The following is a 55,340-nucleotide window of genomic DNA, read 5'->3' on the forward strand; positions in this document are numbered from 1 at the left end:
GGCCTGCCCGGCGCGCTCGATGCGCTGGCCGAAATCGGCATCGACCCGCAACGCCGCGCCGAAACGGTCAGCGTCGAGGAATTTGTCGCGGTGGCGCGGGTGTTGGGGCGGTAGGCTCGACTTGCGCCCTATGGCGCGCTGATTTCACTTCCACCCGTTCGTTTCGAGCGAAGTCGAGAAACGGGTGCGCGACGTTTCTCGACGTAGTTTATCCTGAGCGCCTGCCGCAGGCGGGCAGTCGAAGGGCTCGAAACGAACGGAGGTGGAGGAATTACCACCCACCATACGCACGGCAGGGCCACTGTCCTACACGCAGCCAGCCATGTTATACCAAGCTGCATGATCGTGCCCTGTCAGACTCCTCCCCCTTGAGGGGGGGGGTGGGTGGGGGTGTGCTGCCGCCAGCGTGGACGCTCGGCTTGATTGGAGGCGCGTGACTCCAATCAACCCTCCCCGCGGGGGAGGGGAGATGAGTCACAATCATCGCACGTCGGTATTACATCGCGCCCACAGGCTCTTTCTCACCGTCGACACCCAAAACGACCCGCGTAACAATCTATCGCATTCCGATAACAAAATGTCGCATTTACCGGGAAATATGCGAAGTTAAGCGCCGCAAATCCTATTTACGGCGTCTCGGTCGGCACCGTCTTGGGCGCGGTCGGGACGGCATCCTTGGCGGTCAGCGCCACGGCGGGCGGCCCTTTCTGGATCGCGGCGGCCAGCTTGCCAACGGGCGCACAGTCGGCCTTGCACAGACTCTGCGCCTTGGCCAGCACCTCCTTGGCCTTCGCCAGCGCGCCCTTCTCCACCATCGCTTCGCCCTGCCCCGCCAGCGCAGTCAAGTCGGTCGGGTCAAGCAGCAATGCTTCCTTGTAGAGACGGATCGCCTTGCCTTGCAGCCCCTGTGCGCGGGCGACCTGGGCCAGATCGACATAGGCAGCCCGGTTGCGCGGATCGACCGCCAGTGCGCTTTCCAGCGCATCGGTCGCACCGTTCAGATTGCCCGCGGCAAAGGCCGCGGCACCGGCTTTCTGCCATTCGATCGAACGCGGCTCGATCTGCGCATCGGGACGCTGGGTCAGGCCGACGCTGGACACGGTGGTCAGGACGACGGCGAGCGCGATCGAGGCGGGGGTAAAACGCATGAGTGTCTCCAGCCATGTTTCAGGCATTGATTTGGTCCAAGTGTCGCCATTTTGCGGGCGCTTGTCCATGGCCTGTTTCACGCCGCCGCTTTCATGCCGACCGGCGCAGCCGCGCAAAGAAGAAACCGTCGGTGCCATCATGGCCCGGCGTCAGCAGCCAGCCTGCGCCATGGGCGCGGCCCAGCGGCATATCCAGCACTTCCGCTGTCCATCCGTCATGCCGGGTCAGAAAGCCGTCCACCTGATCGCGTCCCTCCTGATCCGTCAGCGCACAGGTAGCATAGACCAGCGCCCCGCCGGGGGCCAGCAAGGGCGCGGCAAAATCCAGGATACGCGCCTGTTCCGCGACCAGCCGGCCCAGCCGCGCCTGCGTCAACCGCCAGCGCGCCTCCGGGTTGCGCCGCCAGGTGCCGGTGCCTGAACAGGGCGCATCGACCAGCACGACATCGGCCTCCGCCTTCAGGCTGTCCAGCCCCCGCCCCTCATGCCCCTGATCGATCAGCAGCGTTTCGATGAAGGTCGCGCCCGCCCGCTCGGCCCGCGGGCTGAGCCGCGCCAGTCGCGCGCGGATCGTGTCGGCAGCAATCAGCGTCCCCTGCCCCGCCATCGCGGCGGCCAGCGCCAGCGTCTTGCCGCCCGCCCCGGCGCACATATCGACCACGGTCATGCCTGGCGCTACGGCGCAGGCCAGCGCGATCATCTGGCTGCCGCCATCCTGCACCTCGACCAGCCCCTGTTTCCACGGATCGGCCTGTTCGACCGGGAAGCCTTCGGGCAGGCGCAGGCCATCTGGCAATCCGGCGATCGGCTGAGCATCGGGCAGGTGCGGCGCGACGGCGGCAGGCGTGGCCTTCAGCCGATTGACCCGCAGATCGACTGGCGCGCGGCCCAGCAGGGCGTCCTGCTCGACGGGGGCAGCCAGCAGCGGCGCAAGCCAGGCTGGCACCGCCCCGGCGCTTGCCCCGACCTCGCCCGGCTCGATCGGCACCGGCGCATGGGCCGACCCGTCGAACAGCGCGGCTAGATCCGGCCGCTCCTGCGCCAGCCCGATCATCGCTTCGCGCCCGGTATCGGGCCGCTCGCCCGCGCGGCGGATCGCGTCATAGACATGGTCACGCACCGCCCGCCGGTCACGCGACCCGGCATAGCGCCGCTCCTTGAAATAGCGCGCGATCAGCGTGTCAGCTGCAGGCCCACCGTCCCGCGCCGACGCGATGATGGCGTCGAGCAGTTCGATCGCAGCCTGAAGGCGGGCGGCTGGGGTCATATCCTCCCCGGCACGGGGAGGGCGACCGGCCGAAGGCTGGTGGAGGGGGCGGGAGGGAAGCGCAACGACAGGAGAGGTAGCGCCCAACGGCGTCCCCCCTCCACCACTGGCTTCGCCAGCGGTCCCCCTCCCCGTACCGGGGAGGACTCAGCGCGTCGGATAATTGGGGGCTTCCCGCGTGATGGTGACGTCATGGACATGGCTTTCGGACAGCCCGGCATTGGTGATCTGGACGAAGCGGGCGCGCTCCTGCAGGTCGGGGATGGTGCGACTGCCGGTATAGCCCATCGCGGCCTTCACGCCGCCGACCAGCTGGTGGATGACATCCTTCGCCGGTCCCTTGAACGGCACCTGGCCCTCAATGCCTTCGGGGACCAGCTTCATCTGGTCCTTGATGTCCGCCTGGAAATAGCGGTCGGCGCTGCCGCGTGCCATCGCGCCGACGCTGCCCATGCCGCGATAGCTTTTATAGGCGCGGCCCTGATAGAGGAAGGTTTCGCCGGGCGCTTCGGCGGTGCCTGCCAGCAGCGATCCGACCATGACGCAGCCTGCGCCCGCCGCCAGCGCCTTGGCCACGTCGCCGCTCGTGCGCAGGCCACCGTCGGCAATCACCGGCACACCCAGCTTGGCGGCGGCTTCGGCGGAATCCATGATCGCGGTCAGCTGCGGCACGCCCACGCCTGCCACAACGCGGGTGGTGCAGATCGATCCCGGCCCGATGCCGACCTTCACGCAATCCGCGCCCGCGCCGATCAGCGCGCGGGTCGCTTCGGCGGTGGCGACATTGCCCGCGACCACCTGGACATGGTTGGACAGACGCTTGACCGCTTCGACCGCAGCGGAAACCTGTTTGCTGTGGCCATGGGCGGTGTCGATGACGATCAGGTCGCATTCCGCGTCGATCAGCGCCTCGCTGCGCTCCAGCCCCTTGTCGCCCACCGTGGTCGCCGCCGCGACGCGCAGGCGCCCGGTGCCGTCCTTGGTTGCCTGCGGATAGGTGACCGCCTTTTCCATGTCCTTGACGGTGATCAGGCCGACGCAGCGATAGGCATCGTCCACCACCAGCAGCTTTTCGATCCGGCGCTGGTGCAGCAACCGCTTCGCCTCATCCTGGCTGACGCCAGCAGGCACAACCGCCAGATTTTCGCTGGTCATCAGCTCGCTGACCGGTTGCGCTGGGTTTTCCGCAAAGCGGGTGTCGCGGTGGGTCAATATGCCGACCAGCTTGCCCGATTCTTCCACCACCGGAATACCGCTGATCCGATGCTTCTTCATCAGCATCTGCGCGTCGGCCAGCGTCGCGGTGGGCAGGATGGTGATGGGGTTGACGACCATGCCGCTTTCGAACCGCTTGACCGCCCGCACCGCGTCGGCCTGTTCCTCCACCGTCATGTTCCGGTGCAGCACGCCAATCCCGCCCAGCTGCGCCATGACGATCGCCATGTCGGCTTCCGTCACCGTGTCCATCGCCGACGACAGGATCGGAATGTTCAGCTTGATCTCGCGCGTGACGTAGGTCGACGTGTCCGCCTGACTGGGCAGCACGTCGGATTCGCCGGGCTGCAACAGCACGTCGTCAAAGGTGAGGCCAAGGCGGATATCCATGGAAAATGCCACTTTCTGATGCGGAACCTCTGGTCGGTTCCGGGGGATTTGTGGCGGCCCATGTAACCACTATGGGCGCGGACGGCCAGTCCCTTTGGGGCATTTTATTGCGCTGGTGGCAGGGTCATGAAAAAGGGCGCGCAACCTTGCGGTCGCGCGCCCTCTCGATGTCTTGGCGGATCAGGCTCCGGCGGGCGACGGGTTGCCGAACGGTCCCTTGCGCTTGCCCGCGCGGGGGATGGAGGAACCGGCTGCCGGAATGACCGACGGCTTGATCGTCGTGCCATCGTCGCGGGTGATCTCACCCTTTTCCAGCAGCGCCTTGATCTCGTCGCCGCTCAACGTTTCATATTCCAGCATGGCGTTGGCCAGCAGGTGCAGCTGGTCCTCATGACCGGTCAGCAATTCCTTGGCCCGGTTATAGCCCTGCTCCACCAGCCCGCGAATTTCCTTGTCGATCAGCTTGGCGGTCTCGTCCGACATATGGACGCGCGCGCTCTGCGAATAGCCGAGGAAGGTTTCGCCCTGCTGCTCTTCATATTGCAGCGGACCCAGCTTGTCGGACATGCCCCATTGCGTGACCATGTCGCGCGCCAGCTTGGTAGCATATTGAATGTCACCCGAAGCGCCGCTCGACACCTTGTCATAGCCGAAGATAATCTCTTCGGCGACGCGGCCACCCATGGCGACCGCCATGTTCGCGTGCATCTTGTCGCGATGATAGCTGTAGCTGTCCCGCTCGGGCAGGCGCATGACCATGCCCAGAGCACGACCGCGCGGGATGATCGTCGCCTTGTGGATCGGGTCGGACGCGGCTTCATGGACCGAGACGATGGCATGGCCCGCCTCATGATAGGCGGTCATCTTCTTTTCATCGTCGGTCATGACCATGGAGCGGCGTTCCGCGCCCATCATTACCTTGTCCTTGGCCGCTTCAAACTCGTCCATCGCGACCAGCCGCTTGCCGCGACGCGCCGCCATCAACGCCGCTTCGTTGACCAGATTGGCGAGGTCCGCGCCGGAGAAACCGGGCGTGCCGCGTGCGATAGTCCGGGGTTCGACGTCAGGAGCCAGCGGCACCTTCTTCATATGGACGGCCAGGATTTTCTCGCGACCTTCAATATCGGGACGCGGCACGACAACCTGACGGTCGAAGCGGCCCGGACGCAGCAGCGCAGGGTCCAGCACGTCGGGACGGTTGGTGGCCGCGACGATGATGATGCCTTCATTGGCTTCAAACCCGTCCATTTCGACCAGCAACTGGTTCAGCGTCTGTTCGCGCTCGTCATTGCCGTTGCCCAGGCCAGCGCCACGATGGCGGCCGACCGCGTCGATTTCATCGATGAACACGATGCAGGGCGCGTTCTTCTTCGCCTGCTCGAACATGTCGCGCACGCGGCTGGCGCCGACGCCCACGAACATTTCGACGAAATCGGAGCCGGAGATGGTGAAGAAAGGCACGCCTGCCTCGCCTGCGATCGCGCGGGCCAGCAGCGTCTTGCCGGTGCCGGGCGAACCGACCAGCAGCGCGCCCTTGGGGATCTTGCCACCCAGACGAGCGAATTTGGTCGGGTTCTTGAGGAACTCGACGATCTCCTGCAATTCCTCACGTGCCTCGTCGATGCCGGCGACGTCATCGAAGGTGACCTTGCCATGCTTTTCGGTCAGCAGTTTGGCCTTCGACTTGCCAAAGCCCATCGCGCCGCCCGCGCCGCCGCCCTTCTGCATCTGGCGCAGCACAAAAAAGGCTATGCCAAGGATCAGCAGGAAGGGGAGCGACTGGTAGATGAGGATCATCCAGAAGCTGGGCTGCTCTTCGGCCTGGCCCGAATATTTGACTCCATTGTCGTCCAGCAGGGTCGTGAGCCCCGGATCGCTGACAGGAATGGTGTTGAACTTCTGGCCGCTGGCCAGCGTACCCGAAATCTTGTTGGGCGCGATGGCGACGTCCTTGACCTGCCCTTCCTGCACTTTCGAGCGGAATTCGGAATAGGCAATGCCGGTCCCGGCGGTGGAGGCGGAACGGCTGTCGAACATGGACACGAACAGCAACAGGGCGACAATCACCCCTGCCCAAATCATCGCGCTCTTGATCCAGGGATTGCCCTGCGGGTCTTTCTCGTCGTTCATCATCACTCTCTTTCACCGGCCAAGATAGGGCGCGTTGGGCAAAGCGCAAGCTTGGGCCTGACCCTATATGGCAAGGATTAACCGACGGTGAGTTGGACAATGACGAGATAGGCCAACCCCAGCGCCAGGCCCGCCGAAAGGCCGCAGAGGAGATAGCCCAGATAGAGCAGCAGCGGCGGGTGTGGGCGGGCCAGCTTATGGTTACGTTGCGCTGCCGAAAGAATGACACTGGCCAACAGGCCGTAGGTCAGGGCCGCAAATTCCACCATCGCTGCAAATCTCCGCTCATTTCCGCGCAGAATGACGCATGGGCGGCGTTAAGGAAAGACTGTTGCGGCGCACAAAAACGGCAGGCCGTTGGGTTCATGCGTCGGGTTGCGGAACTTTTTGGGAATCGGCGCGCGGCGGCGCGGAGCGTAACGTCCAGACCGACCCACCCCGCAGCAGCCAATCCCCCAGATTCGCTTGCCCCCCTGCCTGCGCCGCGCCGATCGCGCGATCCAGCGCATCGCCCCGCGGGATGGCTACATCGGGCGCAGCGGCGTGCAGCATATGGAGGATCAGACGGCGCAGATATTCGCGCGGCAGGTCGGTGCGATCCAGCCGCCACTGCGTGCCGTCGCGATCGACATGACGCTCAGCCAATTCAGCAACGCTCCAGTCCAGCGCAGCCTCCGCCTCCGCCAGCGCCGCCGCGCTGCGGGCTGCGGCTTCCGGGTTCAGCCAGTCCGCCCCCGCCAAAACCGCGCGTAATGCCGCCCGGTCGAACCGCGGGTCGGCATTGGAGGGGTCATGGACATGCGGCAGCGCTTCATCGTCCACCAATTGCTGCAACGCCGCCTTGCGCACGCCCAGCAGCGGGCGGATGACGGTGCCGGACCGCCCGCGCACCCCGGCCAGACCGCCAACCCCCGACCCCCGGTTGAGCCGCATCAGCAATGTTTCCAGCTGATCGTCGGCATGATGGGCCGTCATGATCCAGTCGATGCCCTGCGCCAGCCGCCATTGTTCGATCAGCGCATAACGGTGCGTCCGCGCCCAGGCCTGAATGTTGCCAGCGGGCGGCGTATCGGGCGTCGCGACATGGTGAGCAATCCCCTGCCCCGCGCACCAGTGCGCGACCATGGCCGCTTCGTCGGCGGAGGCGGGACGCAGGCCATGATCGATCGTCACTGCCGCCACCCGCCCGGCAAAGGCACGGGCGGCCAGATGGAGCAGCGCCATGCTGTCCGGCCCGCCCGACACTGCGACCCCGAAGCGCGCCGCCGGGTCATCGCCCACCAGCGCCTGTGTCGCCGCGATCAGCCGGGCTTGCAGGCCAGCGCGGTCACTCGTCAGCTGCACTTCGCCCTGGTGCGGCCCTTGTCCATCATGCCGCGCAGGCTGGCGGACAGGCTCGTCCCATAGACCTGCTCCAGCTCTGCATAGACTTTGCAGGCGTCGGCAGGCTTTTTGAGCTGGATCAGCGCTTCGCCCAGATAGGCGAGGCTGTCGGGCGCGCGGTCGCCGCGCGGGCGCTTCTGGTAATTTTCATAGAAAGCGACCGAGGCCAGAGCAGGCTTGCCCTCGTCCAGATAGGCGCGGCCCAGCAGATTCTGCGCGCGGCTGGCGACCGGCGACGTGCCATATTTGTCGACCGTGGCTTTCAGCTGCGCCTGCGCTTCGGGATAATATTTCGCATCCCACAGGCGATAGCCATAGCTGTATGCGTCCATCGGCGCGTCGCCCGTATCGGGCCGCTCGATTGCGGCGACGGCCGTCTTGCGGGCTTCGCTCACGACCGGGGTTGCCGGTGCAGGCGCAGGCTTGGGTGTCGCTGGCTTGGCCGCAACCGGTGCGGGATCGGCCGTCACGGGCGCGGCCGCCGTCGGCTTCACCGCTGGCGGGGTTTCAGGCTGGAGCAGGCGGCCTTCGATTTCCGCCTTATATTTGTTGAAGGCATCTTCCAGCTGCTTGAGCTTGAAGCTGTTTTCCTCGACCTGGCCAGTGATTGACGCCAGCTGCGATTCCAGTGCGCCGACGCGCGCGGTCAGGTCCGATATGGGCGAAGAGGATGGCGATCCCGGCGCGAGCGTCGGGGCAGCGGGGCGGACAATCTGCGCTTCGATAGGCGCGCCTGCCGGGAACACCTTGCGCTGGACCGCCTTCATTTCCTTTTCCAGCCGGTCGACCCGCACCTCGACCGGCGCGGTTTGCGCGATGGCGGACGGCGCGATCGCCAGCAGCAGTGGCGCGCTCCATGCCAGGCAGGAGGTCGCGAAAAAGGCGTGACGCATGATATTCCCCGACTAACTCTATCGCCTTAACCATAAGGCGTTATTTCGCGCGGTAAAGCGTGACGTTTAGCCACGCCCGCGTCCGGAACCGACGTTCAGCCGCCCGTGGGATCGCCAGATGCCGCCGGTGCCGGTGCGGACGGAGCAGATGCAGGCGCTGCGGCGGGTGCCACGTCACCAGCCGACGGAGAGGTGGTTTGGCGCGGGGTCGCCCGGCGCTGCGCGGGACGGGACGACGGCGTTGCAGAGGATGCATCGGCGGCGGGCGCAGCAGCGGCAGTGTCGCGCGCCAGCAGCGCTTCGGCGCTGACCGGCACATCGGCGATCGTCCGATCCGGCGCGCCCAGTGGCGCCACGACCTTGCCCCCGACAGTGACGCTCAGCGATTGCGGCCGCCCGGTCAGGATCATCGGGTTGCGCGCGCCCGCTGGCAGGGTGAAAGCCTCGCCTTTCTTCAGCAAGCCGTCCTTCAGCCGTTCGCCCGCCTCATCATAGATACGCAGCCAGACGTCGTCGATGGCGGTAAAGACGACCGGCTGTGCGGCTGGCGCGACCCGCGCAGCGCTGGCGGCGGCTGGGGCTGTGACCTTTGCCTGTTCCTGGGCGATTTCCTCGCCGGTCGGCGGCGTCAGCGATTGCGAGCGCCAGAGCGTATAACCGGCGATCAGGACAAGGACGATGATGGCCGCGGTCCAGGCCAGCATGCGCGACGGCACGCGGGCGGGATCGACCGGCTCGAACGCTTCGTAGCGATTGGCGCCCATGTCGCTGCTATGCACCGCCTGGCGCACTTCGGCAGCAATCGCTACCTCGTCCAGATCGACCGCGCGGGCATAGGCGCGCGCGAAACCGACGGCATAGGGGATGCCCGGCAGGGCGGCATAATCATCACGCTCGACCGCTTCGAGCTGCCGCAGCGCGATGCGCGTGCGGGTGGCGACCTCCGCCAGCGACAGGCCCAACGCCTCCCGCGCGGCACGCAATTTCGCGCCGGGGGTGTCGGGCTGCATTTCCGGTGCGCGGTCCGCACCGGTGTCCAATTCTGTTTCGTCTGCCATGCTGCTCCGCGACCTTTATGGTCAGCCTTGTCTCATTGAGCGACGGGGATTGTCAACGCCGCGTCAACCCTGCACGGCTCACCTCACCCCAGTTCGATGTTCCGTTCAACCGCCCATTGCGTCAGCCGCGCCCGGATGTCGCGCGCGCCGCCGTCCAGCAATTCGCGCATCAGCGCCTGCAACTCCTCCGCATCGATCGCGCGGATCATCGCCTTGACCGGCCCGACCGAGGCCGGGGTGATCGACAGGCGGCGAATCCCCAGGCCAACCAGCGCCATGGCTTCGAGCGTGCGCCCGCCCATTTCGCCGCAGACGCCGACCGGCACCTGATAATCCTTGCAGGTGCGCACCACCCGATCGAGGAAACGCAGGATCGCGATACTCAGCCAGTCATAGCGTTCGGCCAGGCGCGGATGGGCGCGGTCGGCCGCAAACAGGAACTGGGTCAGGTCATTGGTGCCGATCGACAGGAAATCGAGCCGGGGCAGCAATATGTCCAGAACCTCGGCCAGCGCAGGCACCTCCAGCATCGCGCCATATTTGACCGCGATCGGCAGCTTCTTCCTGCGCTCCTGCAACCATTCACGCTGATGTTCGACCAGCGCGCGCGCCTCCTCATATTCCCAGGGTTCCGACACCATCGGGAACATGACATGCAGCACCTTGCCCGCCGCCGCCTCCAGCAGGGCGCGCGCCTGCGCCTTCATCAGCCCGTCGCGGTCGAGCGCCAGCCGCAGCGCGCGCCAGCCCATCGCCGGATTATCCTCCAGCTCCTCATCTTCACGCTGCATATAGGGCAGCGCCTTGTCGCCGCCGATATCGACGGTGCGGAAGATGACTGGGCGGTCGCCCGCCGCGTCCAGCACATCCTTGTAGAGCCGCTGCTGCTTTTCGCGCTGCGGCAGGGTGGCAGACACCAGAAACTGGAATTCCGTGCGGAACAGGCCGATGCCGTCCGCGCCCACCATGTCGAGCGCCTGCGCATCCTCGCGCAGACCCGCATTGACCATCAGCTCCACCCGCTGGCCGTCGGCGGTGACCGATGGCAGATCGCGCATCGCGACAAATTCGGCGCGGCGCTTTTGCGTCACATGCAGCTTATTGTCGAACGCCTCCTCCATGTCGGCGGTCGGGCGGATCAGCAGCGCATTGGCGTTGACGTCCATCTGGATGAGGTCGCCCTCATTGACCAGATGGCGGATGTCCCGCACCCGGCCCAGCACCGGCACGCCCATGGCGCGCGCGACGATGGTGACATGGGCGGTCAGCGATCCTTCCTCCAGGATCACGCCCTTCAACCGGCGGCGATCATATTCCAGCAGTTCGGCCGGCCCCAGGTTGCGCGCGATCAGGATCGCGTCCTGCCGCAGCCCCATCTGCGCCGCCGTACCCAGCTGCCCCGACACGATCCGCAGCAGCCGGTTGGCCAGATCCTCCAGATCATGCATCCGGTCGGACAGCAGCGGATCGTCAATCTGCCGCATCCGCATCCGGGTGCGTTGCTGCACCCGTTCTATGGCCGCTTCGGCAGTCAGGCCGCTGTCGATCGCTTCGTTGATCCGGCGGGTCCAGCCTTCGTCATAGGCGAACATCTTGTAGGTTTCCAAAACCTCCTGATGCTCACCCTCCATGCCGAACTCGGCCGCGCCGGTCATCCGGTCAATCTGTTCGCGCATCTTGGCGAAGGCGGAAATGACCCGCTGCCGCTCGGCCTCGGTATCCTCCGCGACCGTATGTTCGATATGGACGCGCGGCTGGTGGAACACCGCATGGCCGCGCGCCATGCCCATCACCAGTTGCAGCCCGTGCAGCATAGTGGTGCCAGTGTCGGTGACGCGCTGGTCGCTGGGACCGTCATCGGCCAGTTCAGCATTGGCGATCAGTTCCGCCATCACCATCGCAACGGTCTGGAGCGCCTCTATCTCCACTTCCTCATATTTGCGCGGTTCGGCATGTTGCACGCACAACACGCCGATCGCCCTTTCGCGCCGCACGATCGGCACGCCGGCAAAGCTGTGGAACAGTTCCTCGCCGGTTTCGGGGCGATAGCTATAGTCGGGGTGCGACGCGGCCTCGTCCAGGTTCAGCGTTTCGACATTGGTTGCGATCAGGCCGACCAGCCCCTCCCCCATCGCCATGCGGGTGACATGGACCGCCTCCTGCTTCAGGCCGCGCGTCGCGAACAGTTCCAGCACGCCCTCGCGCACCAGATAGATGGAGCAGACCTCGCTCGACAGCGACTGGCCGATAATCTCCACCACCTTGTTCAATTTGGCCTGCGCGCTGGTGCGCGACGCCATCACTTCCTGAAGGCGGGTGAGGATCTGGCGGGCGGCGGCGGCGGGTGTGCTGGGCATGGCGTCAGCGCTATCAGATCGGCGGCCTGCTTTCCAAGGCGATTCATGCAGCGCGATAGTTAAGCAGAGGTCATTTGCATGGCGGAAACATTCTGTACAATCGTCTAAGAATGTAAAATCGGCTTTCAGGGAGAATGGGACCATGGCGACATCAGGTGAAACGGCGTTTGAACGCGATCTTCTGGACCGGGGTTATTCGCGGCGGCAACTGGCCAAGGCGACCGCGCTGCTGGGCGCTGGCGCAGCGGCGATCCGCGCGACAAGCGCTGTCGCGCAGCAGGCGGCCAAGCCGGTCGCTGGCGCTGTCCGAATCGGCGCGAATGAATGCTGGACCGGCCCGTTCCCGGTCGCTGCCGAAGCCGCGTTCAAGCTGGTGACCGAGGGCAATCGGTATGAGCCCGACAATGAGCATCAGAAGCTGTTTGATGCCGTAGCCGCGGTCGAGGGCGTTCCTGCCGACCGTATCGTCGCCTGGCCCGGATCGTCCGATCCGCTGAGCCGCGTCGCGATCGCCTTCGCCTCGCCGACGCGGGGCATCGTGACGGCCAACCCGACCTATGAAGCGATCTGGCGGACCGGCGACTGGCTGGGCGCGAAAGTGACCAAAGTGCCGCTGACGAAGGATTATGCCCATGACGTCAAGGCGATGCTGGCGGCTGATCCCAATGCCGGGCTTTATTATGTCTGTTCGCCCAACAACCCGACCGGCACGGTGACGCCGATCGCCGACATCCAGTGGCTGGCCGACAACAAGCCCAAGGACGCGATCCTGGTGGTGGATGAAGCCTATATCCACTGGACCGAGACCGGCACCGCCGCCAGCATGGCCGCGACCCGCGATGACGTGATCGTGCTCCGCACCTTCTCCAAGCTGTTTGGCATGGCTGGGATGCGGCTGGGGCTGACCTTCGCCGCGCCCGCGCTGATGGAAAAGATGATGCGTTATGATGGCGGGCAGGTGACCGGCATGTTGCCGATGACCGCCGTCGCCTGCGGCACGGTATCGGTCGCGCAGGCGGACCTGATCAAGGCGCGCCGCGCGGAGATGAACGCCAATCGCGACAAGGCCATCGCCTTCCTGACCAGGAAGAAGATCAAGGTCATCCCCGGCAGCCACGCCAATATGTTCATGATCGATTGGGGCAAGCCCGCCAAGCCCATGGCCGACGCGCTGCTGGCGGAAAATGTGCAGATTGGCCGCAGCTGGCCGATCTGGCCCAACGTGTCGCGCGTGTCGGTGGGGTCGGCGGCGGAAATGGACGCGTTCTGCGCCGCCATCGACAAGGTGTGGAAAGCGTAACGTCAACCCACCCTTCACCACCATAAAATTTCCAAACTCTGGCGGCGGGGGCTTGCGGCAATGCGCCGCCGCTTCGTTTATCCCCATGAACCCCCGGAACGAACGCCCGGATGGCTGGACAAAGGGACAGACGACATGACCATGATGCTAGACAAGGATGCCAGAGACGATCTGATCGAACGCGGCTATTCCCGCCGCCAGCTGGCCGAAGTGGCCGCGCTGCTGGGCGCTGGCGTTGCTGCCAGCACGTTGCTGGGCAATGCTGCGATGGCGCAGCAGCAGGCCGGGCGCGGCATCAAGGGCGCTGTGCGCATCGGCGCGAACGAATGCTGGACCGGCCCCTTCCCGTCCGGCGTCGCCGCCGCTGCCGAAGCCGCATCCTTTGGCAACTGGTATGATCCCGACAATTATCGCGGCGACCTGGTCAAGACTGTCGCCACGGTCGAGGGTATTCCCGAAAGCCATGTCATGCCCTGGCCCGGTTCGGGCGGCCCGCTGGTCAGCATCGTCGCGGCCTATTGCTCGCCGACCAAGGGTCTGGTGACCGCCGATCCGACCTTCGAGTCCGCCTGGCGCACCGCCGATTATATGAAAGCCCCCATCGCCAAAGCGCCCCAGGCCATCGGCAAGGGCCATGACGTGAAGGCGATGCTGGCAGCCAACCCCAATGCGGGCCTCTATTATATCTGTTCGCCCAACAACCCGACCGGCACGATCACGCCGCTGGCCGACATCCAGTGGCTGCTCGACAACAAGCCCGCCGATTCCATGCTGCTGGTGGACGAAGCCTATCTCCACTTCTCCGAAGCCCCCAGCGCCGCGACGCTGATCGGCACCCGCAAGGACATCATCGTCATGCGGACCTTCTCCAAACTGTTCGGCATGGCTGGCGTGCGCCTCGGCCTCACCTTCGCCGATCCCGAAGTGCAGAAGCGCATCATGCTGTTCGGCCCGGCGGCCGGGGGCCTTGCGATCACCGCGATGCATTGCGGCAATGCCGTCTATACCGAAGCCGCCCTCATCAAGGCGCGCCGGAACGAGATGATCGCCAATCGCGAGGAAACCATCGCCTGGCTCACCAAGAAGGGCATCGAGGTCCACCCCGGCAGCCAGGCCAATATGTTCATGGTGAACTGGAAAAAGCCCGCCAAGGAAATGCAGGCCGCGCTGCTGGCCGCGCCGGAAAAGGTGCAGATCGGCCGCAGCTGGGCCATCTGGCCCACCGTCTCCCGCGTCACCGTCGGCTCCGCCGACGACATGGCCAAATTCCGCGCGGCGGTCGACAAGGTCTATAAAGCGTAAGGCATCCCCTTTCCTTACGACACGAAGAAGGGCGTCCGGGCAACCGGGCGCCCTTTTTGGGTGGTGGTGTATGGCCCGGACTTCGGATGATGGGATCGGCCAGCCATTGCAAATGGAGCGCCAGTGCCTGGACCCACGTTCGGTCGAAGGGCGTCCCAGCCAGCCGCCGCTGCAACCGATGCGCGTTGGCTCGCGGCATGCCCGCAGCGCGCGCTGCCTGCGTGACATTGTCGGTGGCGAGCAAGAGGCGCAGCCTCTCCGGCGTCCAGCGGGCGCGGGCGGATGGGGTGCTGATCCATCTATGAGAATAGACCAGAGGATTTCCCATTTTAGAAGAGAGATTTGGGGATGAATGAGCACATTGGAATCGACCTACCTCTAATCACCCTTGGCTGTCGTCGGGCATGGCTCGAATGCCAAGTTCGCGGCTGATGATCTCCGCACAAAGAGCATTCGCGATCTGAACCGTAGTGCGATCAACAGCTTTTAGAACATGCCTTCCCTCATGTACTATCTGAGATCGAAGTTCGTACACACGACGAAATTTTTCCCCGATCTCCGCTCTATGAGCGGAGGACTTGCCCAAGAGATAAGCACAGCGGCTCGCCAGAAGATTGGTTAGCCCAATTCCTTCTGCTGCCTTTCGGTCGCCGAGCATAACTTCGATCGCAATCGTGGCTTGTAAGAGTGCATCGAGGGGGCGACGATTTACTCGCGCTCGATAGAACCATATACAAGCAGAAAATAAGCGCCGGCAGTCTAAATCATCGTTAAATATAGTTTCTATTTTATTGATGGCAGCGATGTAAGCGACATTCATGTCTCTACTTCTACGCTTAGCGAATGCTTCAGACGAGCAATAATATTGGCGATCGAGTAGATCCTCTTCAAGCGATTCCGTCGTGAGAATCTCGCGGGTTTCCTCATCATGAACCATGAGGTAAGGCAACTTTGAGGTTTCTCCACCTGACCCGTACGTCATCACATTCAACGCCATAGCAGCCCCGAAGAATGCTCTAATATTATCCTCAAATTGCCTCCCCATCACGCTTGAGGAAGTATGCACGACGTATCCTAGCATCGGCATCGAAAAGTATAATCGATCGGCCTGGATCGTCCGATCAACATCCTCGCCGACGAACCAGTCGTGGAACAAGCCAGTATCAACGGCTGCATGTTCCGAATGCACTGGCATGGGTGCGGGTAATGCATAACCTTTTGAAATTGTAATACCGGAGGGCAGCGATATGCTATCCGGGATTTCATTTCCTAAAAAATGGGAGAACGGTCCGGGTAGCGCTGCGGTAAGTCTATGTCTGATAGGTAGAGATTTAAGTTTAGCAATTAGACGTCGCGCAAAAGAGACAGGATTGGCTACAAATGGTAACTGAGATATCGGTTGACCTGTGATGATTTTTGGTCGTGGATCAGTGCGATCCATTTCATTTTTGATCTCAGTCGCGATAAAGCGAATTAGACCGGTTTCTCCAACGAACCGATCAATCTTCTCGCGGGCATCCGATGGCAAAATCCCCGATAATTCTCCAACCCATTTAAAATCGCTAAACGCTATATAAGAATTCTTAATCGGATTGATTTGCAGTCCTTCAGCGATTTTTAGCACAAGGTCTGCTTCAACAGCCGTAGGTAGCTTAATCGTCATAGCTAATTTGACCTGACTGTAATGCGCTCACAAATGCTGCCTAACATACCAACTCTTGCAATTCGCAGCAGCCAGATATTACGCAAATGCCGTTACTGCATATCACCATCAGGATTTTCGTCACCGTGATCGCCCCAACAATGAAACTATCAACAGGTGTTTGCGATTCCGCAAGCCCAATGCCGGAGTAATCCGGGCCTTATCCGGCATCCCGCTTTCTTCTGCTTCCTCGCACAAGAAAAGCGGGACCCCGGATCAAGTCCGGGGTGACGGATTGTTAAGCGCTGGCGTTGTTAGCTCGCTGCGTTCACTACCCACCCTTGGCAGAGGCACGTGCTCTCGCCCCTCCCTCCCTTGAAAAGGAGGAGAGTAAGAGGGGCCTCAATCCAAATTCGGCCTTAGATACCGTTCCGCCGTGTCGATATCGATCCCCCGCCGCACCGCATATTCTTCCAGCTGGTCGCGGCCGACCCGCGCCACGCCGAAATATTCGGCCTGGGGGTGGCCGAAATAGAAGCCGCTGACGGCGGCGGTGGGCAGCATGGCGAAGCTTTCGGTCAGCGTAATGCCGGTAGCATGGTGGGCATCCAGCATCTCAAACAGGATCGTCTTGAGGCTATGTTCGGGGCAGGCTGGGTAGCCGGGGGCCGGGCGGATGCCGCGATATTGTTCCTTGATCAGGGCTTCGTTGGTCAGCTGTTCGCCCTCCGCATAGCCCCACAGCGCGGTGCGGACATAGTGGTGGAGGCGTTCGGCGAAGGCTTCGGCGAGGCGGTCGGCCAGTGCTTTCAGAAGTATGTCCGAATAGTCATCGATCGCGGCCTTGAACCGGGCCAGATGCGGTTCGATGCCGTGCATCCCGACGGCAAAGCCGCCCATCCAGTCGCCATCATGGCTGATAAAGTCGGCAAGGCACATATTGGCGCGGCCTTCGCGCTTCTGGATCTGCTGGCGCAGCATCGGCAGGGTATAGTGCTTTTCATCCTCGACATGGACGATGATGTCGTCGCCTTCGCGGCGGCAGGGCCACAGGCCCGCGACCCCGCGCGCGACCAGCCATTTTTCGGTGACGATCTTGTCCAGCATCGCCTGCGCATCGGCAAACAGGCTGGAGGCGCTTTCGCCCACCACCGGATCGGTCAGGATGGCGGGATAATTGCCCGCCAGTTCCCAGGCGCGGAAGAAAGGCGTCCAGTCGATATATTGGATCAGGTCCTTCAGATCCCAGTCGGGGAAGCGATGGACGCCGGGCAGGCGCGGGCGCGGGGCTTTCAGGCTCTCGTCAATCTCGAACCCATTGGCGCGGGCGTCCTCCAGCGGCACGAGCGCGCTCTGTCCCTTGTTCGCGCGGGCGACACGGACATGCTCATAATCATCCTTGGTTTTCTGGACGAAATCGTCGCGCTGCGTTTCGGAGACGAGCGCGGTGGCGACGCCGACCGCGCGGCTAGCGTCCAGCACATGGATGACCGGGCCGGCATAAGCAGGGTCGATGCGCAGCGCGGTATGCACCTTGGAGGTGGTCGCGCCGCCGATCAGCACGGGCATGGTCATGCCCGCGCGCTGCATTTCGGTGGCGACCGTCACCATCTCGTCGAGCGAGGGGGTGATGAGGCCCGACAGGCCGATCATGTCGGCGTCATGATCGTTCGCGGCCTTGATGATGTCATGCCAGGGGACCATGACGCCCATGTCGACGACTTCAAAACCGTTGCACTGGAGGACGACGCCGACGATATTCTTGCCAATGTCATGGACGTCGCCCTTGACCGTGGCCATGATGATCTTGCCCTTGCCCTTGGCGCCCGGTTCCTTGGCAGCCTCGATAAAGGGCAGCAGGTGCGCGACTGCTTTCTTCATAACGCGGGCGGATTTGACGACCTGGGGCAGGAACATCTTGCCCGCGCCGAACAGGTCGCCGACGACGTTCATGCCGTCCATCAGCGGGCCTTCGATCACATGGATCGGCTTGTCGGCGGTCAGGCGGGCTTCCTCCGTATCATCGACGACATACATGTCGATGCCCTTGACCAGCGCATGTTCCAGCCGCTTGGCGACCGGCCAGCTGCGCCAGGCTTCGGCGGCCTTGTCCGCCACTGCGTCCGTACCACGATATTTTTCCGCCAGCGTGACCAGGCGGTCGCCCGCTTCGGGATCGCGGTTGAGGACGACATCCTCGCACGCGGTGCGCAGTTCGGGGTCGATCGTGTCATAAACGTCGAGTTGGCCGGCATTGACGATCGCCATGTCGAGGCCTGCGGGGATGGCGTGGTAAAGGAACACGCTGTGCATCGCCCGGCGGACGGGCTCATTGCCGCGGAAGGAGAAGCTGAGGTTCGACAGGCCGCCGGAGATATGGACGTGCGGGCAGCGCGCCTTGATCTCCTTGCACGCCTCGATGAAGTCGACGCCGTAATTATTATGCTCCTCGATCCCCGTCGCGACCGCGAAGATATTGGGGTCGAAGATGATGTCCTCCGGCGGGAAGCCGATGGTCATCAGTAGCTTGTAGGCGCGCTCGCAGATTTCGACCTTGCGCTCCTTGGTGTCCGCCTGCCCGGTTTCGTCGAAGGCCATGATGACGGCGGCGGCGCCATAGGCCATGCATTTGCGGGCGTGGAACAGGAAGGCCTCCTCGCCCTCCTTCATGCTGATCGAATTGACGATCGGCTTGCCGGACACGCATTTGAGACCCGCCTCGATGACGTCCCATTTGGAGCTGTCGATCATCACGGGGACTCGGCTGATGTCCGGTTCCGACGTCATGAGTTTCAGGAAGGTGGTCATCGCCTCGACCGCGTCGAGCAGCCCCTCGTCCATGTTGACGTCGACGATCTGCGCGCCATTCTCCACCTGCTCCCGCGCGATGTCGATGGCGGTGGCGTAATCGCCCGCCATGATCAGCTTCTTGAACTTGGCCGATCCGGTGACGTTGGTGCGTTCACCGATATTGACGAAGGTGGCGGTGGATTTGGTGGTCATGTCAGCCTTCTTCTCCCTCTCCCCTTCAGGGGAGAGGGCCGGGGAGAGGGGATACTGGGTGAGGTCGCGTACAGCCCCCTCTCCCAACCCTCTCCCCTGAAGGGGAGAGGGCTTTTCAGGTCAGGCGGCGATATGCATCGGTTCGAGGCCCGCGAGCCTGGTCACGACCGGCAATTCCGGCACGACACGCGGCTTATGCCCGTCCAGCGCCTTCGCCACCGCGCCGATATGGGCAGGCGTCGTGCCGCAGCAGCCGCCGACCATGTTGACCAGCCCTTCATCCACCCATTCGCGGATCAGCCGCGCGGTGGTGGCGGGCAGTTCGTCATATTGGCCCAGCTCATTGGGCAGGCCCGCATTGGGATAGGCCAGGATCAGCGTATCGGCATTTTTGGACAGCTCGGCCAGATAGGGCCGCAGCAAATCCGCGCCGAACGCGCAGTTCACGCCAATGGTGAGCGGCTTTAGATGGCGCAGCGAATACCAGAAGGCGTTGATCGTGTGGCCCGAGAGATTCCGGCCCGACATGTCGGTGATGGTGAAGCTGAGCATCAGCGGCACGGAGCGGCCCGCCGCCTCCTCCGCCTCGCGCGCGGCCATGCCCGCTGCCTTGGCGTTCAGCGTATCGAAGCAGGTTTCGACCAACAGGAAATCGACCCCGCCTGCGATCAGCGCCTCGCATTGCTCGCGATAGTCGGCTTTGAGCGTATCATAATCGACCTCGCGAAAGGCGGGGTCATTGACGTCGGGGGAAATGCTGAGCGTCTTATTGGTCGGGCCGATCGAGCCGCAGACGAAACGGGGCTTGCCGTCCTTTGCCGTCGCCTTCTCGCACGCGCTGCGGGCCAGCTTGGCCGCTGCGATATTGATGTCCCACACCAGATGTTCGCAGCCATAATCGGCCATGGCGATCTTGGTCGAGCTGAACGTATTGGTCTCGATCATGTCCGCGCCCGCTTCCAGATAGGCGCTGTGGATGCCTTCCACGATGTCGGGGCGGGTCAGGCAGAGCAGGTCGTTATTGCCCTTCTGGTCCCTGGGCAGGTCGAGGGTGCCGCGATAATCCGCCTCGGTCAGGCCATGCTTCTGGATCGACGTGCCATAGCCACCGTCGAAGATCAGGATTTTTTCGGCGGCCAGCGCGCGTAATGTCTGTTCAGCGTTCACTTTATTCTTCCCGCCAATAAAATCGGTTCGTGCTGAGTAGAGGCTGAGCTTGTCGAAGCCTCATATCGAAGCATCCTTCGATACGCCATTTCGACTTCGCTCAATGGCTACTCAGGACGAACAGGGGGTGGATGTAGATCATGCGGCTTGCTCAGCGACCACCGTCGCCCGCAAGCCCAGCAAATGGCAGATCGCAAAGCTCAATTCCGCGCGGTTGAGCGTATAGAAATGAAAGTCGCGCACGCCGCCGCCATAGAGGCTGCGGCACAATTCCGCCGCGATCGTCGCCGACACGAGCTGGCGCGAGGCGGGATGATCGTCCAGCCCTTCAAACAGGCGGCCCATCCAGCTGGGCACCTGCGTATTGCACATTGCCGCCATCCGCTGCGTCGCGGCGAAATTGCTGACCGGCATGATGCCCGGCACAATGTCCGCCGTGATGCCCGCCGCCAATGTCTTGTCGAGGAAGCGGAAATAGGCGTCGGGGGTAAAGAAGAATTGCGTGATGGCGCGGGTCGCCCCGGCGTCCAGCTTGCGCTTGAGATTATCCAGATCGCTCTGCGCGCTGGCCGCTTCGGGATGGACTTCGGGATAGGCGGACACCGAAATTTCGAACGGATGACGCTGCATCAGCCCTTCGACCAGTTCGGCAGCACCCTTATACCCGTCCGGGTGCGGCTCGAATGTGCCGCCGACTTCCGGCGGGTCACCACGTAGCGCGACGATATGACGCACGCCTGCATCCCAATAGGCGTCGGCGATTTCGGCGATTTCCGTCTTGCTCGCCCCCACGCAAGTCAGATGCGCCGCAGCCGCCAGCGGGGTTTCCCGCGCGATCCGGGCGACCGTATTATGCGTGCGCTCGCGGGTCGAACCGCCCGCGCCATAGGTGACGGACACGAATTTGGGTTGGAGCGGCGTGAGCGTCTCGATCGCCGACCAGAGCTGGGCTTCCATCTTCTCCGTCTTGGGCGGGAAAAATTCAAAGCTGACATGGCAGTCGCCCGCAAGGTCCGCATAGAGCGGGGCGACGGGATCGTTCAAAGTCATGCGGAAATCCGTCCTTCTTGCTGCTGGACAGGCGCTTGCTTGCGTCGCCCCAGCCACAGTTGCACCGTCAATTCATGGCCAGGCAAAGTGTCCACCCGTTCCAGTTGCAGGCCCGCTGCTGCGAACCAGCCTTCCATCTGTTCATCGGAAAAGCCAAGCCGCGCATGTTGATCGCGCACGCGCAATTCTTCCCGCTCATGCGGCGCGAAATCCGCGATCAGCACCCGGCCGTCGATCGCCGTGACGCGGGCCGCCTCGCCGATCACCTGTTCCGGCACCTGCGCATAATGCAGCACCTGATGCAACAGGACGGTATCGACGCTGCCCGGCTCCAGCGGCAAAGCCCCAAAATCGCCCAGCAGCAGCGCATATTTGTCGCCCGCATCGGCGGGCAGCTTGGCCCGTGCCAGCCGCAGCATGTCCGGGCTGCGGTCGATCGCCGTTACAGCCTGCGCCGCGCCGCCAAACAATTCGATCATCCGCCCGGTGCCGGTGCCGATGTCGAGCAGATGGCCGATCGGTTCGCGCCCCAGCAGCGCGGTCATCGCCGCCTCGACATCCGCTTCCGCCACATGGAGCGAGCGGATTGCGTCCCATTCCTCGGCATGGTCGGCAAAATAGTCCTCCGCCGCCCGCGCCCGGTCCGCCCGCACCGCCGCCAGCCGCGCCAGATCAGCCGCCTGCCATAATGTTTCGCTATCCGACGGGGTCAGGCGGTCAAACAAGGACTGGAACGGCGCGACATCGCCGCCCTTGCCCAGCCGCAGAAAGACCCAATTGCCTTCCTTGCGCCGCTCTACAAGGCCCGCTTCCGCCAGGATGCGGACATGGCGCGACACGCGCGGCTGGCTTTGCCCCACGACCTGCGCGATCTCCCCCACGGCCAGCTCCATCGCCCGCAACAGGTGGATGATCCGCAGCCGCGTCGGGTCGCCAAGTGCCCGGAAAATATCGAGTGCGGTGTGCATGGCTGCATCATATAAAGAAATCTTTATATACGTCAATGGTCGCAGATTTTCCGCAACTGCGAACAAAAGCGCACCCGTTTCCCGCCCGGATTGCAGGAATGGGATTGCCTTGCATCAACCAAAGCATTACGAATCAACGCGCAGGCGCAATGGGGGGTGAGCTTTTCTCCGAGAGTGGTCTGCACCGTTTTTATTCTCAGAGAGGGGTTTCTGCCCATGACCAAGTCTATCGCTCTTTCGCTCGTTCTCGCCGCTTCGCTCGGCCTGGCCGCCTGTTCGGGTGGCGCGGAAAACGCCGCCAACAATGCCGCCAACTCGGCTGAGAACGCGTCGAACGCTGCCGACAACGCCATGAACGCCGCGCTGAACGCTGCCGACAACGCCGCGAACGCTGCGTCGAACGCGACCAACAACGTCGCGAACGCGATGTAAGTCCAGACGGACTTTTAGAATTCGGAAAGGGGTCGCGCCGGGAACGGGGCGGCCCCTTTTCCATTGGGGACCGACCGATGATCCGCACCATCTTCATCGCCGCTGCACTGCTACCACTGACCGCCTGCGGTTCGGGATCGCCCGATGGTGTCGGCGGGGTCAGCGCCAGTGAAGCCAGCGCGCTCAATGATGCTGCGGCGATGCTCGACGCGCGCACCGGCGCAGCGCAGAGCGGCGACGCGGGCCTCAATCCCGCTGCCAGCGCGGCAGCGGGTGCCGATCGTGGCAGGGTTGTGCCGCAGCCTGAACCCAAGCCCTGACGCAAAAAGGCCGCCTCGGATGAGACGGCCTTTTCGTTTTTACTTCTGCAACTGGGTCCCCGCCTTCGCGGGAACACGCAGTCTCACTTGCACGGGATTAGCAGTTGCGATCAATCGCCCGACCGGCCAGAGCGCCTACGCCAGCCCCGATGATCGCCCCGGTCGTGCCGTCACCGCGACGGCCATAGCGGCCCGAACCCTTGCCGACTTCATTGCCCAGCAGGCCACCGGCAATCGCGCCGATGATGGTGCCACCCGTGCCATTGTCCCGGCAACGATAACCACCGCGATAACCGCCGCGATAGGCGTTGCTGCGGTAATAGCGGTCATTGCCGCGATAATAGCCGCCGTCGCCGCGATAACCACGGTCACCGCGATATCCGCGATAGCCACGGTCGCCATAATAATCGCCACGGTCATAACCGCGATAATAGCCGTCACGGGCCATGGCCGGGGTTGCCGTCACGGCCAGGGAAGCAGCGCCCATCGCCAGAGCGGCTCCCATATTGATCAGAAACTTCATCTTCATGGCGTTGCTCCTTCCAAAATTCGTCTTTTCGTCGGCGCTTCCCAGGGACGGGTTTCGCCAGTGATGAACGTCTTATGGGTGATTCGCCTTGAGCCGACCCTGAATGGGGCTGACAGCCGTTGTTAAGCTGACAACGGCCCAGCACAGCCCTGCTGCGTCCCGCCTGATATTATCCTATGGCGAAGGGAATGACGCGAATCCTGATCGTCCTGGCGCTTGCCATCCTGCTGCTGCCAGCCCCGCACAACAGCAAGCCCGCTACGGTGGAGCCCGGCGCCTTGCTGGTCGCCGTACGCGCACTGCCGCTCAGTACGAGCGATCCAGCGCTGCGGCGGGTGGGCGCGCTCGATTATCTGGGCGGGTGGGAATTGCGCAGCGCCAATCCGGGCTTTGGCGGCATATCGGCACTCCTCGTATCACCGCCGGGCGATGTGCTGGCGCTGAGCGATTCCGGCATATTGATGGGGTTGCATGTCGGGCCCGGAGAGGCACGCCGCCGCCCTTTCATCGCCCCCCTGCCCATCCGGCCGCAGGACCGCGATCGTCCCTGGTGGGCATGGGATTCAGAATCGCTGACGCATGATCCGGTGAGCGACCGCTATTGGGTGGGGTTTGAGTTGCAACAGGCGATCTGCCGCTATGCGCCGGGCTTCGCGCGGGTGGAGGCGTGCCGGACCTGGCCACAGATCATGGCATGGCCCCCGACCGGATCGATCGAATCGCTCGCCCGCCTGCCCGATGGCCGCTTCATGGCGATTGGCGAGATGGGGATGACGCCCGACGGTCGGCATGACATGCTGCTGTTTCCGGGAGATCCCGCCGAGCGCGATACCGCCGACCCGATCCATCTGCGCTACAGCCCGCCGCAGGGCTATCGCCCGACCGATGCGGTGGCGCTCGATGCACGCCATCTGCTGGTCCTCAACCGCCGCCTGACCTTGCAGGAATTGTTCACCGCCACGATCGCCATCGTCGATCTGCCTGAACGGCTGGAGCCGGGCATGGAACTGAAGGCCCGCACCCTCGCCCGCCTCGCCCCGCCGCTACTGGCCGATAATTTCGAGGGGCTGGCAGTGAGCCGGGAAGGCGGACGGACGATCATCTGGGTCGTGTCCGACGATAATCACGAGTTTTTCCAGCGGACGTTATTGTTGAAATTCGGGTTTCTTGAAGGTCAATAACATCCGCAGCGTGTTCCCGCGCAGGCGGGAACCCAGTTCCACCGCCGATCTGGGTTCCCGCCTGCGCGGGAACACGCATTACTCGGCGCGCAACGCAAAAAAGCGGCCCGTTGCGGGGCCGCTTCTTATGCCGAAACGAATCGAGAAAATCAGGCGGCTGCGGCAGCCTGCTTCTTGACGATGTCGCGCTTCAGGCGACGCGCCTTGAGCGACAGCTTGTCGTCGCTGGTCTTGAGCAGCCAATTGTCCAGGCCGCCATTATGTTCGACCGAACGCAGACCATGGGTCGACACGCGCAGCTTCACGCTGGTTTCGAGCGATTCGGAAATCAGCGAAACATTCTGCAGGTTGGGCAGGAATACCCGCTTGGTCTTGTTATTGGCGTGGGAAACATTGTGACCCACCTGGCGACCCTTGCCGGTCAGCTCGCAAATGCGCGACATAATCAATAAACCTTGTAGTTCGGGTTCGTTCGGAAAGCCGCGCCGATAACGGGATTCCCGCTGGCCGTCAACCCGCCGCACGGCCGGTCGCAACCCTTTTGCGCGGCGAAGCGTTGTGGCCCCGTAACATATGGGAGGTTGAAATGCGATTCATTGGTGGGCTGTTGATCATCATCTTGCTCGTGCTGGCTGGCGGCATCGCCACCGGCTTCATCGACCTGCAAAAAACGCAGGACGGACGCTTGCCCGAAATCGCGGTCAAACAAGGTGCGCTCCCCAAATATGAAGCCAATGTCGCCAAGGTCGAGGTTGGCACCCGCAACGAGACGGTCGAAGTACCGACGGTCGACGTCAAGAAGCCCTGATTATTTGAAATGTGCGTGCCGCACATTTGGCCGCACCAGCCCGCTCCCCCACCCGGCCTCCCACAGTGTATCCTGGATTGGGAGGCCGGGTGGGGGAGCGGGCTGGTGCGGTTCTCCAACGCATAGTATCCGGGGGCGTATGACGCCCTCGCCCTTTCCCTTGCCCGACCCCATGCGCCGTGCGCTGGCGCTGGCCCGCGCCGCCGAAGCAGCGGGCGAAGTCCCGATTGGCGCGGTGGTGACCAAAGATGGCGTCATCATCGGCGAGGGCGAGAACCGCAACCGGCGTGACTGCGATCCGACCGCCCATGCCGAAATCGTCGCGATGCGCGCGGCGGCGATCCATCTGGGCGATTTTCGCCTGACCGGCTGCGACCTGTGGGTGACGCTGGAACCCTGCCCGATGTGCGCGGGCGCCATCTCCCATGCCCGGATCGCGCGACTCTATTATGGCGTGGGCGATCCCAAGGGCGGAGGCATCGAGCAGGGACCGCGCCTCTTCGCCCAGCCGCAATGCCTGCACCGCCCCGACGTCTATGGCGGCCTCGCCGAAGCCGAAGCCTCAGCGTTGCTGCGGGATTTTTTCGCCGCCCGGCGCTGAATAATCGATGCGATAGAGCTGATAGGGCAGCGTCATGCCGCTGCTGAGCGTCACCGGCACAAGCCAGCCCGGAATTTTGCCCCGCATCAGATCCGCATAGAAACCGCGCGGGCTGCGCGACTGGTAGATCGTGCCTTCGGGGAAATTGGGGCAGACCAGCAAATAGGTCGCATGATGCCGCGCCGCGATTCCGCGGAAGGCATCGGCCGGGCCGTCATAGGCATGGTGGATGTCCAGGATCGTCGCGCCGTTGCGATGATAGGGACCGGCCAGCGCGCTATGATGGGTGGTGGCGATGAGGCGCGGGCCGAGATCGACCATGGTGAAGATGGTGGCGGGGGGCAGCTGATCCAGCACTTCGAGCGCGGGCAGCGTGCGGCAACGGCCATTCGCCTTCTTGATCGCGTCATTGCGGGCGATCGCGGACGGACGCCATGGCCTGGGCTTGTTGCCGGTCAGCTGCGCCCACCCACTCATGATTTGCGGATAAAGCGGATAGGCGAAGGCAATCGCCGCCAGCAGCGCCACCCCTGCCCCCGCCGCGATTCGCACCCGGCGCGTGCCGGTAAAGATCGCGCCGATCAGCCGGTGCGCGGCCCATGCGGCGGGCGGGATCGCCAGCAATTGCGCCGCTGGCCCCGCGCGCAGCTGCCAGAACAGCAAGGCGGTGGAAAAGAGCATCATGAGGCCCACGGTCGCCCAGGCCCAGAGCCGCTCAGCGTCGCGTCGCGCATCCCACAAGGCCCAGAGCAGGCCAACCAGCCCCGCAACCGGGATAGCCAGGAGCGGCACGACCAGGCTTTGCGCCTGCGCGGTGATCGGCTTGGCCTCGCGAATATTGGCAAGCCAGAGCCGCTCCAGTTCGGGCGAAATCTGATAGGGGCTGAGGCATTGCGGCCAGTTCAGCCAGAAGAAGGCCGCAACCGCGCCGCCGACGACCATCCCTGCCGCCAGCCGCATCGCCCAGCCGCGTAACGGGGCCAGCGAGAGCAGCACCATCCCCGCCGACGCCGCGCCGAACACCGCCACCCAGATGGGCGAGATTGCATCGCACACCATTTCGCGATTGGCATAGCTGGCGAACAGCAGGTAGCAGAGCGAGGTCGCGCCGCCCAAACTCAGCGCATAGGGCAGCATCCGCCGCTCCGCCCCTTCGCGAAACACCCAGCGCAGCGCGATCAGCCCGCCGCCCGCCGCCAGATAGACGATCATCTCCATGCCGATCGCGATCGACAACGCACTGCTGACCCCGGCCATCACCCCGCCGCGCAGCCGGTTGGTATCGATCACCCCTGCCAGCATCGTCACCGCCAGCGCCAGTTGCCAGCCATGATGGTCGATCCGCATCGGCGCATACATGCCCAGCCCCATCTGCGCGGCGAGCGGGGCGAGCGCCGCCAGCAACCAGCCATGCGGCCCGGCCAGCCGCCGCCCGATAAAGCCAAGGCTCAGCATCAGCAGCAAGAGCGGGAGCAGCGGCGCGATGCCGCAGGCCAGCCGATCGGCCAGCCCCTGATCGAAAAAGGCGCGGAAGAAGAGGATCAGTCCGGCGATCGGAATATCGACCAGCCGCGACCAGTGGATATTCGCGCCGCCCGGCGGATCGAGCCGGTACTGGCGCAAATCATACCAGCCCTGGCCCGCCAGCCAGTCCTTGACCTGCACATAGCGGATATTGTCGTCTGTATCGCTCAGCACCAGCCAGTGGATCGCGGGCCAGCGAGTCGTGACCATGGCGACCGCAATGACGATCCAGATCAGGAAGGTCAGCCACTTCCAGTGCCGCGCGCTCCACGCCAGCAAGAGGGGCAGGATATGGGTCACCCGCGCGCGCAGGGCATCGGCGCTTTTCAAGCTCATCCTTGCCCCCTAAACGAGCCGTGGCAAAGCGCAACGGGGACCATGGCCATCATCAACCGACTTTCACCGCAACATCGCGCGCTCTTCTGGCAAATCGTCCGCTATGGCGTGACCGGCCTGTTCGTGACGGCGTGTCAGGCGAGCATCTACTGGAGCCTCGCGGCGCTGGCCGGGCTGCATCCGCAACTGGCCAATCTGGTCGGTTATGGCGCAGCGGTGGTCATCGGCTATGTAAGCCACAGCGCCTTCACCTTCCGCGGCCATGGCACCCGCGACAAGGCGGCAGCGCGCGGCTTCCGCTTCGTCGCGGTGTCGCTGGTCAGCTATGCGCTTAACGCTTTGTGGGTATGGCTGTGCGTGACCCATATGGGCTGGCCCGAATGGTCGCCGATCCCGGCGATGATCTTCGTCACGCCCGCGGTGATGTTCGGGCTGAACCGGCAATGGGTGTTTCGCTAGCGTATTGCGCCGGGGGTCAGCCTGAATTGCACAACCCCTCCACCGTTCGCCCTGAGCCTGTCGAAGGGCTGCACTTCTTGAAGAGAAGGACAAGGCTTCGACAAGCTCAGCCCGAACGGACTTTGAGCGTTGCCACAATTTCAAACGGCGTAGAAATCAATGAACAAACCGCGCCACCACATCGCGGTAGGAGCGGCTCACCTTCACTTGCGCGCCCGATTCCAGCACCAGGAAACATTCGCCATTGGTGTGGGGTTTGACCTGCTTGACCTGGCTCAAATTCACGATGGTGGAGCGATGGACGCGCTGGAAATTGCGGGGGTCCAGGCGCTTTTCCAGATCCTTCATCGTTTCGCGCAGGATCAGCGAGTTGTCGGCGGTGTAGATGCACATATAGTCGCCAGCCGCGTCGATCCGCTCGATCGAATCGACATCGACGCGGAAAATCTGGCCGCGATCTTTGATGTTGATGAGTTTCTCGAAACGGTTGGAGGCCGGGCCTTCCTCGTCCGCCGAATTGAAATCGCTCATCGCCTGGGGCGCGACTTCCGCCAGCACCTCGCGCAACTTCTCCGCTTCCTGCACCTGCCGCTTGTCCGACAGGCGCAGGCGCACCCGGTCGAGCGCGTCGGCGAGACGGCCTTCTTCTACGGGCTTCAAGAGATAATCCACCGCCTGCGCCTCGAACGCGCGAATCGCGTGATCCATATAAGCGGTGACGAAGATGAAGAGCGGCGGCTCCACTTCCATGATCCCCTGCACGACGGAAAAACCGTCAAAGCCCGGCATCTGGATGTCGAGGAACACGAGGTCGGGTTTATGCGTCTTGATGGCGCGGATCGCTTCGCGCCCATTGTTGCAGGTCTCGATAATTTCGACATCCTCATGCGCTTCCAGACGGAGCATAAGCCCTTGCGTAGCAAGGCTTTCGTCGTCGACGAGGATTGTTCTGATCGTCATGCGGCCACTTTCGATGAATCTTCCAAATTAAGCGGAATTTCGATGATCACCGAAAAACCACTGGGACTTGAACGTGTTTCAAAGCTCTGTCGTTCCCCGAAGGCCTGAATGAGCCGGTCGCGGATATTCGGCAGGCCAACGCCCGTCCCTTCGCTGACGGCAATGTGTGGCTTCATTCCGCCTTCATTCAATCCCGGCCCGCTGTCGGATACGACGATCCGCACATTTTCACCGGCAGGCTGCGCGCTGACCGATATTTCCGCGCCTTCCTCCTTGGGCGTGACGGCATATTTGATCGCATTTTCGACCAGCGGCTGGAGCAGCAGCGATGGCAGCCGCGCCTGTCCGACCGCGGGGTCGATGGTGAATACCGGACGCAGCCGATCCTCGAACCGCATCTTCTCAATCTCCAGATAGAGTTTGAGCGTCTCGATCTCCTGCTCGATCGTCACCTGCGCGGTCGGCTCGTTGATGAGCGTATAGCGCAGGAAGGAGGACAGGCGCGACAGCATCGCGTTCGCCCGGTCGGTCTGCTTGAGCAGCACCAGCGTGGAGATGGAGTTCAATGTATTGAACAGGAAATGCGGGTTGAGCTGATAGCGCAGCATCGCCAGCTGCGCGCTCGACGCCTGATTTTCCAGATGGAGCAGTTGATCCGCCTGCTCCTCCACCGTCAGATAGAAGTTGATGGCGTAATAGAGCGCGGACCATGCGCCCAGCAGCGTCATCGACAGATAGAAAGCGCCCAGGAATAGTTGCAGCCCCGCCGTGTCGCTGCCCTTATTCTGGGTCGAGAAAACCCAGGCGTCGATAAAGGCGACCAGCGCGGCCGCCGCCACCACCGTGACGATCGACACGCCCCAGGTGATGATCGGCTTTTGCCGGAGCAGGAAGCGGAACATCACCGCGATCAGCAGCGTCACCGAATAGCCGGTAACAGTGGAAATCAGCACCGGCACCAGGCTGGAAAGCGGCTGGCCATTGGCGATGGTGGACGATCCGCGCAGCAGGAACGCGCCGGCCCAGCCCAGCGATTGCAGGTTCCAGAAAGCGCGATTCTTGTCCGCGAAAAAGGGCTGGGGCTGGAAAGGATGAACAGACATTACCGGCAGCCTAGGCGATTTGAGCCGGCGGGTGAAGCCGCCGCGGCCTATCCCCTGCTGCTCCCGCCCGTCAGGCGGCGGCAGCGGGTTCCTCCGCCATCGGGGTGACTTCATCCGGGCATAGCCAGACCAGATCGCTCAGTTCGAGCACGCGGCCATCATGCGCCTGTATCGTGACCTTGCGGATCGGCAGGCCATCGCGCCGGTCGGCCAGCACCTGACAGGACACGGTGCCGCAACCCCATTTTTCGCCCCACTGGCGCAGCGCGATCATGACGGGGGCCAGTTCCTGCCCCTTTTCAGTCAGGCGATATTCCACCTTGCGCCGGTCGCACTGCATCGGTTGGCGCAGCATGATGCCATTTTCGACCAGCCGGGCGAGACGGTTCGCCAATATGTTGCGAGCAATGCCCAGCGTCGACTGAAACTCCTCAAAATGGCGGATCCCCGACAGGGCGCCACGCAGGATGAGGAAGGACCAGCGCTCCCCCATCGCCTCCAGCGCGGCGGGAAGCGCACATTGTTCGAGATCCTGGGCCAGATTATGTTTCATGATCATGACTAGATAGCCCAAAGCGGGCGCAGTTGCAAAAGCGCCGTGTATTTAGGGCAAATGGGATTTTTTTGTTGCGCCGCAAGGCACTTCCCACACAATCGGGAAACGATGTTACGCCAGTATGAACTTGTCGAGCGCGTCAAACGCTATGATCCCAATGCGGATGAAGCGATGATCAACCGCGCCTATGTGTTTTCGGTCCAGAAGCATGGCAGCCAGAAGCGCGCCAGCGGCGACCCCTATTTCAGCCACCCGATCGAGGTGGCGGGCATCCTCACCGATTTCGGGCTGGACGACCAGACGATCGTGACCGCGCTGCTCCACGACACGATCGAGGATACGCTGGTCACCTATGAGGAGATAGAGGCCGCGTTCGGCCCCGATGTCGCGCGCATGGTCGATGGCGTCACCAAACTGTCGAAGATCGAAGCCATGTCCGAAAATGAGCGGGCGGCGGAGAATCTGCGCAAATTCCTGCTCGCCATGTCGGACGATATCCGGGTGCTGCTGGTCAAGCTCGCCGACCGGCTGCACAATATGCGGACGCTGCATTTCATCAAAAATCCCGACAAGCGCCGCCGCATCGCCAAGGAGACGATGGATATCTATGCGCCGCTCGCCGAGCGGATCGGCATGTATGATTTCATGCGCGAAATGCAGCTGCTGGCCTTTCGTGAGATCGAGCCGGAAGCCTATGCCAGCATCACCAAAAGGCTGGAGCAGCTGAAGGAAGGCGGCCATGACAAGGTCGACCGGATCGGCGCGGAACTGCAATTGCTGCTGGGCGGATCGAACATACCGGTGACCGTGTCGGGGCGCGAAAAACATCCCTTCTCGATCTGGAAGAAGATGCAGGAGCGCCATATCAGCTTCGAACAGCTGACCGACGTGATGGCGTTCCGCGTGATTACCGAGACGACGGCGGACTGTTACCGCGCTCTGGGCGTCATCCACCAGACGTTCAAGATGGTGCCGGGCCGGTTCAAGGATTATATCTCCACCCCCAAGCGTAACGGCTACCGCTCGCTCCACACCACCGTCATCCATCAGGACAATGCCCGGATCGAGGTGCAGTTGCGCAGCCGCGACATGCACAACGACGCCGAACTGGGGCTGGCGGCGCACTGGGCCTACAAGCAAAAGGGCGATGCGACCGACCAGAATGCCGCATGGCTACGCGATCTGGTCGAGATATTGGAACAGAGCCAGGACGCGGACGAGCTGCTCGAACATACCCGCATGGCCATGTATCAGGACCGCATCTTCGCCTTCTCGCCCAAGGGGGAGCTGCACCAGCTGCCCAAGGGATCGACCCCGGTCGATTTCGCCTATGCGGTGCATACCTCGCTCGGCAACCAGACGGTCGGCGCAAAGGTCAACGGCCGGGTCGTGCCGCTGCGCACGTCTCTGGAAAATGGCGATCAGGTCGAAATCCTCAAATCCGCGGGGCAGGAACCGCAGCCCGGCTGGCTGACCTTCGCCATCACCGGCAAGGCACGCGCGGCGATCCGCCGCTATATCCGCCAGAAACAGCGCGGCGAGGAAGTCGCGCTGGGCGAGAAACTCTATGAGGAGATTGTCGGCCGCTTCTCCCACGACCTTGCCAGCGAATTGGGCGACAAGGCGCTCAAGGCGGCGCTCAAGCGGCTGAAGCTGGATGATCGCGCCGCACTGATGGTCGCCATCGCCACCCATCGCCTGCTCGATTCGGAAGTCATGGAGGCGCTGGTCCCCGGCTCCACCACCGGCACCGGCATGGAGGAAGCCCATCCGCGCCAGCACGCCCCCATCTCCATTCGCGGCCTGACACCGGGCATCGCCTACAGCCTGTCCGATTGCTGCCATCCGGTGCCGGGCGACCGCATCGTCGGCATCCGCCGCACCGGCGGGCCGATCGAGGTTCACACGATCGACTGCCGCACGCTGGAGGCCGGGCAGGATGACGACTGGGTCGACCTGTCCTGGGACAGCAAGTCCAAGGGCGGCACCGCGCGATTGCAGGTCATCGTCAAGAACCAGCCGGGGGCGCTGGCGGCGGTCACCAATGTGTTCGGCGCGACCAAGGCGAACATCCTCAACCTGCAACTGGTCAACCGCGAAGGCCCGTTCCACACCGACATCATCGACCTGGAAGTCGCCGACGCCCAGCATCTGATGCGGATATTGTCAGCGCTGCGCGCGCTCGACACGGTGGTGCAGGCGGATCGGGTTTAAGGCATCATCCGTTCGGGCTGAGCGAAGTCGAAGCCTTCACCTGAGCGGAGGCGAAGGCACCTCGCTGCGCTCGGCAGAACCCTTCGACTTCGCTCAGGGCGAACGGTGTAAGGAATTTCCGCGTGACATTGCGCCCCTTCCCCGCTAATGGCCCCGCAGCGAACCCCCTGTGGGTTCACCGTCCGAGACAGTTGGTGAGGGGAATGTGCCCCTCTTAATGCCCAGCCTAGACGGGGAAAAGTTCTTTACCGGACGGGCCATTACGGTCTGTTTCGGGTCTGCCGCCTTCCTTCAAACGGACGAACGGCCAGTCGATCTCTCCCCTTCGGACTAACATCCCGTGTGCTTGCACGCGGGTTTTTGCCGTTCATCGGGCTTTCCGGTGGACATGAAGTGGAGAATGGCATGGATCGTAATCAGAAATCTGAGGTCGTCACCACGCTGAACGCTACTTTTGCCGACCTGGGTGTTGTCGTGGTCACACGCAACCTGGGCATGACCGTCGCACAGTCGACGGTCCTGCGGCAGAAGATGCGCGAAGCGGGCGCGTCCTACAAGGTTACGAAGAACAAGCTCGCCAAGATCGCGCTGAAGGACACGCAATACGAAACGATCAGCTCCATGCTGACCGGTCCGGTTGCGCTGGCCACCTCGGCCGATCCGGTCGCCGCCGCCAAGGTGGTGATCGATTTCGCCAAGACCAACGACAAGCTTGAGATCGTTGGCGGCGCAATGGGCGGTGTGCTGCTCGATGCAGAGGGCGTCAAGGCGCTCGCATCAATGCCCTCGCTGGACGAACTGCGTGCAAAGATTATCGGCCTCATCCAGGCGCCGGCAACCAAGCTCGCTACCGTCATCCAGACGCCGGCTTCGCAGCTCGCTCGTGTCTTCAACGCCTATGCGGAGAAGGAAGCGGCCTGATCGGTCGCAACCAACTTCCTGTAATCGTTTCAACATATTGCGGGGTTCACCCCGTTTAGAAGGAAAAATATCATGGCAGACATCAACGCACTGGTCGAACAGCTTTCGGCCCTGACCGTCCTCGAAGCCGCCGACCTGTCGAAGGCGCTGGAAGAAAAGTGGGGCGTTAGCGCCGCTGCCGCCGTCGCCGTCGCCGGCCCGGCCGCTGCCGCTGCCCCGGCTGCTGAAGAGCAGACCGAATTCGACGTGATCCTGACCGGCGACGGTGGCAAGAAGATCAACGTCATCAAGGAAGTCCGCGCCATCACCGGCCTCGGCCTGACCGAAGCCAAGACCCTGGTTGAGTCGGCGCCCAAGGCGATCAAGGAAGGCGTGAACAAGGAAGAGGCCGAGAAGGTCAAGAAGCAGCTTGAAGAAGCCGGCGCGACCGTCGAACTCAAGTAATCGGGATGCCCCGCTTCATGCGGGGCTGACCGGCTGGCCTTTGGGCTGGCGGATAATGGGGCGGTGCCGCAAGGTGCCGCCCTTTTTCTGTGTTGCGGCGTTGCGTCCGCACTCCCCCGTCATCCCGGACTTGATCCGGGATCCATTCACGCAACGGTCGTGATTCTGCGCGAAGGTAGCGCCAATGGATCCTGACTTTCGTCAGGATGACGGCGTTGGTGATTGGCAGGTGACGACCATTTATTGCCACTCATGCTGATCAGCGGCTTGCCTGCAACCTGCCATTCGTTCAGCTTCCGAACGTGAGCGATAGCGAATACCGTGGCGGCACAACCGCAGGCAGCAAATGGGGCGGCATCGTTGTCGCACTTATTTGCGCGCCGCTGTTTTTCTTTCTTATGATTGCCGACGCTCTTGGCGACTGCGCGCCAGACACAAATTGCAAAAAGGGCTTCTTGCTCGTCGTTGCTGCCCCAACAGTGATTGTCGGCCTGATGCTATTCTTCATAGTTCGGTCGATTGTGAACAGGGTCGGCAGATCGCGAAACAGGTAGCAGGCGGTTGGTCGGTCTCGAAGCGACCATTTCTTGCCACTCTCAAGGCATCCCCTTATGCCCAGAAACGGCTATCAGTTCAGACTGTATGGGGAGAGATTGCAGTTGGCTACGCGAGAATTTGTCCTAGCCTGCAAAGAAGAACGCGACACATTGATCGCTATATTCAGCGATGCAACCGCAGGCTCCGTTGTCGGGCAGCACCTCGATGCTGCGCAGTTGAACGCTGATCAGCGTCGCGAGGTGATCGCGGCGCTTGATGCCGCCCTTTCCGACACATTCTACACGTTTTTGATGGGGCTTGCTGGCGAAGCCTCCCTTGGAGGGCAGCAGCAGACATATAGGCTGGCGGATGAAAACGGGCGGCTTATTTCGCCGTCCGAACATGCCGACCTCGGCGACCTCGCGTTCGAAGTCTTTCAAGCCGATTGAATGTCTGTATTCGCGGTAAGCAGGCTCTAAGCAGACCGTCCGCAAACCACCCCTCCCCGTCATGCTGACGACCCGAAGGGCAGCGTAGCTAAAGTCAGCATCCAGAGTTGCGCAGGGTCGCCCTGGATCCCGGCGTGCGCCGGGATGACAGAACACCCCACCCCGCCCCACACTGGCACGCCACCATCCCAAAAACCCGTTCCCACTTTACCCCAGTCTGTTCTACAAGCGGAACAGATATGCCGCGCGCCCTTTCATCCGAGACGCTTCATGCGACCAGCGTGGCCATTGGTGGCCGCGCGGTCTTGTTGTGCGGGGTGAGCGGGATCGGGAAGTCCGACCTCGCGCTGCGGTTGATCGACCGGGGGGCGGTACTCATCAGCGACGATTATACGCTGGTCAAGCGGGTGGACGGCCAACTGGTCGCGACCGCGCCCGTGACGATCGTCGGCAAGATGGAGGTGCGCGGGCTTGGCATCGTGGCGATGCCCCATGTCGCCGATGTGCCGGTCGCGCTGCTGGTCGATCTGTTCGACAAGGTGGACCGGATGCCGCTGGAGCCGCTGATGCGCACGGTGGCGGGGATGGACGTGCGGGTGGTGAAGATCGCGCCGCTCGAAACCTCAGCCCCAATCAAGGTCGAACTGGCGCTACGGACGCTGGGTCAGGGATCAGACACGCCATGACCCAGTCCCACCCCAAGTCGATCCTCCTCCTGTCCGGCCTGTCGGGCGCGGGCAAGACCACGGCGCTGAAAACGCTGGAGGATATGGGATGGGAGGTGGTGGACAATCTGCCGCTGGTGCTGCTCGACCGGTTGCTCGACACCCCCCTGCCTGCGGGCCATGCGGGCGCGGACGACCGGCCGCTGGCGCTGGGCATCGACGCGCGCACCCGTGGCTTCGACGCCAACGCCATCGTCCAGCGGATCAAGGCGCTGCGCGACAATCACGCCCATGATGTCGAAACCCTGTTCCTCGATTGCTCCGGCACCGAACTGGAACGCCGCTTTGCCGAGACGCGGCGGCGGCACCCGCTGGCGCTCGATCGCCCTGCGGCCGACGGCATTGCCCGCGAACGCGAACTGACCGAGCCGCTGCGCCGCTGGGCCAGCCAAGTGATCGACACCACCAGCTTCTCCAGCAACGCCCTGCAACAGGAAATCCGCGACCGTTTCTCGCGCGAGCGGCTGTCGGACCCGGTGCTGACCATCCTGTCCTTCGGCTTTTCGCGCGGGATGCCGCGCAACGCCGATCTGATGTTCGACATGCGATTCCTGCGCAACCCGCATTGGGACGAGGCGCTGCGGGCCAAGACGGGGCAGGATGCGGACGTCGCGGCCTATATCGTTGCCGATCCAGCCTATGAGGAGGCGGTCGGCAAGATCGAGGAACTGCTCAAAATCGTCCTGCCGCGCTACGCGGAGGCCGGGAAAGCCTATATTACCGTAGCCTTTGGCTGCACCGGCGGACGGCATCGGTCGGTCCATGTGGCCGAGCGTGTCGCCAGATACTTGCAAGATGCGGGGTTTTCGCCCACGGTCTCGCACCGCAATATGGAATCGGCGCCACAGGATAGTCTGGAGAAGCGCCCACCGGGAGGCCCGAAAGCAATATCATGAAGCAGGTGGGCCGCAAAAGCACATGATCGGACTCGTACTCGTCACCCATGGGTCGCTTGCGACCGAATTCGTCGTCGCGATGGAACATGTCGTCGGCCCGCAGCAGCAGATCGAAACGATCTGCATCGGGCCGGAGGATGACATGGAATTGCGCCGCGCGGACATCGCGACCGCGGTGGCGCGCGTCAATGACGGCAGCGGCGTAATCCTGCTGACCGACCTGTTCGGCGGCACCCCTTCCAATCTGGCGATTTCACTGCTGAAAGCGGGCGAGATCGAAGTGATCGCGGGCATCAACCTGCCCATGCTGATCCGGCTGGAAAGCGCGCGCAAAGTGATGGACGTGAAAGCCGCCGTCGCCGCCGCGCGGGAGGCGGGACAGAAATATATCAGCGTCGCGTCGGAACTGTTGGGCAGCACCACATGAATGAAGTCAGCCGGGAAGTCCTTATCAGCAACAAGCGCGGCCTCCACGCCCGCGCCAGCGCCAAATTCGTGACCCTGGCCAGCGGCCTGCCCGCCGACATCATCGTCAGCAAGGATGGCAGCGACGTGACCGGCACGTCGATCATGGGCCTGATGATGCTGGGCGCGGCGATGGGCGACAGCATCACCATCAAGGCGACCGGCCCGGAAGCGGTCGATTCGCTGGGCAAGCTGGTCGGCCTGGTCGAGGACAAGTTCGGGGAGGAGTAAAAATATCCGTTCGCCCTGAGCGAAGTCGAAGGGCTCAGCCGACCGCAGGGAGGCACTTCGCTCCGCTCAGTGGACGGCTTCGACAAGCTCAGCCCGAACGGATGTAACCTGCTGCCCTATTGCCCCACGTCACCCACACTCCGCATCCGGGTAAAGATGTTCCACGTCGCAATGAACAGCGCGGCGATCACCGGGCCGATGACGATGCCGTTGAAGCCGAACATCTCGATCCCGCCCAGCGTCGAAATCAGCACGACATAATCGGGGATGCGCGTGTCGCGGCCGACCAGGACCGGGCGCAGCACATTGTCGACCATGCCGATCACCAACACGCCGCACAGCACCAGAACGACGCCCTGCCAAATCGCCCCGGTGGCGAACAGGAACAGGGCGACCGGCACCCAGATGAGGCCGGTGCCGATCGCCGGCAGCAGCGAGAAGGCGCCCATCAGCACGCCCCACAGCAATGCGCCCTCTATCCCCAGCATCCCGAACACGATGCCACCGATCAGCCCCTGAACGATGGCGACGACGATGCTGCCTTTGATCGTGGCGCGGATGACGACGACGAACTGGTGGATCAGCGCCTGCCGCTGGCTGGCGCGCAGCGGCGCGGCATCGACCACCCGGCGACCCAGATCCTCGCCATCGCGCAGCAGGAAGAAGGCGAGATAGAGCATGACGCCCAGCGCCATCAGGAAACCGAAAGCGCTCTGGCCGATCACCAGCGCCTGGGTCGCCAGCGTGCGGAAACTGCTGGTGATGCCGCGCGTCAGCATCGCCTGCGCCGCGTCGAAATTGGTCAATCCCCAGTCGCGCAGCCAGCGGGTCGCCCAGCCCGGCAGGCTGGCCTGCACCTGCGCGAACAGCCTGGCAAAGTCGATCTCGCCTGACTGGATCTTGCCGTAAAAATAGGCCGCTTCCTGCAACAGCGCCATGGCCAGCACGATGGCCGGCACGATGACGATGCCGATGATCAGCAGCAGGGTGATCAGCGCCGCGCTGTTGCGGTGGGTCGGCATAGCCGCCAGCAGCCGCTTGTTGACCGGTGCGAACAGGATCGCCGCAATCACCCCCCACAATATCGCCGCGAAAAAGGGTTCGACCACCAGCGCGAAGGCGATGGACACGATCAGCACGAGGGCTAGGAAAAAGCCATCCTCGATACGGGTGGGCGCAGGGGCGTCTGGGTTCATGCCCTGTCCCTTCGCAAAAAATCGGCGGCAAATCCATCACTGAACCGAACCGGCCCTTGCCCCCTGTCCTTTTATGCAATCCACCGGTAGAGAAGCCGCTTCATCCGCCGATCAGGAACAGACGCATCGTGGCACGCGAAATCACCGGATTTTCCAACCCGCTGGTGAAGCGCGTCCGATCCCTGCGTGACAAGAAATTTCGCAAGGCCGAGGGGCTGTTCCTGGCCGAAGGGCTACGCATCCTGACCGAAGCGCGCGAGGAAGGCGTGCTGCCCGAAATGCTGTTCCATGCCGGGTCCACCCACAAGCTGGCGATAGACCTGATCGCGGCGATGGAGGCGGCGGGCGGCGACGTGATCGAAACATCGGCCGACATTCTCTCCAAGATCAGCGGCAAGGATAATGCGCAGGCGGTCGTCGGCGTCTATCGCGACCGGCTGACCCCGCTGGAAAAGCTGGACCGGACCAAGGCGGACATCTGGATCGTCGCGCAATCGCTGCGCGATCCGGGCAATCTGGGGACGATATTGCGCACCGGCGACGCGGTGGGGGCTGGCGGGCTGATCCTGATCGACGATTGCGTCGATCCCTTCTCGGTCGAATCGGTGCGGGCCAGCATGGGGGCGCTGTTCACCCAGTCGATCACCCATGCGCGCTGGGGCGAATTCATGCACTGGTTGCGGCAGGGTCCGGGCGAACTGATCGGCACCAGCCTGAAGGCCACCCATGATTATCAGGAACCGCGCTACCAAAGCCCGTCCTTCCTGCTGGTCGGCAATGAGGCGCAGGGACTGCCGGAATCCTACGAGGCGGAATGTGATCTGCTGGTCAAGATGCCGATGCTGGGCAAGGCCGACAGCCTGAACGCGGCGGTGGCGACGGCGGTGATGGCCTATGAATTGCTGAACCAGAAACGAAAGAGATAACGCCCGTCATCCCGGCGAAAGCCGGGATCCCGCTTCTTCGTTGCGCGGGACAAAGTCAGAGGGATTCCAGCCTGCGCTGGAATGACGGCATTTGGATTGATCAGGGAACAAGAGATGACGAACATGAGCGGCATCGGCGAAATGTGGCGGCACAAGCGCGTGCTGACCGCCAGTCTGGTCGGGACGGCGGTGGAGTTTTACGACTTCTACATCTACGCGACCGCCGCCAGCCTGATCTTCCCCTCGCTCTTCTTCCCCTCCTCCTCGCCCACTGCGCAACTGATGGCCTCCTATGGCAGCCTGGCCCTTGCCTTCTTCGCGCGGCCCGTGGGCGCTGCGGTGTTCGGCCATTATGGCGATCGCGTCGGGCGCAAGGCGACGCTGGTCGCGTCGCTGATGCTGATGGGTGGCTGCACCCTGCTGATCGGATTCCTGCCGACCTATGCGATGATCGGCTATTGGGCGCCGCTGATCCTGTGCTTGCTGCGCTTTGGCCAGGGTTTCGGGCTGGGCGGCGAATGGGGCGGCGCAGCGCTGCTGGCGGTGGAGAACGCCCCGCCCGGCTGGCGCGCGCGCTTTGGCATGTTCCCGCAACTGGGCGCACCCGTCGGCTTCATCGCCGCCAATGGCCTGTTCCTGATATTGGGCGCGCTGCTGACCGAAGAGGATTTTCTGGCCTGGGGCTGGCGGCTCCCCTTCCTGGGCAGCGCGGTGCTGGTGATATTGGGGCTGTGGGTTCGCCTGAAGCTCACCGAAACCCCCGAATTTGCCGCCGCCCAGAAAGAAACGCCGCCGCCCGCCGTGCCGCTCGCCACCCTGCTCTCCTCCCATCTGGGCGCGGCGATCGCCGGCACCTTCGCCTGCGCCGCCTGCTTTGCGGTCTATTATATCGCCACCGCCTTTGCGCTGGGCTACGGCACCACCGCGCTGAAAATCGACCGGGAAATCTTCCTTGCCATCCAGCTGGGCGCGATCCTGTTCATGGCGGCCAGCATCATCCTGGCCGGATGGTGGGCCGACCGCACCAGCCCCACCACCGCGCTTGCCTGGGGCTGCGTCGGCACGGTCGTGATGGGACTTGTCTTTGGCCCGATGATCGGCACCGGCGCGCTGCTGCCGATCTTCGTGGCGCTCAGCCTCGCCCTCTTCATGATGGGCTTCATCTACGGGCCGCTGGGCGCCTATCTGCCCGCCCTCTTCCCGATCCAGCTGCGCTATACCGGCGCATCCTTCGCCTTCAATCTGGGCGGCATCATCGGCGGCGCGCTAGCCCCGATCGTCGCCACCTGGCTGATCGGCGCACAGGGTGTCGGGCTGGTCGGCCTCTATATGTCGCTGGCGGCGCTCATCAGCCTTGGCGGGCTGTGGTGGACCAGCCGCCAGCACAGCTTGCCCGATCGCTGACAAACAGCGTTAATCCCGGCTTTACCATGTCGTGGCAAAGCCGGTCGGATGACGATCCGACGCCTTGTCTTTGCCGCCAGCATGATGCTGACCTTGGCCAACGCGCCGACGGCAAGCGCTGCGCCAGCGACTGGCGGGTCCAGCGCGACCATATTGGGCGGCCTGCGCGTCACCAAGACCAGCGATCTCAATTTCGGGCAATTGGCGGTGCCTGGTCAGCCAGGCGTCGTGCGGGTCCGCGCCGACAATAGCCGTACGTGCAGCAACGGGCTGGTCTGCATGGGCAGCGCCAGCGCGGCCTCCTTTACCATCTCCGGGCGGCCAAACGAACGGGTAGAGATTGATCTCGACCGGTCGTCAGTGGACCTGACCAATGCAGCGGGCAACCGGATAGCGGCCAGCCTCAGCCGGTCCCATTCCTTCATCCGCCTGAACGGGGGCGAAGCGGTGTTCCAGATTTTCGGCACGTTGCAGGTCCGCGCCAACCAGGCGGTTGGCACCTATCGCGGCAGTTTCAACGTGCTGGTGCAATATCACTGAGGCCGCCGTCGTTCAGTCCAGCGCCTTGCGCATCAGGATCATCGGCACGCCGCTATCTTCGAACGGACGCACGTCGACAAAGCCGAAGCTGCGGTAGAGCGGCGCGCCTGCCATCGTCGCGGACAGTTCCAGCGCGGCAAAACCCTCCGCCCGCGCCGCCGCCTGACAGAGCGAGAGGATGAGCGTGCCCACGCCTTTGCGGACATGATCGGGGTGGGTGTACATAGCCCGGACCTTGCCGGCCTCCGTCGCCGGATCAAGCAGCCGGTCATCGCGCCCGGCACTGTGATTGCCGCCATAGGCGGTCGCCCTGCGGCTCCAGCCGCCACAGCCCGCGATGGCATTGCCCTCCTCCACCACAAAATAGGTGCCGTCGGCGATCAGGCGGCTGTCCAGCCCCATAAAGGCATGGCTGGCCCGCACCTGATCGGGCGTCAGGAAAGCCGATTGCAACCGGTCGATCGCCTGCCGCATCAACGCGGCAAGCATGGGTTCGTCGGCCGCGGTGGCGAGGCGGTGGGTCAGGGTGCGGGTCATCATCGCATCTTTTGAAACGGCAAAGGCCGGCCCCACAAGGGACCGGCCTGCACCTGTCAGGATCGGATCAGAATTTGAAGCCGACCTTGCCGTACCAGAAGCCACCGTTGAAGCCGAAAGGCGACACGTCGGGGTAGATGTCACCCGTGAAGCGTCCCCCGGTCGAGGCATAGACCGGGCCCAACGTCCCCTTGGTGTTCGAATATTTGTCGGGATAATTGCTGAACAGGTTTTGCACGCCAACGCTCAGCGTGAAATTGTCGTTCACTTCATAGCTGGTTTCGAAGTCGAACACGAATTCGCTGCCGAAGGTCTGCGAGACCGGGCCGTCATCCGTCTGGGTATATTTGCCGTACCAGTTCATGCGTGCCAGCACGGAGAAGGGACCGCTGTTCCAGTTTTCGGTCAGGATGACGCGCGTCTTGGGCAGGGTCTTTTCCAGCTGGGCGACACGGACGTCCGACACGATCGCCGGATCGCGCGCGATGACCTTGGTCTTGTTGTAGTTGAACGCCAGCGTCGTGTTGAAACTGCCCATCGTATCGGTTGAGAAACGATAGCTGCCGACAACGTCGACACCCTGGGTACGGGTATCAAAGGCGTTGGTCAGGAACTGCACTTCGTTGACGGTCGCATAGTTGGCAAGGCCCAGCGACTGGAGCGTCGGCCGCTGCGCATCGGCGATTTCAAATGTGCCGGACGTGCCGATACGGTCCTTCACCTTGATGTTGTAATAGTCGACCGACAGGGTGAAGCCGGGTGCGGGCGTGAACACGGTGCCCAGCGAGAAGCTGACCGACTCTTCGGGCTTCAGTGGCGTCGCGCCCAGGAAGGCGGCAACCGGGCTGGTGACCGGCAGCGTCATCGATTCGATCGCATTGGGATTGCCAGGGTTGAAGCCGGTCGCGATGCTGCTGCTGTTGACCTGCCCTGGCGTTGGCGCACGGAAGCCGGTCGCCACCGTGCCGCGCAGCGCCACGACGTCCGGCACCACGGCATAGCGGGCCGAGAATTTGCCGGTGGTCGAATTGCCAAAGTCCGACAGATGTTCGTAACGGCCCGCAATACCGAAGGAGAGCTGTTCGGTGATATCGCCTTCAATATCGATGTACAGCCCCTTGGAATTGCGGTCGCTTTCGCCCGCAATCGCCGGGCCGTAACCGGGGAAGCCATTGGCCCCGACCGGCAACGCGACCGACAATTGGGTGCCGTCCGCATTCAGGACCGGGGTGCCGTCCTGATGGAAAACCAGATTGCCGGTATATTGACCGATCGCCCAGGATGGCTGGTCGCCCAGACCCAGTTCATAGGCTTCGCGGAAATATTGGCCGCCAAAGGCGATCGTGACCGGGCTGGCGAAACCGACTTCCCAGGGATAGCTGAAGTCCGCGTTGAACAGGGTTTCACGCTGTTCCAGCTTGCCGAGGTAAAATTCAGTCGGTGACGTGATGCCCAAAGACGGGTTCATCGTGCCGTTCATCGTGTAGCGCAGGGTCGACTGGCCGTAGCTGCCCGAAATGTCATAATTCAGGCCGAAACCGAATTTGCCCTTATAGCCCACAGTGCCGGAAATATCGTCGATCTTGCCGAAGAAAATCGGCGTGAAGCCGCCGGGATAGACGCAGCTCCAGTTCTGAACCAGCGGGTCGGAACAGGTTGCGACCTTGGTATAGTCACGCGTGGTGACTTCATAATTGTTGGGTGCATAGACATTACCACCCGCAGCGCCCGACTGGATACCCGGCAACGTATTGTCGAAATCCGTGAAATAGTCGTTGAAAATGCCGTTCTTGCCAAAGCTGTTGCCTTCAATGTCCACGCCCGACGTATTGACCGACTGGCGATAGTTGAAGCTTTCTTCCTGGAAGCTGTGGCCATAATTGCCGAAGAAGTAGATGGAGCTTTCGCCCAGATCAAAGCCGCCATTGACGAAGAAGCGGTAGGATTCCATCGCCGGATTGCCGTAGCGCTGCGCCAGCTTGGGCACGCCGATGGTCGGCTGCTCCTGCGCCAGCAGATGCGCGCCCGCACGGGTCACGCCGCGGCTGGTCTTGCCCGCATTCACATATTCGCCGCTGATGTTGATGAAGCCGCTGTCGCCCAGCTTGAACCCGCCGTTGAGCGCAAGCTGATAATCCTCACCATCGCCGCGATAATATTGGCCGTAGCGGGCATAGCCGGAAAAACCGTCGGTATCGTCGCGCAGGGTCATGTTGATGACCCCCGCGATCGCGTCGGAACCATATTGCGCCGATGCGCCGTCGCGCAGCACTTCAACCGCGCGGATCGCAATGGCGGGTATTTGCGCAAGGTCAGCCGAATGGGCGCCGGCCGATTGCGCATTGGCGCCAATCTGGACCAGCGCGGATCGATGCATCCGCTTGCCGTTGATCAGCACCAGCGTCTGGTCAGGGGCCAGGCCGCGCAGGTTGGGCGGGCGGACGAAGGAGGAGCCGTCGCCAATGGCGTAGCGGGCGACGGAGAAGGAAGGGACCAGATTCTGGATGACCTGGTTCATGTCCGCCGTGCCCTGCTTTTGCAGTTCGACGCCGGAATAGACGTCAATCGGCGTCGGCGATTCCGCAACCGTGCGGTCGGTGCGGCGCGTACCGGTGACGATGATGGTCTGGCCCGGCGCGTCAGCCGCAGCAGCTTGCGGCGCGGCATCCTGCGCCAGAACGGGCATCGAATAGAGCAACGCAACGGCAATGGCGCTGCGCGAAATCAGTCCCTGATATTTCATCAAAAAAGCCCCCAAATGTCTCTTTTACAGAGGCCTTTTCGACATCCCCTTCCGCTTCCCGACTTTTCTTGGCTGAACAAGGTTGCAGGTCACCCGGCCCGAAACCGCAGGTTTCAGTGCAACATCATTCAGCAACATATGGAAACGTTAGGCTGGCACAAATCCACTATGGGAGAAATGGCCCTTTTTTACGGGCGTGCGAATCCTTTCGCAGGCGCGGCAGGATATGCTGCCCGCTCACCCGTCAAATCTTTGTAACATATAGAAAAAGGCGGCAGTCCATGGGACCACCGCCTGTTTCTTTTTTACAACTGTCAAGAATTGATTTTTGCGATCAACCCTCGGTGCGCACGTCGCGGCGTTCGGCGATGCGCGCGCGCTTGCCGGTGCGGCCGCGCAGATAATAGAGCTTCGCACGACGCACGACGCCACGGCGGACGACGACGATCGAATCGAGGTTGGGCGAATAGAGCGGGAATACGCGCTCCACGCCTTCGCCGAACGAAATCTTGCGGACGGTGAAGTTGCTGCCCATGCCCTTGTTCGAACGCGCGATGCACACGCCTTCGTAATTCTGGACGCGGCTGCGTTCGCCTTCGACCACCTTCACGCCGACGCGCAGCGTGTCGCCGGGGCGGAAATCGGGAATGTCCTTGGCGAGGGCGGCAATGCTTTCCGCCTCGATCTGCTGGAGGATGTTCATGAAACGTCAGTCCTTCAAGTCGCGTTGCGCGCCAGAGGGCGACTGGACCCGAACGCCGATGTGACGTTCCCAAAGGTCCGGCCGCCGTGACCGTGTATCGACCTCTGCTTGGCTTTTCCGCCAGGCAGCGATCTTCGCATGATCCCCCGATCGCAACACTTGCGGGATCGTGCGCCCCTCCCATTCGACCGGTCGGGTATAATGCGGATATTCGAGCAGCCCTGTTTCAAAGGACTCCTCCACCCCGCTGGAAGCCGCGCCCATTACACCGGGAAGCAGCCGGACGCAAGCATCCAGCAGCATCAAAGCGCCCATTTCCCCGCCCGACAGGATGATGTCGCCCATGCTGACCTGCTCGATCGGCCGGGCGTCGAAAATCCGCTCGTCAAACCCCTCGAATCGCCCGCATAATATCGTCGCACCAGGACCGTCCGCCAGTGCGCGGATGCGGCCTTGGCTGATCGGCGCGCCGCGCGGGGTCATGGCGATGACGGGCAGGTCCGGCCGCTGTTCCAGCGCATGGTCGACCGCCCGCGCCAATATGTCGGCGCGGAGCACCATGCCCGCGCCGCCGCCTGCGGGTGTATCGTCGACGGTGCGATGCTTGTCGGTGGCGAAATCGCGCATCTGGATCGGCGCGCAGGACCAGCGCCCCTCCGCCAGAGCGCGCCCCGCCAGCGATACGCCCAGCGGCCCCGGAAACATCTCCGGGTAGAGCGTCAATATCTGCGCGGCAAAGCTCATCGCCGCCGCGCACGCAGCCAGGCCGCCGACACACCGCCCGCAAGGCACAAGGCACCACAGGCGAGCAGCGCCAGCCCGATGGCACGCAGCAGGTCGGCAAAGGGCCGCTCCGGGTGGATCAGGCCGGGCAGCAGCACCAGCAGCGGCACCGGGCAGACCAGCGCCACCGCCGCAGCGGCCTTGACGCGACGCGACCAGCCAAGCCCGAACAGCCGCCAGCCAGCGGCCAGCATCGCAAGGAGATAGAGAGCGGTAAGGATCTGAGCCATGATTGCCGCTTAGGCGATGGAGGCGGCATCGTCCAGTTCCCGGCGGGCGGCAAGCGTCAGCGCGTCCAGTCCTCGACGTGCAAACCGGGGATATCGGCAAAGTCGGCTTCGTTGCGGGTTACCAGCGCCGCATCCAGCGACAGGGCGTGGGCCGCGATCAGACGGTCGAAACTACCGCGCCTAAAGGGAAGCGCCGCATAGGCCTGCGCCGCCGCCTCATCGAAGGGAAGAATAGCAATCTCCCCCACAAAGGCCGCCAGCGCTTCTGGTGGCGGCGGTTTGCCCCGCACCGTGCCATAGGCCAGTTCGGCATAGGTGATTGACGATATGAACAGGCTGCCCGCCGCCTGCTCCGCCATTCTGGCAATCAGAGACGGATAGATGCCGGTAAAGACATAGATGCAGCTATTGGTATCCAGCAGCCGCATCATGCCCCGGACGCATCACGACCCAGCAGGTGCCAATCGCGGGGGGAATCATCGAAATCCTCGCGCGGCAGAGGTTCCAGCCACGGCGCCTTGCCCGCGAATTTGCTGACGTCGATCTTGCGATCATTCTGAGCCGGCTCGAACGTGAAGCGGCCATGATCCTCGCGCAGGGTCATTTCCGCCCCTTCCTTGAGGCCAAGAGCCTTGGGCAGGCGCAAGGCCAGGCTGTTGCCCGACTTGAAAATCTTGGCCTTATACTCTTCGCTCATCGCGGACCTCCGTATATACGGAAAGTATATACTACTCCACGAACGCCGCGTCAATCACCGCCCGCTCCGCGTCCAGCGTGACCGCGTGCATGGGTGCCATGAAGCGTTTGCCGGGCTTGCCGTCCATGGACGGCCGCTGGACCTCGATAATGTCGCCAGCGCCGAAATTCTCTATGGCGATGATCTCGCCCAGCGCTTCGCCGTCGCTCGACAGGCAAAGCAGACCGATGACGTCGGCATGATAATATTCGCCCTCGCCCAGTGGCGGCAGGGCGGAGCGCGGGACGGTCAGTGCCGTGCTGCGCATGGCTTCGGCCGCGCTGCGATCGCCAATTTCGGCGAAGCGCGCGACCGCACCATTGGAACCGGGGCGCAGCGACTTCAACGTCAACTTGCGCCCGCCCGCATCGAAACTGCCATAGGCTTTGAGGCTTTCGACCCCTTCGCCAAACAGTTTCAGGCGGACTTCGCCCGCCACCCCATGCGCACCGATGATCGCGGCGAGAGTGACGGGCTTGTCGGTCAAGAGGATCAGCCTTCGGCCTGTTCGGCAGCCGCTTCTTCAGCAGGCGCTTCGGCAGCAGGTGCCTCTTCAGCGGCAGGCGCTTCGACGGGAGCTTTGGCGGCTTCCTCGGCAGCGATGCGGGCTTCTTCGGCCTCGGCCAGCTTGGTCGCACGATCTTCGGCGCGATCCTTGGCCTTCTGGCCCGGCACACCCTTGTTCGGGTTGTTGCGCACGATCCGCTCCTTCACGCCAGCGGCGTCGAGGAAACGGGCAACGCGATCGGTCGGCTGGGCGCCGGCGGCAACCCAATGCTTCGCGCGTTCCACGTCCAGAACGACGCGCTTTTCGTCGCCCTTGGGCAGGACGGGGTTGTAGCTGCCGATGCGCTCGATGAACTTGCCATCACGCGGCGCGCGGCTGTCGGCCACGACGATGCGATAATAGGGGCGCTTCTTGGAACCACCGCGCGAGAGACGAATGGACGTTGCCATGGAACTTACCTTTCTGACGTAAACTACGAATATACTTATATTAATCGTCATGCCGGACTTGATCCGGCATCCAGAGCGGCTGGTCATTCCCATCCGACACTGGATTCCGGCATCCGCCGGAATGACGGGCTACTTCTTCATGAAATTCTGAAAGCCGGGCGGCAGCTTGGGCATGTTACCGCCCAGTCCGCCAAGGCCACCCAGCGCCGAGAGGTCGGGCGGGCCACCGGCCCCGCCATCGGGACCACCCAGTCCGCCCATGCCACCACCGGTGAACATCTTGGCCAGCCCTTTCAGACCACCCATCTTGCGGATCTTCTTCATCGCGCCTTCCATTTCCTGATGCATTTTCAGGAGCCGGTTGACTTCCTGCACCGTGGTGCCGGAGCCTTTGGCGATGCGGATCTTGCGCTTGGCATTGATGAGCGCCGGGCGTTCCCGCTCCTTGGGCGTCATCGATCCGATCATCGCGTCGAGATGGATCAGCGTCTTGTCGTTCGCGCCGCTATTGGCCATCGCCGCCTGCGCTTTTTTCAGGCCAGGGATCATCCCCGCCAGCGCGCCCAGCCCGCCCATGCGGCGCATCTGACCCAGCTGCGCGCGCAGGTCGTTCATGTCGAACTGACCCTTGGCCATTTTCTTGGCCAGCTTGTCGGCCTCGTCCGCGTCGATGCTCTCGGCGGCACGCTCGACCAGCGACACGACATCGCCCATGCCCAATATGCGCTGCGCCACGCGCTGCGGATGGAACACCTCGATCGCGTCGAGTTTCTCGCCCGTGCCAGCAAATTTGATCGGGCGACCCGTGACCGCCCGCATCGACAGCGCCGCACCGCCGCGCGCATCGCCGTCCATGCGGGTCAGCACCACGCCAGTCAGCGGCACCTGCGCCGTGAAGCTCTGCGCGACATTGACTGCGTCCTGACCGGTCAGCGAGTCGACCACCAGCAGGATTTCGGCAGGCGTGGCGACATCGGCCACTGCCTTCATCTCGTCCATCAGCGCCTGATCGACATGCAGACGGCCTGCGGTATCGAGCATCACCACGTCGAAGCCCTGGAGCTTGGCCGACTGGAGCGCGCGGCGGGCGATATCGACCGGCTGTTGCCCGGCAATGATCGGCAGGGTCGCGACATCGCACTGAGTGCCGAGCACGGCGAGCTGTTCCTGCGCGGCCGGACGCTGGACGTCGAGCGACGCCATCAGCACCTTCTTGCGGTCTTTTTCCTTCAGCCGCTTGGCGATCTTGGCGGTCGTGGTCGTCTTGCCCGACCCCTGCAGCCCGACCATCATGATGACGGCGGGCGGGGTGACGTCGATCATCAGGTCCGACGTATCGGACCCCAATGTTTCGGTGAGCGTGTCGGAAACGATCTTGACGACCATCTGCCCCGGCGTGACCGATCGCAGAACATCGCTGCCGACCGCGCGCTCGGTCGCCTGATCGACGAACTGACGCACGACCGAGAGGGCGACGTCGGCTTCGAGCAGCGCGATTCGCACCTCGCGCATCGCGGCGCGGACATCGTCCTCCGTGAGCGCACCACGCCCCCGCAGCTTGTCGAATACCCCACCCAGACGATCGCTCAGCGAATCGAACATCATCACCTCAATTGGCCCAATGGCCTGAAAATCCTTGCATTCCCATCAAACGACAAAATCGCCGGTGGGCGAAACCTCGCCAACCAGCGTCCATACAAAGCGCCTGATGCTTGTCCCTTTGCAGGGTGCGCGCTCAATGGATATGTCAGGGACCGAACGGCAAACCGCCCGATTGCAGACGCGCCCCTAGCGGAAAGCCCGCCGTCGCGCAAGCAAAGCTACAGCTTGGCCGCCCGGAGTATCGCGTTAATCCGCGTCTGCCATCCCGGACCGGTCGCGCGGAAGCGTGCTAGCACATCCTTGTCTATGCGCAGCGCGACCTGCTCCTTGTTCGAGCCTGTCGGACGACCACCAAGGCGGCGACGTTCTTCCCGCTCTGCCAATGCCTGCTCGATCGCCGCGACACTGACGTCGCGATCCTCAGGATCGTCAGGATCAGCGGGCAGCCCCACTATATAGTCTTTGTTCAGTTCCATTGCTCTTCCTTACCGAAATGAAGCGATGCCTATATTCCCGCATCACATAGATGACGGTCCATAGCCTGCCATCAATCAGTCCGATCGCCTTGTATCGCTGCTCTTCATCCTCGATCCTGATGGTTGGAACGATCAGCATCTCGGCATCGAAGAAAACCTCTACACCAAAGGCAAGCGGCACATGGTGCTTGCCCCGGTTGATCTTGTCTTTCGCAGGATCGAACTCAATGTTCACTGATGTTTATGTATATGCAAAAACATCACTCGTCAATCTCTACCCTTGCCAGCCCCGCCGCTTTCGGCATGGTAGCGCGGCAATCAAGGGGAGCCGACGATCATGAGCTGGACACGCCGCAAGCCGATGGAGGCGATGACGCCGAGCGGCGACCAGCATCGCATGGCGCGCACCTTGTCCTGGCCACATCTGCTGGCGCTGGGCGTCGGCGCGATCGTCGGCACGGGCATATTGACGCTGATCGGCGTCGGCGCGGACCGGGCCGGACCTGCCGTCCTCCTGTCCTTTGCGATAGCAGGCGCGATCTGCGCCTGCGCCGCGCTGGCCTATGCCGAATTGTCCACCATGATGCCCGCCGCAGGTAGCGCCTATAGCTACTCCTATGTGGTGCTGGGGGAAGGCATTGCCTGGATAGTGGGGTGGAGCCTGATCCTGGAATATAGCCTGGTCGTATCGACCGTCGCGGTCGGCTGGTCGGGCTATGCCGCGCCATTGCTGACCGCGATCGGCTTTCCCGAAACGCTGACGCAAGGGCCGGAACTGGGCGGCCTCATCAACCTGCCCGCCATCTTCATCATCGCCGTGGTCGCTGGCCTGCTGATGCTCGGCACCCATGAAAGCGCGCGGCTCAACACCATTCTCGTGCTGATCAAGATCGCGACATTGAGCCTGTTCGTCTGGGTCGCCCTGCCCGCCTTCGACGCGCAGAATCTGGAGCCGTTCATGCCCTTCGGCTTTGCCAAGCATATGGGTGCCGATGGGGTCGAACGCGGCGTCATGGCGGCCGCCGCCATCATCTTCTTCGCCTTTTACGGTTTTGACGCCATCTCGACCGCGGCGGAGGAAGCCAAGAACCCGGAGCGCGACCTTGCCATCGGCATCGTCGGATCGCTGGTCGTCTGCACGCTCATCTATGTGCTTGTCGCCGCCGCCGCGATCGGCGCGATGCCCTTCACCCGCTTTGCCGACAGCCCGGAGCCGCTGGCGCTGATCCTGCGCGAAATGGGCCGGGGAGAAGTGGCGCGGATCGTCGCCATCGCCGCCGTCATCGCCCTGCCCACCGTGCTGCTGGGCTTCCTCTATGGCCAGAGCCGCATCTTCCTGGTCATGGCACGCGACGGCTTCCTGCCCCAGAGCCTGGCGAAAATCTCCAAGCGCGGCACGCCTGCACGGATCACGCTGGTCACCGCCATATTGGTCGCGATCATCGCCGGGCTGCTGCCGATCGACGAGATCGCGGCGCTGGCGAACGCCGGCACGCTGATCGCCTTCACCTCGGTGGGCCTGTGCCTGCTGGTGCTGCGCCGCCGCCTCCCCGACATGCGCCGCCCCTTCCGCACGCCTGCCGCCTGGTTCGTAGGCCTAGGCGCGATGGGCGGCTGCGCCTATCTGTTCATCAGCCTGCCGATGCAGACGATATTGGCCTGCCTGGGCTGGAATGCCGTGGGGCTGGTGGTGTATTTCCTCTATGGGCAGAAGCGGGCGACGGCGGCGGGGGCAAACAGATGAGTTTGATATTGGTTGCATTGGCAGGCGCTGCGCTAACGCGCGCCATGCCAGCGACGTCTGCCGGTAGTTGGCTCAGCGACTTCGACTACCCGGCAGGTTCAGTAAAGCGCCGCGAGGAAGGCCCGGTCGGCTTTTCCATGCTCGTTGCCCCGGATGGGAAAGTGACCCGCTGTTTCGTGACGAAGTCCAGTGGCTTCCCCGATCTGGATCAGCGGACCTGTCCTATTATGTTGGTAAGGACCAAGTTCAAATCTGCCCGTGATGAAAATGGCAGCCCGCTCTACGACCTTTACAACGGGACTTTGACGTGGCGACTTCCGGGCAAAGGTATCGGTAGACCATTACCCAAGTCGCCTACAGTAATTGAACCTGACATGATCATTGAGGTGCAACAGCTCCCCGGCGGCATGGAGGAAGAGGCAGTGTCCATCCTCACAAGGACTGACACAACGGGCCATATCGCCTTTTGCCAATCCAATCCTACATACAAAAACTCTGCCGCGCTTGTTAAGGTCGCATGTACCCAAGCTAAGGCGCTCTACACGTCGGACATGAAAGACGATGCAGGCAATCCGCTCCCGATTATACAGCCCTTCCGAGTAGGATTCAGGGTCGCGCCAAAGTAGCGACTCGCCTTTTCCCTTCCCCCACATTACATGCGCCCCATCATGGGACGCTTTTCCAAAATGCATGGCCTGGGCAATGATTTTGTCGTCATCGACGCGCGCGCGCACGCGGTCGAGATGACGGAAAGCCGCGCCCGCGCCATTGCCGATCGTCATGCCGGGATAGGCTGCGACCAGCTGATCCTGATCGGCAATGCGCCCGACGCAGACGTGTCGATGCAGATTTTCAACGCCGACGGCAGCGAGGTCGAGGCGTGCGGCAATGCCACGCGCTGCGTGCCGCTGTTCGTGGGCCGCGACGTGCTGATCCGCACGCAGGCGGGCCTGCTGGACGCCAAGGCGGTCGATGGCGGGGCCAGCGTCGATATGGGCGCGCCGCGCTTCGAGTGGGACGCGATCCCGCTGGCCTACGCCATGGACACGCTGACCATGGGTGCGAGCTGGGAAGATCTGCCCCCACCCGCCGCCGTCAATGTCGGCAACCCGCATGTGATCTTCTTCGTCGATGATCTGGACGCCGTGGACACCGCCCGGCTTGGCCCGATTATCGAGACGGACCCGCTCTTCCCCGCCCGCGTCAACGTCAACTTCGCGCAGATTGTGGGCGACAATCATATCCGCCTGATCGTGTGGGAACGCGGCGCTGGCCTCACCCGCGCCTGCGGCACCGGCGCCTGCGCCACTGCCGTTGCCGCCGTCCGCCGCAAGCTGGTCAGCGGTCCCGTGACCGTCAGCCTGCCCGGTGGCGATCTCATCATCGACTGGGCACCGGGCGGCACGATCCGCATGACCGGCCCCGCCACCCATGTGTTCGATGGCGAGGCCGACTGGTCGCGTTTTTAAGTAATGCCCGGCCCCGACATCATCACCATGGGCTGCCGCCTCAACATTGCCGAGAGTGAGGCGATCCGTGACATGGCGGCGGATCAGGACGATCTGATCGTCATCAACAGCTGCGCCGTCACCGCCGAAGCCGTGCGCCAGACACGGCAGGCGATCCGCCGCGCCCGCCGCGACCGGCCCGACGCGCGGATCATGGTCACCGGCTGCGCCGCACAAACCGAGCCGGAGACCTTCGCTGCGATGCCCGAAGTCGATGCGGTCATTGGCAATCGCGAGAAAATGGAGGCGGCTTCCTATCTCCCAGACCCCCGGCGACAGCCGGACCATTCTTTCTCTCTGTCCTCTGCGCCTCTGCGCGAACAAAATATTTTGCGCGCAGAGGCGCAGAGGACAGAGAGAAAGGAAGACAGCGGAAACCCGGCGTTCGCCGGGATAACCCAGGAGAAAGTCCGCGTCGCCGACATCATGGGCGTGCGCGACACTGCGCCGCATATGGCCAGCGCCTTTGCCGATCATGCCCGCGCTTTCCTGGAGGTGCAAAATGGCTGCGACCATCGCTGCACCTTCTGCATCATCCCCTATGGCCGGGGGAACAGCCGCTCCGTCCCAGCCGGGGCCGTGATCGACAAGGCCAGGGAACTGGTCGCGGCGGGTTACAAGGAAATCGTGCTCACCGGGGTGGACGTCACCAGCTATGGTCCCGACCTGCCCGGCAGCCCGTCGCTCGGCCTGCTCGTCGAGCGAATCCTGAACGGCGTGCCAGACCTGCCCCGCCTGCGCCTATCCTCCATCGACAGCGTGGAGATTGACGATCGGCTGTTCGACCTGATCGCTCACGAACCCCGGATGATGCCCCATCTGCACCTGTCCCTGCAGGCGGGCGACGACATGATCCTGAAACGCATGAAGCGCCGCCACAGCAGCGCCGACGCCGTCCGCATCGTCGAACGCCTCGCCAGCGCGCGCCCGGACATCAGCATCGGCGCAGATATCATCGCCGGTTTCCCGACCGAGGATGAGGCGATGTTCGCGCGCAGCCTGGCGCTGATCGCCGATTGCCGCATCGTCCACGGCCATATCTTCCCCTATTCGCCGCGCACCGGCACGCCCGCCGCGCGGATGCCGCAAGTGGACCGCGCGACCATCAAGGCCCGCGCCGCCCGGCTGCGCGCCGCCTGCGAAACCCGGCGCGCCGACTGGCTGGAGAGCCTGGTCGGCACCCACCAGTCGGTGCTGGTCGAGCGCAGCGGGCTATCCGGCCATGCCGAAAATTTCGCCCCGGTGCGCTTTACGACCGCGCAAGTGCCGTCCTCGATCGTATCCACCCGCA

Annotated in this window: 58 protein-coding genes (2 of these 58 only partly in view); 25 read left to right on the forward strand and 33 right to left on the reverse strand. The window is 63.1% G+C overall.

The window, feature by feature from the left end; translation table 11 throughout:
- Positions 1-114, forward strand: the final stretch of a protein-coding gene (gene rsmA / locus ACODR8_RS01170) for a 16S rRNA (adenine(1518)-N(6)/adenine(1519)-N(6))-dimethyltransferase RsmA (protein ID WP_489005608.1). It extends 726 nt beyond the left edge of the window; only the last 114 of its 840 coding nucleotides appear in the window; the start codon falls outside the window, past its left edge; it ends in the stop codon at positions 112-114.
- A gap of 512 nt (positions 115-626) precedes the next feature.
- Here the strand turns inward: rsmA and ACODR8_RS01175 are convergent.
- From ACODR8_RS01175 to ptsP, 9 genes are all read right to left on the reverse strand, one after another.
- Complete coding sequence (locus tag ACODR8_RS01175) at positions 627-1,148, reverse strand: tetratricopeptide repeat protein (protein WP_489005827.1); 522 nt, start codon at positions 1,146-1,148, stop codon at positions 627-629.
- Positions 1,149-1,239: 91 nt separating this feature from the next.
- Positions 1,240-2,415 (reverse strand): RsmB/NOP family class I SAM-dependent RNA methyltransferase, encoded by a 1,176-nt coding sequence (locus ACODR8_RS01180; RefSeq protein WP_489005609.1) that lies wholly within the window; start codon positions 2,413-2,415, stop codon positions 1,240-1,242.
- A gap of 147 nt (positions 2,416-2,562) precedes the next feature.
- Positions 2,563-4,020, reverse strand: a complete 1,458-nt coding sequence (guaB, locus tag ACODR8_RS01185) for an IMP dehydrogenase (protein WP_489005610.1) — start codon at positions 4,018-4,020, stop codon at positions 2,563-2,565.
- Positions 4,021-4,200: 180 nt separating this feature from the next.
- A complete protein-coding gene (ftsH, locus tag ACODR8_RS01190) occupies positions 4,201-6,150 on the reverse strand; it encodes an ATP-dependent zinc metalloprotease FtsH (RefSeq protein WP_119747404.1) in 1,950 nt (649 codons plus the stop codon).
- A gap of 77 nt (positions 6,151-6,227) precedes the next feature.
- A complete protein-coding gene (locus ACODR8_RS01195) occupies positions 6,228-6,419 on the reverse strand; it encodes a hypothetical protein (RefSeq protein ID WP_489005611.1) in 192 nt (63 codons plus the stop codon).
- Positions 6,420-6,513: 94 nt separating this feature from the next.
- Entirely contained in the window at positions 6,514-7,494 is a 981-nt protein-coding gene (gene tilS, locus ACODR8_RS01200) for a tRNA lysidine(34) synthetase TilS (RefSeq protein ID WP_489005612.1), read from the reverse strand.
- A complete protein-coding gene (locus tag ACODR8_RS01205; protein WP_489005613.1) occupies positions 7,485-8,426 on the reverse strand; it encodes a hypothetical protein in 942 nt (313 codons plus the stop codon). Before ACODR8_RS01205 ends, tilS begins: the two co-directional genes overlap by 10 nt.
- Positions 8,427-8,521: 95 nt before the next feature.
- Positions 8,522-9,484, reverse strand: a complete 963-nt coding sequence (locus ACODR8_RS01210) for a helix-turn-helix domain-containing protein (protein ID WP_489005614.1) — start codon at positions 9,482-9,484, stop codon at positions 8,522-8,524.
- An 83-nt stretch (positions 9,485-9,567) separates the two neighbouring features.
- A complete protein-coding gene (gene ptsP, locus ACODR8_RS01215) occupies positions 9,568-11,841 on the reverse strand; it encodes a phosphoenolpyruvate--protein phosphotransferase (protein WP_489005615.1) in 2,274 nt (757 codons plus the stop codon).
- 142 nt (positions 11,842-11,983) lie between these two features.
- Here ptsP and ACODR8_RS01220 point away from each other — a divergent pair, with 142 nt between their 5' ends.
- Together ACODR8_RS01220 and ACODR8_RS01225 are read left to right on the forward strand one after the other, a co-directional pair.
- Positions 11,984-13,141 carry a pyridoxal phosphate-dependent aminotransferase gene (locus tag ACODR8_RS01220; RefSeq protein ID WP_489005616.1) on the forward strand — a complete coding sequence of 386 codons (1,158 nt, stop codon included), beginning with the start codon at positions 11,984-11,986 and terminating at the stop codon, positions 13,139-13,141.
- 135 nt (positions 13,142-13,276) lie between these two features.
- Positions 13,277-14,443 (forward strand): pyridoxal phosphate-dependent aminotransferase, encoded by a 1,167-nt coding sequence (locus ACODR8_RS01225; RefSeq protein WP_489005617.1) that lies wholly within the window; start codon positions 13,277-13,279, stop codon positions 14,441-14,443.
- 382 nt (positions 14,444-14,825) lie between these two features.
- Here the strand turns inward: ACODR8_RS01225 and ACODR8_RS01230 are convergent, their stop codons facing one another.
- The 5 genes from ACODR8_RS01230 to ACODR8_RS01250 form a co-directional block, all read right to left on the reverse strand.
- Positions 14,826-16,106, reverse strand: coding sequence for a hypothetical protein (locus ACODR8_RS01230; RefSeq protein ID WP_489005618.1), 1,281 nt, complete (start codon positions 16,104-16,106; stop codon positions 14,826-14,828).
- Positions 16,107-16,487: 381 nt separating this feature from the next.
- Positions 16,488-19,088 (reverse strand): methionine synthase, encoded by a 2,601-nt coding sequence (gene metH, locus ACODR8_RS01235; RefSeq protein ID WP_489005619.1) that lies wholly within the window; start codon positions 19,086-19,088, stop codon positions 16,488-16,490.
- A gap of 120 nt (positions 19,089-19,208) precedes the next feature.
- The gene (locus ACODR8_RS01240) at positions 19,209-20,255 is read right to left on the reverse strand and encodes a homocysteine S-methyltransferase family protein (protein WP_489005620.1); all 1,047 of its coding nucleotides are present in this window, start codon (positions 20,253-20,255) and stop codon (positions 19,209-19,211) included.
- A 138-nt stretch (positions 20,256-20,393) separates the two neighbouring features.
- Positions 20,394-21,305, reverse strand: coding sequence for a methylenetetrahydrofolate reductase (metF, locus tag ACODR8_RS01245; RefSeq protein ID WP_489005621.1), 912 nt, complete (start codon positions 21,303-21,305; stop codon positions 20,394-20,396).
- Positions 21,302-22,273, reverse strand: a complete 972-nt coding sequence (locus ACODR8_RS01250) for an ArsR/SmtB family transcription factor (RefSeq protein ID WP_489005622.1) — start codon at positions 22,271-22,273, stop codon at positions 21,302-21,304. The genes metF and ACODR8_RS01250 overlap by 4 nt, the downstream gene beginning before the upstream one ends.
- 216 nt (positions 22,274-22,489) lie before the next feature.
- Here ACODR8_RS01250 and ACODR8_RS01255 point away from each other — a divergent pair, with 216 nt between their 5' ends.
- Together ACODR8_RS01255 and ACODR8_RS01260 are read left to right on the forward strand one after the other, a co-directional pair.
- Positions 22,490-22,705 carry a circumsporozoite protein gene (locus ACODR8_RS01255; RefSeq protein WP_119747887.1) on the forward strand — a complete coding sequence of 72 codons (216 nt, stop codon included), beginning with the start codon at positions 22,490-22,492 and terminating at the stop codon, positions 22,703-22,705.
- 77 nt (positions 22,706-22,782) lie between these two features.
- Positions 22,783-23,025, forward strand: a complete 243-nt coding sequence (locus ACODR8_RS01260) for a hypothetical protein (RefSeq protein ID WP_489005623.1) — start codon at positions 22,783-22,785, stop codon at positions 23,023-23,025.
- 97 nt (positions 23,026-23,122) lie between these two features.
- Here ACODR8_RS01260 and ACODR8_RS01265 read toward each other — a convergent pair whose 3' ends face one another.
- Entirely contained in the window at positions 23,123-23,554 is a 432-nt protein-coding gene (locus tag ACODR8_RS01265) for a hypothetical protein (protein WP_489005624.1), read from the reverse strand.
- A gap of 188 nt (positions 23,555-23,742) precedes the next feature.
- Between ACODR8_RS01265 and ACODR8_RS01270 the strand changes: the two genes are divergently transcribed.
- Positions 23,743-24,735 carry an esterase-like activity of phytase family protein gene (locus ACODR8_RS01270; protein WP_489005625.1) on the forward strand — a complete coding sequence of 331 codons (993 nt, stop codon included), beginning with the start codon at positions 23,743-23,745 and terminating at the stop codon, positions 24,733-24,735.
- A 149-nt stretch (positions 24,736-24,884) separates the two neighbouring features.
- Here ACODR8_RS01270 and rpmB read toward each other — a convergent pair whose 3' ends face one another.
- Positions 24,885-25,178: a 50S ribosomal protein L28 gene (rpmB, locus tag ACODR8_RS01275; RefSeq protein WP_489005626.1), complete on the reverse strand. Its 294-nt coding sequence runs from the start codon at positions 25,176-25,178 to the stop codon at positions 24,885-24,887.
- A 143-nt stretch (positions 25,179-25,321) separates the two neighbouring features.
- Between rpmB and ACODR8_RS01280 the strand changes: the two genes are divergently transcribed.
- Together ACODR8_RS01280 and ACODR8_RS01285 are read left to right on the forward strand one after the other, a co-directional pair.
- The gene (locus ACODR8_RS01280) at positions 25,322-25,543 is read left to right on the forward strand and encodes a hypothetical protein (protein ID WP_217673493.1); all 222 of its coding nucleotides are present in this window, start codon (positions 25,322-25,324) and stop codon (positions 25,541-25,543) included.
- Between the two features lie 172 nt (positions 25,544-25,715).
- Entirely contained in the window at positions 25,716-26,144 is a 429-nt protein-coding gene (locus tag ACODR8_RS01285) for a nucleoside deaminase (protein ID WP_489005627.1), read from the forward strand.
- Here ACODR8_RS01285 and ACODR8_RS01290 read toward each other — a convergent pair.
- Positions 26,106-28,004: a hypothetical protein gene (locus ACODR8_RS01290; RefSeq protein ID WP_489005628.1), complete on the reverse strand. Its 1,899-nt coding sequence runs from the start codon at positions 28,002-28,004 to the stop codon at positions 26,106-26,108. The two genes, ACODR8_RS01285 and ACODR8_RS01290, sit on opposite strands and share 39 nt — an antisense overlap.
- A gap of 42 nt (positions 28,005-28,046) precedes the next feature.
- Here ACODR8_RS01290 and ACODR8_RS01295 point away from each other — a divergent pair, with 42 nt between their 5' ends.
- Entirely contained in the window at positions 28,047-28,463 is a 417-nt protein-coding gene (locus tag ACODR8_RS01295; protein WP_489005629.1) for a GtrA family protein, read from the forward strand.
- Positions 28,464-28,619: 156 nt separating this feature from the next.
- On the opposite strand, the gene ACODR8_RS01300 is transcribed toward ACODR8_RS01295, so the two are convergent.
- The 3 genes from ACODR8_RS01300 to ACODR8_RS01310 all read right to left on the reverse strand — a co-directional run bounded on the left by ACODR8_RS01300 (position 28,620) and on the right by ACODR8_RS01310 (position 31,079).
- Positions 28,620-29,423: a LytR/AlgR family response regulator transcription factor gene (locus tag ACODR8_RS01300; protein WP_119747868.1), complete on the reverse strand. Its 804-nt coding sequence runs from the start codon at positions 29,421-29,423 to the stop codon at positions 28,620-28,622.
- Positions 29,420-30,526 (reverse strand): sensor histidine kinase, encoded by a 1,107-nt coding sequence (locus ACODR8_RS01305; protein WP_489005630.1) that lies wholly within the window; start codon positions 30,524-30,526, stop codon positions 29,420-29,422. Before ACODR8_RS01305 ends, ACODR8_RS01300 begins: the two co-directional genes overlap by 4 nt.
- A gap of 70 nt (positions 30,527-30,596) precedes the next feature.
- The gene (locus ACODR8_RS01310; RefSeq protein ID WP_489005631.1) at positions 30,597-31,079 is read right to left on the reverse strand and encodes a winged helix-turn-helix transcriptional regulator; all 483 of its coding nucleotides are present in this window, start codon (positions 31,077-31,079) and stop codon (positions 30,597-30,599) included.
- A 111-nt stretch (positions 31,080-31,190) separates the two neighbouring features.
- On the opposite strand from ACODR8_RS01310, the gene ACODR8_RS01315 reads away from it, so the two are divergent.
- The 9 genes from ACODR8_RS01315 (at position 31,191) to ACODR8_RS01355 (ending at position 37,964) form a co-directional block, all read left to right on the forward strand.
- Positions 31,191-33,296 (forward strand): RelA/SpoT family protein, encoded by a 2,106-nt coding sequence (locus tag ACODR8_RS01315; protein ID WP_119747864.1) that lies wholly within the window; start codon positions 31,191-31,193, stop codon positions 33,294-33,296.
- A 405-nt stretch (positions 33,297-33,701) separates the two neighbouring features.
- Positions 33,702-34,217 (forward strand): 50S ribosomal protein L10, encoded by a 516-nt coding sequence (gene rplJ, locus ACODR8_RS01320; RefSeq protein WP_006956162.1) that lies wholly within the window; start codon positions 33,702-33,704, stop codon positions 34,215-34,217.
- Between the two features lie 72 nt (positions 34,218-34,289).
- On the forward strand, positions 34,290-34,661 hold the full coding sequence (gene rplL, locus ACODR8_RS01325) for a 50S ribosomal protein L7/L12 (protein WP_006956160.1): 372 nt from the start codon (positions 34,290-34,292) through the stop codon (positions 34,659-34,661).
- Positions 34,662-34,963: 302 nt separating this feature from the next.
- The gene (locus ACODR8_RS01330) at positions 34,964-35,215 is read left to right on the forward strand and encodes a hypothetical protein (RefSeq protein ID WP_489005632.1); all 252 of its coding nucleotides are present in this window, start codon (positions 34,964-34,966) and stop codon (positions 35,213-35,215) included.
- Between the two features lie 57 nt (positions 35,216-35,272).
- Positions 35,273-35,647, forward strand: coding sequence for a hypothetical protein (locus tag ACODR8_RS01335; protein ID WP_489005633.1), 375 nt, complete (start codon positions 35,273-35,275; stop codon positions 35,645-35,647).
- Between the two features lie 239 nt (positions 35,648-35,886).
- Positions 35,887-36,333, forward strand: coding sequence for an HPr kinase/phosphorylase (locus ACODR8_RS01340; RefSeq protein WP_489005634.1), 447 nt, complete (start codon positions 35,887-35,889; stop codon positions 36,331-36,333).
- Positions 36,330-37,268 carry an RNase adapter RapZ gene (rapZ, locus tag ACODR8_RS01345; protein ID WP_489005635.1) on the forward strand — a complete coding sequence of 313 codons (939 nt, stop codon included), beginning with the start codon at positions 36,330-36,332 and terminating at the stop codon, positions 37,266-37,268. Before ACODR8_RS01340 ends, rapZ begins: the two co-directional genes overlap by 4 nt.
- 22 nt (positions 37,269-37,290) lie before the next feature.
- Entirely contained in the window at positions 37,291-37,695 is a 405-nt protein-coding gene (locus ACODR8_RS01350; RefSeq protein WP_119747856.1) for a PTS sugar transporter subunit IIA, read from the forward strand.
- Positions 37,692-37,964, forward strand: a complete 273-nt coding sequence (locus ACODR8_RS01355; protein WP_119747854.1) for an HPr family phosphocarrier protein — start codon at positions 37,692-37,694, stop codon at positions 37,962-37,964. The genes ACODR8_RS01350 and ACODR8_RS01355 overlap by 4 nt, the downstream gene beginning before the upstream one ends.
- A gap of 116 nt (positions 37,965-38,080) precedes the next feature.
- On the opposite strand, the gene ACODR8_RS01360 is transcribed toward ACODR8_RS01355, so the two are convergent.
- Positions 38,081-39,160 carry an AI-2E family transporter gene (locus tag ACODR8_RS01360; RefSeq protein WP_489005636.1) on the reverse strand — a complete coding sequence of 360 codons (1,080 nt, stop codon included), beginning with the start codon at positions 39,158-39,160 and terminating at the stop codon, positions 38,081-38,083.
- Positions 39,161-39,288: 128 nt separating this feature from the next.
- On the opposite strand from ACODR8_RS01360, the gene ACODR8_RS01365 reads away from it, so the two are divergent.
- The 3 genes from ACODR8_RS01365 to ACODR8_RS01375 all read left to right on the forward strand — a co-directional run bounded on the left by ACODR8_RS01365 (position 39,289) and on the right by ACODR8_RS01375 (position 42,030).
- The gene (locus tag ACODR8_RS01365; RefSeq protein WP_489005637.1) at positions 39,289-40,086 is read left to right on the forward strand and encodes a TrmH family RNA methyltransferase; all 798 of its coding nucleotides are present in this window, start codon (positions 39,289-39,291) and stop codon (positions 40,084-40,086) included.
- Between the two features lie 123 nt (positions 40,087-40,209).
- Positions 40,210-41,490: an MFS transporter gene (locus ACODR8_RS01370; protein ID WP_489005828.1), complete on the forward strand. Its 1,281-nt coding sequence runs from the start codon at positions 40,210-40,212 to the stop codon at positions 41,488-41,490.
- A 48-nt stretch (positions 41,491-41,538) separates the two neighbouring features.
- On the forward strand, positions 41,539-42,030 hold the full coding sequence (locus ACODR8_RS01375; protein ID WP_489005638.1) for a DUF4402 domain-containing protein: 492 nt from the start codon (positions 41,539-41,541) through the stop codon (positions 42,028-42,030).
- Positions 42,031-42,042: 12 nt separating this feature from the next.
- Here the strand turns inward: ACODR8_RS01375 and ACODR8_RS01380 are convergent, their stop codons facing one another.
- From ACODR8_RS01380 to ACODR8_RS01435, 12 genes are all read right to left on the reverse strand, one after another.
- Positions 42,043-42,570, reverse strand: a complete 528-nt coding sequence (locus ACODR8_RS01380; protein WP_489005639.1) for a GNAT family N-acetyltransferase — start codon at positions 42,568-42,570, stop codon at positions 42,043-42,045.
- A 64-nt stretch (positions 42,571-42,634) separates the two neighbouring features.
- Complete coding sequence (locus tag ACODR8_RS01385; RefSeq protein ID WP_489005640.1) at positions 42,635-45,310, reverse strand: TonB-dependent receptor plug domain-containing protein; 2,676 nt, start codon at positions 45,308-45,310, stop codon at positions 42,635-42,637.
- A 334-nt stretch (positions 45,311-45,644) separates the two neighbouring features.
- The gene (gene rplS / locus ACODR8_RS01390; RefSeq protein WP_217673508.1) at positions 45,645-46,013 is read right to left on the reverse strand and encodes a 50S ribosomal protein L19; all 369 of its coding nucleotides are present in this window, start codon (positions 46,011-46,013) and stop codon (positions 45,645-45,647) included.
- A gap of 6 nt (positions 46,014-46,019) precedes the next feature.
- The gene (gene trmD, locus ACODR8_RS01395; RefSeq protein WP_489005641.1) at positions 46,020-46,757 is read right to left on the reverse strand and encodes a tRNA (guanosine(37)-N1)-methyltransferase TrmD; all 738 of its coding nucleotides are present in this window, start codon (positions 46,755-46,757) and stop codon (positions 46,020-46,022) included.
- A complete protein-coding gene (locus tag ACODR8_RS01400; protein ID WP_489005642.1) occupies positions 46,754-47,026 on the reverse strand; it encodes a hypothetical protein in 273 nt (90 codons plus the stop codon). Before ACODR8_RS01400 ends, trmD begins: the two co-directional genes overlap by 4 nt.
- A 56-nt stretch (positions 47,027-47,082) precedes the next feature.
- Entirely contained in the window at positions 47,083-47,457 is a 375-nt protein-coding gene (locus ACODR8_RS01405; protein WP_489005643.1) for a type II toxin-antitoxin system VapC family toxin, read from the reverse strand.
- The gene (locus ACODR8_RS01410; protein ID WP_294135900.1) at positions 47,454-47,723 is read right to left on the reverse strand and encodes an AbrB/MazE/SpoVT family DNA-binding domain-containing protein; all 270 of its coding nucleotides are present in this window, start codon (positions 47,721-47,723) and stop codon (positions 47,454-47,456) included. Before ACODR8_RS01410 ends, ACODR8_RS01405 begins: the two co-directional genes overlap by 4 nt.
- A 31-nt stretch (positions 47,724-47,754) precedes the next feature.
- Positions 47,755-48,249 (reverse strand): ribosome maturation factor RimM, encoded by a 495-nt coding sequence (gene rimM, locus ACODR8_RS01415; protein ID WP_489005644.1) that lies wholly within the window; start codon positions 48,247-48,249, stop codon positions 47,755-47,757.
- 5 nt (positions 48,250-48,254) lie between these two features.
- Complete coding sequence (rpsP, locus tag ACODR8_RS01420; protein ID WP_489005645.1) at positions 48,255-48,719, reverse strand: 30S ribosomal protein S16; 465 nt, start codon at positions 48,717-48,719, stop codon at positions 48,255-48,257.
- Positions 48,720-48,848: 129 nt separating this feature from the next.
- The gene (gene ffh, locus ACODR8_RS01425; RefSeq protein WP_489005646.1) at positions 48,849-50,324 is read right to left on the reverse strand and encodes a signal recognition particle protein; all 1,476 of its coding nucleotides are present in this window, start codon (positions 50,322-50,324) and stop codon (positions 48,849-48,851) included.
- Between the two features lie 215 nt (positions 50,325-50,539).
- Entirely contained in the window at positions 50,540-50,797 is a 258-nt protein-coding gene (locus tag ACODR8_RS01430; RefSeq protein WP_489005647.1) for a BrnA antitoxin family protein, read from the reverse strand.
- Complete coding sequence (locus ACODR8_RS01435) at positions 50,757-51,032, reverse strand: BrnT family toxin (RefSeq protein ID WP_489005648.1); 276 nt, start codon at positions 51,030-51,032, stop codon at positions 50,757-50,759. The genes ACODR8_RS01430 and ACODR8_RS01435 overlap by 41 nt, the downstream gene beginning before the upstream one ends.
- 102 nt (positions 51,033-51,134) lie before the next feature.
- Here ACODR8_RS01435 and ACODR8_RS01440 point away from each other — a divergent pair, with 102 nt between their 5' ends.
- The 4 genes in view from ACODR8_RS01440 to mtaB are tightly spaced (at most 42 nt apart) and all read left to right on the forward strand, a layout consistent with a single transcriptional unit that may run on beyond the window.
- Complete coding sequence (locus tag ACODR8_RS01440; protein WP_294135912.1) at positions 51,135-52,541, forward strand: amino acid permease; 1,407 nt, start codon at positions 51,135-51,137, stop codon at positions 52,539-52,541.
- Positions 52,538-53,167, forward strand: coding sequence for a TonB family protein (locus tag ACODR8_RS01445; protein ID WP_489005649.1), 630 nt, complete (start codon positions 52,538-52,540; stop codon positions 53,165-53,167). The genes ACODR8_RS01440 and ACODR8_RS01445 overlap by 4 nt, the downstream gene beginning before the upstream one ends.
- Before the next feature lie 42 nt (positions 53,168-53,209).
- Positions 53,210-54,010 carry a diaminopimelate epimerase gene (gene dapF / locus ACODR8_RS01450; protein ID WP_489005650.1) on the forward strand — a complete coding sequence of 267 codons (801 nt, stop codon included), beginning with the start codon at positions 53,210-53,212 and terminating at the stop codon, positions 54,008-54,010.
- A gap of 3 nt (positions 54,011-54,013) precedes the next feature.
- Positions 54,014-55,340: the 5' portion of a tRNA (N(6)-L-threonylcarbamoyladenosine(37)-C(2))-methylthiotransferase MtaB gene (gene mtaB / locus ACODR8_RS01455; protein WP_489005651.1), read on the forward strand. It continues 53 nt past the right edge of the window; 1,327 of the gene's 1,380 nt are visible here — the first part of the coding sequence; it begins with the start codon at positions 54,014-54,016; its stop codon lies off the right edge, out of view.

The organism is Sphingobium sp. FG58 (assembly GCF_057809055.1).

Excerpts from the sequence above, each read along its gene's own strand:
- ACODR8_RS01175 (WP_489005827.1), bottom strand. The coding sequence starts at position 1,148 with ATGCGTTTTACCCCCGCCTCGATCGCGCTCGCCGTCGTCCTGACCACC.
- ACODR8_RS01180 (WP_489005609.1), bottom strand. The coding sequence starts at position 2,415 with ATGACCCCAGCCGCCCGCCTTCAGGCTGCGATCGAACTGCTCGACGCC.
- guaB (WP_489005610.1), bottom strand. The coding sequence starts at position 4,020 with ATGGATATCCGCCTTGGCCTCACCTTTGACGACGTGCTGTTGCAGCCC.
- ftsH (WP_119747404.1), bottom strand. The coding sequence starts at position 6,150 with ATGAACGACGAGAAAGACCCGCAGGGCAATCCCTGGATCAAGAGCGCG.
- ACODR8_RS01195 (WP_489005611.1), bottom strand. The coding sequence starts at position 6,419 with ATGGTGGAATTTGCGGCCCTGACCTACGGCCTGTTGGCCAGTGTCATT.
- ACODR8_RS01205 (WP_489005613.1), bottom strand. The coding sequence starts at position 8,426 with ATGCGTCACGCCTTTTTCGCGACCTCCTGCCTGGCATGGAGCGCGCCA.
- ACODR8_RS01210 (WP_489005614.1), bottom strand. The coding sequence starts at position 9,484 with ATGGCAGACGAAACAGAATTGGACACCGGTGCGGACCGCGCACCGGAA.
- ptsP (WP_489005615.1), bottom strand. The coding sequence starts at position 11,841 with ATGCCCAGCACACCCGCCGCCGCCGCCCGCCAGATCCTCACCCGCCTT.
- ACODR8_RS01220 (WP_489005616.1), top strand. The coding sequence starts at position 11,984 with ATGGCGACATCAGGTGAAACGGCGTTTGAACGCGATCTTCTGGACCGG.
- ACODR8_RS01225 (WP_489005617.1), top strand. The coding sequence starts at position 13,277 with ATGACCATGATGCTAGACAAGGATGCCAGAGACGATCTGATCGAACGC.
- ACODR8_RS01230 (WP_489005618.1), bottom strand. The coding sequence starts at position 16,106 with ATGACGATTAAGCTACCTACGGCTGTTGAAGCAGACCTTGTGCTAAAA.
- metH (WP_489005619.1), bottom strand. The coding sequence starts at position 19,088 with ATGACCACCAAATCCACCGCCACCTTCGTCAATATCGGTGAACGCACC.
- metF (WP_489005621.1), bottom strand. The coding sequence starts at position 21,305 with ATGACTTTGAACGATCCCGTCGCCCCGCTCTATGCGGACCTTGCGGGC.
- ACODR8_RS01250 (WP_489005622.1), bottom strand. The coding sequence starts at position 22,273 with ATGCACACCGCACTCGATATTTTCCGGGCACTTGGCGACCCGACGCGG.
- ACODR8_RS01255 (WP_119747887.1), top strand. The coding sequence starts at position 22,490 with ATGACCAAGTCTATCGCTCTTTCGCTCGTTCTCGCCGCTTCGCTCGGC.
- ACODR8_RS01260 (WP_489005623.1), top strand. The coding sequence starts at position 22,783 with ATGATCCGCACCATCTTCATCGCCGCTGCACTGCTACCACTGACCGCC.
- ACODR8_RS01265 (WP_489005624.1), bottom strand. The coding sequence starts at position 23,554 with ATGAAGATGAAGTTTCTGATCAATATGGGAGCCGCTCTGGCGATGGGC.
- ACODR8_RS01270 (WP_489005625.1), top strand. The coding sequence starts at position 23,743 with ATGACGCGAATCCTGATCGTCCTGGCGCTTGCCATCCTGCTGCTGCCA.
- rpmB (WP_489005626.1), bottom strand. The coding sequence starts at position 25,178 with ATGTCGCGCATTTGCGAGCTGACCGGCAAGGGTCGCCAGGTGGGTCAC.
- ACODR8_RS01280 (WP_217673493.1), top strand. The coding sequence starts at position 25,322 with ATGCGATTCATTGGTGGGCTGTTGATCATCATCTTGCTCGTGCTGGCT.
- ACODR8_RS01285 (WP_489005627.1), top strand. The coding sequence starts at position 25,716 with ATGCGCCGTGCGCTGGCGCTGGCCCGCGCCGCCGAAGCAGCGGGCGAA.
- ACODR8_RS01290 (WP_489005628.1), bottom strand. The coding sequence starts at position 28,004 with ATGAGCTTGAAAAGCGCCGATGCCCTGCGCGCGCGGGTGACCCATATC.
- ACODR8_RS01295 (WP_489005629.1), top strand. The coding sequence starts at position 28,047 with ATGGCCATCATCAACCGACTTTCACCGCAACATCGCGCGCTCTTCTGG.
- ACODR8_RS01300 (WP_119747868.1), bottom strand. The coding sequence starts at position 29,423 with ATGACGATCAGAACAATCCTCGTCGACGACGAAAGCCTTGCTACGCAA.
- ACODR8_RS01305 (WP_489005630.1), bottom strand. The coding sequence starts at position 30,526 with ATGTCTGTTCATCCTTTCCAGCCCCAGCCCTTTTTCGCGGACAAGAAT.
- ACODR8_RS01310 (WP_489005631.1), bottom strand. The coding sequence starts at position 31,079 with ATGAAACATAATCTGGCCCAGGATCTCGAACAATGTGCGCTTCCCGCC.
- ACODR8_RS01315 (WP_119747864.1), top strand. The coding sequence starts at position 31,191 with ATGTTACGCCAGTATGAACTTGTCGAGCGCGTCAAACGCTATGATCCC.
- rplJ (WP_006956162.1), top strand. The coding sequence starts at position 33,702 with ATGGATCGTAATCAGAAATCTGAGGTCGTCACCACGCTGAACGCTACT.
- rplL (WP_006956160.1), top strand. The coding sequence starts at position 34,290 with ATGGCAGACATCAACGCACTGGTCGAACAGCTTTCGGCCCTGACCGTC.
- ACODR8_RS01335 (WP_489005633.1), top strand. The coding sequence starts at position 35,273 with ATGCCCAGAAACGGCTATCAGTTCAGACTGTATGGGGAGAGATTGCAG.
- ACODR8_RS01340 (WP_489005634.1), top strand. The coding sequence starts at position 35,887 with ATGCCGCGCGCCCTTTCATCCGAGACGCTTCATGCGACCAGCGTGGCC.
- rapZ (WP_489005635.1), top strand. The coding sequence starts at position 36,330 with ATGACCCAGTCCCACCCCAAGTCGATCCTCCTCCTGTCCGGCCTGTCG.
- ACODR8_RS01350 (WP_119747856.1), top strand. The coding sequence starts at position 37,291 with ATGATCGGACTCGTACTCGTCACCCATGGGTCGCTTGCGACCGAATTC.
- ACODR8_RS01355 (WP_119747854.1), top strand. The coding sequence starts at position 37,692 with ATGAATGAAGTCAGCCGGGAAGTCCTTATCAGCAACAAGCGCGGCCTC.
- ACODR8_RS01360 (WP_489005636.1), bottom strand. The coding sequence starts at position 39,160 with ATGAACCCAGACGCCCCTGCGCCCACCCGTATCGAGGATGGCTTTTTC.
- ACODR8_RS01370 (WP_489005828.1), top strand. The coding sequence starts at position 40,210 with ATGAGCGGCATCGGCGAAATGTGGCGGCACAAGCGCGTGCTGACCGCC.
- ACODR8_RS01375 (WP_489005638.1), top strand. The coding sequence starts at position 41,539 with ATGACGATCCGACGCCTTGTCTTTGCCGCCAGCATGATGCTGACCTTG.
- ACODR8_RS01380 (WP_489005639.1), bottom strand. The coding sequence starts at position 42,570 with ATGATGACCCGCACCCTGACCCACCGCCTCGCCACCGCGGCCGACGAA.
- ACODR8_RS01385 (WP_489005640.1), bottom strand. The coding sequence starts at position 45,310 with ATGAAATATCAGGGACTGATTTCGCGCAGCGCCATTGCCGTTGCGTTG.
- rplS (WP_217673508.1), bottom strand. The coding sequence starts at position 46,013 with ATGAACATCCTCCAGCAGATCGAGGCGGAAAGCATTGCCGCCCTCGCC.
- trmD (WP_489005641.1), bottom strand. The coding sequence starts at position 46,757 with ATGAGCTTTGCCGCGCAGATATTGACGCTCTACCCGGAGATGTTTCCG.
- ACODR8_RS01400 (WP_489005642.1), bottom strand. The coding sequence starts at position 47,026 with ATGGCTCAGATCCTTACCGCTCTCTATCTCCTTGCGATGCTGGCCGCT.
- ACODR8_RS01405 (WP_489005643.1), bottom strand. The coding sequence starts at position 47,457 with ATGATGCGGCTGCTGGATACCAATAGCTGCATCTATGTCTTTACCGGC.
- ACODR8_RS01410 (WP_294135900.1), bottom strand. The coding sequence starts at position 47,723 with ATGAGCGAAGAGTATAAGGCCAAGATTTTCAAGTCGGGCAACAGCCTG.
- rpsP (WP_489005645.1), bottom strand. The coding sequence starts at position 48,719 with ATGGCAACGTCCATTCGTCTCTCGCGCGGTGGTTCCAAGAAGCGCCCC.
- ffh (WP_489005646.1), bottom strand. The coding sequence starts at position 50,324 with ATGATGTTCGATTCGCTGAGCGATCGTCTGGGTGGGGTATTCGACAAG.
- ACODR8_RS01430 (WP_489005647.1), bottom strand. The coding sequence starts at position 50,797 with ATGGAACTGAACAAAGACTATATAGTGGGGCTGCCCGCTGATCCTGAC.
- ACODR8_RS01440 (WP_294135912.1), top strand. The coding sequence starts at position 51,135 with ATGAGCTGGACACGCCGCAAGCCGATGGAGGCGATGACGCCGAGCGGC.
- ACODR8_RS01445 (WP_489005649.1), top strand. The coding sequence starts at position 52,538 with ATGAGTTTGATATTGGTTGCATTGGCAGGCGCTGCGCTAACGCGCGCC.
- dapF (WP_489005650.1), top strand. The coding sequence starts at position 53,210 with ATGGGACGCTTTTCCAAAATGCATGGCCTGGGCAATGATTTTGTCGTC.